Source organism: uncultured Kriegella sp. (genome assembly GCF_963975415.1).
Lineage (GTDB): Bacteria > Bacteroidota > Bacteroidia > Flavobacteriales > Flavobacteriaceae > Kriegella.
This window is the reverse complement of sequence record NZ_CAXBGN010000001.1, coordinates 57,672-115,342: the sequence shown is the minus strand read 5'-3', so window position 1 is coordinate 115,342 and position 57,671 is coordinate 57,672. Positions and strand designations below refer to the sequence as shown.

At 39.0% G+C, this 57,671-nt stretch carries 46 protein-coding genes (2 of these 46 cut by a window edge); 15 read left to right on the top strand and 31 right to left on the bottom strand.

The window, feature by feature from the left end; all coding sequences use genetic code 11:
• From AACZ88_RS00470 to AACZ88_RS00460, 3 genes are all read right to left on the bottom strand, one after another.
• Positions 1-1,827: the 5' portion of a TonB-dependent receptor gene (locus AACZ88_RS00470; RefSeq protein ID WP_339704573.1), read on the bottom strand. 1,407 nt of this gene lie to the left of the window's left edge; 1,827 of the gene's 3,234 nt are visible here — the first part of the coding sequence; it begins with the start codon at positions 1,825-1,827; the stop codon falls past the left edge of the window.
• A 440-nt stretch (positions 1,828-2,267) separates the two neighbouring features.
• Positions 2,268-3,305 (bottom strand): LLM class flavin-dependent oxidoreductase, encoded by a 1,038-nt coding sequence (locus AACZ88_RS00465; RefSeq protein WP_339704570.1) that lies wholly within the window; start codon positions 3,303-3,305, stop codon positions 2,268-2,270.
• A gap of 108 nt (positions 3,306-3,413) precedes the next feature.
• Entirely contained in the window at positions 3,414-3,971 is a 558-nt protein-coding gene (locus AACZ88_RS00460) for a DUF4251 domain-containing protein (RefSeq protein ID WP_339704567.1), read from the bottom strand.
• Positions 3,972-4,227: 256 nt separating this feature from the next.
• On the opposite strand from AACZ88_RS00460, the gene AACZ88_RS00455 reads away from it, so the two are divergent.
• On the top strand, positions 4,228-5,091 hold the full coding sequence (locus AACZ88_RS00455; RefSeq protein WP_339704564.1) for a sugar phosphate isomerase/epimerase: 864 nt from the start codon (positions 4,228-4,230) through the stop codon (positions 5,089-5,091).
• A gap of 27 nt (positions 5,092-5,118) precedes the next feature.
• On the opposite strand, the gene AACZ88_RS00450 is transcribed toward AACZ88_RS00455, so the two are convergent.
• A complete protein-coding gene (locus tag AACZ88_RS00450; RefSeq protein ID WP_339704561.1) occupies positions 5,119-6,618 on the bottom strand; it encodes a PAS domain-containing protein in 1,500 nt (499 codons plus the stop codon).
• A gap of 242 nt (positions 6,619-6,860) precedes the next feature.
• Here AACZ88_RS00450 and AACZ88_RS00445 point away from each other — a divergent pair, with 242 nt between their 5' ends.
• Positions 6,861-7,454 carry a pseudouridine synthase gene (locus AACZ88_RS00445; protein WP_339704558.1) on the top strand — a complete coding sequence of 198 codons (594 nt, stop codon included), beginning with the start codon at positions 6,861-6,863 and terminating at the stop codon, positions 7,452-7,454.
• 66 nt (positions 7,455-7,520) lie between these two features.
• Here AACZ88_RS00445 and AACZ88_RS00440 read toward each other — a convergent pair whose 3' ends face one another.
• The 3 genes from AACZ88_RS00440 to AACZ88_RS00430 form a co-directional block, all read right to left on the bottom strand.
• Positions 7,521-7,949, bottom strand: a complete 429-nt coding sequence (locus tag AACZ88_RS00440) for a peptidylprolyl isomerase (protein ID WP_339704555.1) — start codon at positions 7,947-7,949, stop codon at positions 7,521-7,523.
• Between the two features lie 227 nt (positions 7,950-8,176).
• Positions 8,177-8,593, bottom strand: coding sequence for a class I SAM-dependent methyltransferase (locus tag AACZ88_RS00435; RefSeq protein WP_339706436.1), 417 nt, complete (start codon positions 8,591-8,593; stop codon positions 8,177-8,179).
• Positions 8,566-8,835: a hypothetical protein gene (locus AACZ88_RS00430; protein WP_339704552.1), complete on the bottom strand. Its 270-nt coding sequence runs from the start codon at positions 8,833-8,835 to the stop codon at positions 8,566-8,568. The genes AACZ88_RS00435 and AACZ88_RS00430 overlap by 28 nt, the downstream gene beginning before the upstream one ends.
• Positions 8,836-9,044: 209 nt before the next feature.
• Between AACZ88_RS00430 and AACZ88_RS00425 the strand changes: the two genes are divergently transcribed.
• From AACZ88_RS00425 to AACZ88_RS00410, 4 genes are all read left to right on the top strand, one after another.
• Positions 9,045-9,737: an orotidine 5'-phosphate decarboxylase / HUMPS family protein gene (locus tag AACZ88_RS00425; protein WP_339704549.1), complete on the top strand. Its 693-nt coding sequence runs from the start codon at positions 9,045-9,047 to the stop codon at positions 9,735-9,737.
• Positions 9,738-9,757: 20 nt separating this feature from the next.
• Positions 9,758-10,783, top strand: a complete 1,026-nt coding sequence (locus tag AACZ88_RS00420; protein WP_339704546.1) for a zinc-binding dehydrogenase — start codon at positions 9,758-9,760, stop codon at positions 10,781-10,783.
• A 6-nt stretch (positions 10,784-10,789) separates the two neighbouring features.
• Entirely contained in the window at positions 10,790-11,611 is an 822-nt protein-coding gene (locus tag AACZ88_RS00415) for an SDR family oxidoreductase (protein WP_339704543.1), read from the top strand.
• A gap of 90 nt (positions 11,612-11,701) precedes the next feature.
• A complete protein-coding gene (locus AACZ88_RS00410) occupies positions 11,702-12,595 on the top strand; it encodes a sugar phosphate isomerase/epimerase family protein (protein ID WP_339704540.1) in 894 nt (297 codons plus the stop codon).
• Here AACZ88_RS00410 and AACZ88_RS00405 read toward each other — a convergent pair.
• The 12 genes from AACZ88_RS00405 to AACZ88_RS00350 all read right to left on the bottom strand — a co-directional run bounded on the left by AACZ88_RS00405 (position 12,588) and on the right by AACZ88_RS00350 (position 28,898).
• Positions 12,588-13,337, bottom strand: a complete 750-nt coding sequence (locus AACZ88_RS00405) for a DUF1080 domain-containing protein (RefSeq protein WP_339704537.1) — start codon at positions 13,335-13,337, stop codon at positions 12,588-12,590. The genes AACZ88_RS00410 and AACZ88_RS00405 overlap by 8 nt on opposite strands.
• A 13-nt stretch (positions 13,338-13,350) precedes the next feature.
• Positions 13,351-14,664, bottom strand: a complete 1,314-nt coding sequence (locus AACZ88_RS00400) for a Gfo/Idh/MocA family oxidoreductase (protein WP_339704534.1) — start codon at positions 14,662-14,664, stop codon at positions 13,351-13,353.
• Positions 14,665-14,736: 72 nt separating this feature from the next.
• Complete coding sequence (locus tag AACZ88_RS00395) at positions 14,737-15,435, bottom strand: DUF1080 domain-containing protein (RefSeq protein WP_339704531.1); 699 nt, start codon at positions 15,433-15,435, stop codon at positions 14,737-14,739.
• Positions 15,436-15,488: 53 nt separating this feature from the next.
• Positions 15,489-16,595 carry a Gfo/Idh/MocA family oxidoreductase gene (locus AACZ88_RS00390; protein WP_339704528.1) on the bottom strand — a complete coding sequence of 369 codons (1,107 nt, stop codon included), beginning with the start codon at positions 16,593-16,595 and terminating at the stop codon, positions 15,489-15,491.
• A gap of 169 nt (positions 16,596-16,764) precedes the next feature.
• Complete coding sequence (locus AACZ88_RS00385; RefSeq protein ID WP_339704525.1) at positions 16,765-17,682, bottom strand: EamA family transporter; 918 nt, start codon at positions 17,680-17,682, stop codon at positions 16,765-16,767.
• A gap of 235 nt (positions 17,683-17,917) precedes the next feature.
• On the bottom strand, positions 17,918-19,519 hold the full coding sequence (locus AACZ88_RS00380; RefSeq protein ID WP_339704522.1) for a D-arabinono-1,4-lactone oxidase: 1,602 nt from the start codon (positions 19,517-19,519) through the stop codon (positions 17,918-17,920).
• A 3-nt stretch (positions 19,520-19,522) separates the two neighbouring features.
• A complete protein-coding gene (locus AACZ88_RS00375) occupies positions 19,523-19,903 on the bottom strand; it encodes a hypothetical protein (protein ID WP_339704519.1) in 381 nt (126 codons plus the stop codon).
• A 256-nt stretch (positions 19,904-20,159) separates the two neighbouring features.
• Entirely contained in the window at positions 20,160-22,160 is a 2,001-nt protein-coding gene (locus tag AACZ88_RS00370) for a heavy metal translocating P-type ATPase (protein ID WP_339704516.1), read from the bottom strand.
• Positions 22,161-22,333: 173 nt separating this feature from the next.
• Entirely contained in the window at positions 22,334-22,750 is a 417-nt protein-coding gene (locus AACZ88_RS00365) for a transcriptional repressor (protein ID WP_339706432.1), read from the bottom strand.
• Between the two features lie 150 nt (positions 22,751-22,900).
• The gene (locus AACZ88_RS00360) at positions 22,901-24,094 is read right to left on the bottom strand and encodes an efflux RND transporter periplasmic adaptor subunit (RefSeq protein ID WP_339704513.1); all 1,194 of its coding nucleotides are present in this window, start codon (positions 24,092-24,094) and stop codon (positions 22,901-22,903) included.
• A 4-nt stretch (positions 24,095-24,098) separates the two neighbouring features.
• Positions 24,099-28,466: a CusA/CzcA family heavy metal efflux RND transporter gene (locus AACZ88_RS00355; protein WP_339704510.1), complete on the bottom strand. Its 4,368-nt coding sequence runs from the start codon at positions 28,464-28,466 to the stop codon at positions 24,099-24,101.
• Positions 28,467-28,586: 120 nt separating this feature from the next.
• Complete coding sequence (locus AACZ88_RS00350) at positions 28,587-28,898, bottom strand: DUF6660 family protein (RefSeq protein ID WP_339704507.1); 312 nt, start codon at positions 28,896-28,898, stop codon at positions 28,587-28,589.
• Between the two features lie 195 nt (positions 28,899-29,093).
• Between AACZ88_RS00350 and AACZ88_RS00345 the strand changes: the two genes are divergently transcribed.
• On the top strand, positions 29,094-30,551 hold the full coding sequence (locus tag AACZ88_RS00345; RefSeq protein ID WP_339704504.1) for a hypothetical protein: 1,458 nt from the start codon (positions 29,094-29,096) through the stop codon (positions 30,549-30,551).
• Positions 30,552-30,644: 93 nt separating this feature from the next.
• Here AACZ88_RS00345 and AACZ88_RS00340 read toward each other — a convergent pair whose 3' ends face one another.
• The 9 genes from AACZ88_RS00340 to AACZ88_RS00300 form a co-directional block, all read right to left on the bottom strand.
• Positions 30,645-31,274, bottom strand: coding sequence for a protein-L-isoaspartate(D-aspartate) O-methyltransferase (locus AACZ88_RS00340; RefSeq protein WP_339704501.1), 630 nt, complete (start codon positions 31,272-31,274; stop codon positions 30,645-30,647).
• A gap of 171 nt (positions 31,275-31,445) precedes the next feature.
• A complete protein-coding gene (locus AACZ88_RS00335) occupies positions 31,446-32,252 on the bottom strand; it encodes a hypothetical protein (protein WP_339704498.1) in 807 nt (268 codons plus the stop codon).
• Between the two features lie 97 nt (positions 32,253-32,349).
• Entirely contained in the window at positions 32,350-34,581 is a 2,232-nt protein-coding gene (locus AACZ88_RS00330) for a TonB-dependent receptor (protein WP_339704495.1), read from the bottom strand.
• A 145-nt stretch (positions 34,582-34,726) separates the two neighbouring features.
• Complete coding sequence (locus tag AACZ88_RS00325) at positions 34,727-35,206, bottom strand: hypothetical protein (protein ID WP_339704492.1); 480 nt, start codon at positions 35,204-35,206, stop codon at positions 34,727-34,729.
• Between the two features lie 14 nt (positions 35,207-35,220).
• Positions 35,221-39,366: an amino acid adenylation domain-containing protein gene (locus AACZ88_RS00320; RefSeq protein ID WP_339704489.1), complete on the bottom strand. Its 4,146-nt coding sequence runs from the start codon at positions 39,364-39,366 to the stop codon at positions 35,221-35,223.
• A gap of 18 nt (positions 39,367-39,384) precedes the next feature.
• A complete protein-coding gene (locus tag AACZ88_RS00315) occupies positions 39,385-39,624 on the bottom strand; it encodes an acyl carrier protein (protein WP_339704486.1) in 240 nt (79 codons plus the stop codon).
• Between the two features lie 2 nt (positions 39,625-39,626).
• Positions 39,627-41,198, bottom strand: coding sequence for an amino acid adenylation domain-containing protein (locus tag AACZ88_RS00310; protein WP_339704483.1), 1,572 nt, complete (start codon positions 41,196-41,198; stop codon positions 39,627-39,629).
• 30 nt (positions 41,199-41,228) lie between these two features.
• Positions 41,229-42,380, bottom strand: coding sequence for an acyl-CoA dehydrogenase family protein (locus AACZ88_RS00305; RefSeq protein WP_339704480.1), 1,152 nt, complete (start codon positions 42,378-42,380; stop codon positions 41,229-41,231).
• 222 nt (positions 42,381-42,602) lie between these two features.
• Positions 42,603-43,685, bottom strand: coding sequence for a hypothetical protein (locus tag AACZ88_RS00300; protein WP_339704477.1), 1,083 nt, complete (start codon positions 43,683-43,685; stop codon positions 42,603-42,605).
• Between the two features lie 366 nt (positions 43,686-44,051).
• Between AACZ88_RS00300 and AACZ88_RS00295 the strand changes: the two genes are divergently transcribed.
• The 8 genes from AACZ88_RS00295 to AACZ88_RS00260 all read left to right on the top strand — a co-directional run bounded on the left by AACZ88_RS00295 (position 44,052) and on the right by AACZ88_RS00260 (position 55,261).
• Positions 44,052-45,308: a HupE/UreJ family protein gene (locus AACZ88_RS00295; protein ID WP_339704475.1), complete on the top strand. Its 1,257-nt coding sequence runs from the start codon at positions 44,052-44,054 to the stop codon at positions 45,306-45,308.
• A gap of 22 nt (positions 45,309-45,330) precedes the next feature.
• On the top strand, positions 45,331-48,258 hold the full coding sequence (locus AACZ88_RS00290) for an amino acid adenylation domain-containing protein (protein WP_339704473.1): 2,928 nt from the start codon (positions 45,331-45,333) through the stop codon (positions 48,256-48,258).
• A 15-nt stretch (positions 48,259-48,273) separates the two neighbouring features.
• Positions 48,274-49,065, top strand: coding sequence for a hypothetical protein (locus tag AACZ88_RS00285; RefSeq protein WP_339704470.1), 792 nt, complete (start codon positions 48,274-48,276; stop codon positions 49,063-49,065).
• A complete protein-coding gene (locus AACZ88_RS00280) occupies positions 49,065-51,044 on the top strand; it encodes a condensation domain-containing protein (RefSeq protein WP_339704467.1) in 1,980 nt (659 codons plus the stop codon). The genes AACZ88_RS00285 and AACZ88_RS00280 overlap by 1 nt, the downstream gene beginning before the upstream one ends.
• 8 nt (positions 51,045-51,052) lie before the next feature.
• Positions 51,053-53,455 (top strand): condensation domain-containing protein, encoded by a 2,403-nt coding sequence (locus AACZ88_RS00275; RefSeq protein WP_339704464.1) that lies wholly within the window; start codon positions 51,053-51,055, stop codon positions 53,453-53,455.
• On the top strand, positions 53,430-54,230 hold the full coding sequence (locus tag AACZ88_RS00270) for a 4'-phosphopantetheinyl transferase superfamily protein (protein ID WP_339704461.1): 801 nt from the start codon (positions 53,430-53,432) through the stop codon (positions 54,228-54,230). Before AACZ88_RS00275 ends, AACZ88_RS00270 begins: the two co-directional genes overlap by 26 nt.
• A gap of 60 nt (positions 54,231-54,290) precedes the next feature.
• Positions 54,291-54,923, top strand: coding sequence for a GntR family transcriptional regulator (locus AACZ88_RS00265; RefSeq protein WP_339704458.1), 633 nt, complete (start codon positions 54,291-54,293; stop codon positions 54,921-54,923).
• A 185-nt stretch (positions 54,924-55,108) separates the two neighbouring features.
• Entirely contained in the window at positions 55,109-55,261 is a 153-nt protein-coding gene (locus AACZ88_RS00260) for a hypothetical protein (RefSeq protein ID WP_339704455.1), read from the top strand.
• On the opposite strand, the gene AACZ88_RS00255 is transcribed toward AACZ88_RS00260, so the two are convergent.
• From AACZ88_RS00255 to AACZ88_RS00245, 3 genes are all read right to left on the bottom strand, one after another.
• A complete protein-coding gene (locus AACZ88_RS00255; RefSeq protein ID WP_339704453.1) occupies positions 55,262-55,528 on the bottom strand; it encodes a hypothetical protein in 267 nt (88 codons plus the stop codon).
• Positions 55,525-56,541, bottom strand: coding sequence for a M4 family metallopeptidase (locus tag AACZ88_RS00250; protein WP_339704451.1), 1,017 nt, complete (start codon positions 56,539-56,541; stop codon positions 55,525-55,527). The genes AACZ88_RS00255 and AACZ88_RS00250 overlap by 4 nt, the downstream gene beginning before the upstream one ends.
• A gap of 100 nt (positions 56,542-56,641) precedes the next feature.
• Positions 56,642-57,671, bottom strand: partial view of an amidohydrolase family protein gene (locus tag AACZ88_RS00245; protein ID WP_339704448.1) — the 3' portion only. The gene runs 65 nt beyond the window's last position; only the last 1,030 of its 1,095 coding nucleotides appear in the window; its start codon lies beyond the right edge, outside the window — the gene reads right to left on this strand; its stop codon occupies positions 56,642-56,644.

Below are 57,671 nucleotides of genomic sequence, written 5' to 3'. Positions count from 1 at the left end.
GGTAGTCGCGCTGATGTTATTGATCAAAGGTGTTATCAAGGTTTGTGCACGGGCAGAGAAATATCTGTTATGACCCCATTCTTGGTTAAAACCGATCATGGCTTTTACTAAATGATCTTTCTCCGTACGATCAGCATTAAACTCATACTCGGCAAAGGCATTAAAAACATAATATTCGTTGCGGTTATTGGACTCTTGTATAAAGTCATTTCCACTTAGACCGTTGGTGATAATGGGATCAGCATTTAAGTCTGTATCGATTACCTCAATTTTACTAGCAACGTCTTTGTCATTTCTATTAACGGAATTGTACGAAAATTCACTTCTAATTTTTAACCCAGTTACAGGTTCGATCGTAGCACCTTGGGTCAACCAAAGATCACCGACAACAAAGGTATCTCGCCCACCATCTTCCAAATACGGTAAAAAGATGTTGCTGCTAAAGTACTTGCCAATGTATTGCTCATAGTCCGCACGGTCTCCCGGGGTCTGATAATACGGCAAATCAGGAAATTCTACGGGCGTAATGGGTAAAACCCTCGCCACGGAATTAATATTCACATCCCAATTATAAAAGTGTGGTTTATCACTATTTTGATTGTTATAAACAATCTTCGAATCAAGATTCAACCAATCATTCACTTGGAAGTCCATCTTCATCAAGATATTGTAACGGTTGTATTTCTCGTTTTTTTCGCTGTTGTTGATATACCCATCTTTTTTCAGATACCCGAAAGAAGCGTAATACGAAGCCTTTTCATTAGCTCCACTTATGCTAAAATCATAGGTTTGCTGTGGTGCGAAATCGGCAATGGCTCGATTGTTATAATCGTTATTACCGTAATATCTAAGATTTCCGTTTACAACATCCCATTCGTTCTCCAAGGTCGGGTTGTTAACGTACCTCAGTGTTCCCGCTACAAATTCGTCATCGTATCTGGGTTGACCACTGGTGTTGATTGTAGCCCTGTTAATATAATTGACGAGGTCATAAGGGTTGGTTACCGGATCGATATGAAATATCGGCTTGGCATACGATTGTTGGGTACTAAAGTTAATACTGGTTTTTCCGATTCTCCCTTTTTTAGTTTCTACCAAAATAACCCCGAAAGCTCCCCTTGCACCATAAACTGCTGCTGCAGAAGCATCTTTAAGTACGGAAATACTTTTAATGTCGTTCGGATTGATTCGTTCCAAATCCATCGGTACCCCATCGACCAAGATTAGGGGGCTACCGCCATTGATTGAGGTAAATCCACGAATGTTGAACTCAGCATTATCTGTTGGATCACCGTTTCGTATCGAAATATTTAGATTGGGTATAACCCCCTGTAATCCTTGTCCTGCCGAAGTAATGGGCCTGTTCTCGAGACGCTCTGCGTCGGCAATACCCACTGAACCTGTCAAGTTCTTCTTTTTCTGGGTACCATAACCGACCACTACTACTTCGTCTAGTTTGGCTGCGTCAATAGCAAGACTTGCGTTCACCGTCGATTGTCCCCCAACAGCAACTTCTGTTGTGGTATACCCGATATAGCTAAATACCAATGTGGCATCGGAAGCAACTTCTATAGAATAGTTACCGTCAAAATCGGTGACGGAACCTATTGATGTTCCTTTTACGACCACACTGGCTCCCGGGAGCGGAATACCATCTTCATCGGTGACCGTACCATTTACAATCGATTGTATTTTTTCGTTAAGAGCATTTGGCTCGTTTAATTTTGCATGGGCTGCCGTTGGTGGCATGCCCATAGAAAACAGCATAACGGGCAATAAGAAGCCCGTCGCCTTTGGCATCAGTTTTTGTAAGCGATTTTTCATCATAATAAATTAAGTTAGTTTAAAAAAAATAGTTGAGGTACTCTGGTTGTAATCGTAGTTCAATTTGTTAAAGAAAACTCCTTAAATTCTTAAAACAGGAAAATATCATATTAATAAATAAGCGGTGTAATTTTAAACACCTCTTAATTTATCTTTACAATTGATATTATTTCCCCATAAAAACAACGCAAAAATTATGCATTAACAAATTTTTAACCTTTCGAAGATAGTTATAGATTTCAAATAAAAAAACAAAATATTCTTTTTTTTCTATTTAATCTTGGCCGTTTTACGACCTGTAAAATCCACTATTCCACCATAAATTATGGGGCTTATCGATAAAATGTTATGGTTACACTTAAATTATCTTTTTATTCCGGTTTGTGAGGATATTCTTATCCCTTTATCCCAAAAAAAGAATATTGTTATGGATTAGATATGTTTTATTGAAGTGAAATGGACTGGTGTTCGCTTATATTTTCCTTCATTATTTCAGAAAAAATTTGGAAAGATTTGATTCGCTCATCAGGGTTATAGATATGGGAAACAGCCATAATTTCATTAACCCCTGTTTCTTGTAAAAAAGACACCGTTTTTTGACGTACCGTTTCTTTACTTCCTACAAAGGCATATTTTAGCATTCGTTGAAAAGCAGGTTCTTTAGAAATTTGTCGTAGTTGTGGCGTCATATCGATGGGAGCCTTAAGATAATCTAATTTACCGGTCATCACCCCCAACATCAAACGGAGCATAGAAGTCGATATGCGCTCGGCTTCAACATCAGTATCGGCTGCAATTACGTTGATACAACCCATGGTATAAGGAGCTTCTAAATATGTAGAAGGCTCAAAATTGTTATAATAAATATTCAAAGCCTCAAATAAATGGGTAGGTGCAAAATGACTTGCGAAAACATAAGGGAGTCCTTTTCTGGCTGCCAAGTGCGCACTATCAGTACTTGATCCTAATATGTATATCGGTACGTCTACGCCCTCTGCAACCGTAGCCCTGACTTTGGCGTTTCGATTTTCATGGGAAAAATATTGTTGAATTTTCCCAACTTCTTCTGGAAAGTCGTATACGGCCTGCATTCGATCTGGCCGAATTGCCTGTGCCGTGAGTTGATCGGTCCCCGGGGCTCTTCCCAAACCCAAATCAATACGCTTAGGGTATAAGGATCCAAGTGTTCCGAATTGCTCGGCGATGAGCAAGGGCGAATGGTTGGGCAACATAATACCTCCCGATCCTACACGTATACTTCGAGTACCTCCTGCAATATAGCCCATCAATACAGAGGTAGCTGAGCTAGCAATACTAACCATATTGTGATGCTCTGCCAACCAAAACCGAGAATACCCCATTTCTTCAGCCTTCTGCGCCAAATTAAGGCTATCTCTATAGACATCGGTTAGTTTGGCCCCCTCTCCCACTGTGGCTAACTCTAATATGGAATATGGAATTTTTGTATGTTGTTTCGTCATAAGTATGCCCAATTAATTGGAATGACCATTTGGTCGTAAAATGTATTAAAATCTTAATGAAGGCACTACTAAAAAAATCAAAAATTTTGCCCGATAAATAAGTGTTCACTACTTTTTCGAAATTTCAGAGACGTTTCCGCGATAACGTATAGGAAATCGCTGTGAACTAGTAATGTTGACTGTACTTGATAAGTTCGGCATTAGAGTTGCCCGAACTGTAAAGCTTTCTATCTTTCTGTTTATCTTGAAGCTTATTTCGTAACGCTTTGTTTGTTCGTCTTGCTTGATTTCATAATCTTCAGGCACACCTTCGAACTGTATATTGCCACCGTCGCTATCATACCCACCGCCCATTTGTCGTTCACCAAAATAGGGTAAATAGGCTGATACGCTGTCACCTTCTACACGCAAATAATTCGAATTTCCTATTAAGTTGATATGACCTGCGTTGTTTCCAGGGCCCAACAAGCCTGAATTGATAACGTTGTTCATACTAGTAGTACCCATCGGGGAGGCCCAATCGCTTACAATCTCAAATGATTTCGTGGCGACTAAATCATCTAATTGTCGACTTTGCGCCCGAGCTACTGTCTTGTTTGAATGTGACCCACAGGCTAAAAACACCATGGTCATAAACAATAGCAATACGTTTGTTTTCATCATCATTTATTTTTTAATTACCTTTAAGTTAAACATATTCCCAATAACGGCTTTTTAAAATTTTACTAAAGTTTATAAGCCATCTTTTACCAGTATAGGAATAAAGAGAATTTGTTTTGATGTATAGACTAGTAGAAGAAAGTGTTTATTTCAAACATCCGAACAGACCATAAAACCATTCAGACCTTTACATTTCTTACTATAGTCCAATAAGTTTGCAGGTATTCGCTATTTTTGACACTTAACACAATGAAATAATTCGATGTACCATACCATAACAAGATTCGTAATTGCACTGTTTTTTATAGTTGCACCATTTACAGGCGAGGCCCAAAAGAAATTTGGAGGGCTTGCGCTTTATACGGTTCGTGATGATATGGGAACCAATGTCAGGGCTACATTACAAGCCGTATCGGAGGCAAATTATAAGAATATTGAAGCCGCTGGGTATGCAGATGGCAAGTTTTATGATATGGCTCCTTCAGATTTCAAAAAACTGCTGAAAGAACTAGATCTTCGACCAATAAGTTCTCATCAAGCTACGGTTACTTTGGCTAATGCTGACGCCATGATTGCTGATGTTAAAGCCGCTGGATTTAAGTATTTTGTTATTCCGATACCCCCAATGGGACTTTTCAAGTATGATCAAGCCAGTCAATCTATGGGCATGACGGGTGGCGCTGCCAATTTGGCCAACATAATTAATAGTATTGGAAAAAAGTGTAAAGCGGCAGGTTTGAAATTACTATATCATAATCATGATTTTGAATTTAAAAAAGACAAAGAGGGTATTGTACCGATTGACTATTTGTTGGAGCACACAGACCCTAAATTTGTCAATTTTCAAATGGATCTCTACTGGGTAACCAAAGCTGGCGCAGATCCCGTAAAGTATTTTGAAAAATACCCGGGCCGTTTTAAGATATGGCACGTAAAAGATATGGATGATCAAGGCCGATTTGCTCCTGTTGGCAACGGAAACATTGACTTTAAAAGAATTTTATCCCACAAAAAACTGTCGGGAATGAAATATTATATGGTCGAACAAGACAAAACTTTTACGATGCAGCCATTAGAGGCAATTGAAGTTAGCCACAAGGCATTGGGTAAAATTGGCTTCAACTAATATTCATGAAAGCCCTCAGATATTTAATTATACATTTTTGGTCTCTTGCTTCAATTTGTATGTTTTTTCCGTAATACTTCGAATAATCGTATCGATTTCCTCTGCCGACGAAAGCATACTTGCCAAAAGTATTTTTTTTTCTTCTTCCGTTAGTTCCTCAGTTCTGATCAAGTCGATAATCCACATTAATCGAGCAACGGGAGCCCGAACGGAATGAGATTGCTCCCATGCAATTTCCTTAAGGCGTCTATTTTGTTCTTCGACCGTTTCAATATAATTTAATTTTTCGGTGATATCACTTAAAACTCCTATCATTCTTACAATTTCCCCTTTTTTATCCCGAACGGCATAAGCCATTTCCTCAACATAGGCATACATGCCGTTCTTTTTCATAAAACGATAATTGATGGCCCACCGTTTTGCCTTTGGATTTTTAGAAAACACCAAAAATTCACTTCGGTTATGTAAAAGGTCATCTGGATGTATAAATGCAGTCCACTTCGAAATTGAATACGATTGCCCATTCACTTCGTGACCGAACAGTCGAGTAAAGCTATGCCCACATTTAAAGTCATCTTTCTTCAAATCCCAATCATATATGGCATCATTTGTGGCTAAATTTACATAGTTGAACAATTCGCTATTTGAAGATAGCTTTTTATTATTTCTATGATTTTCTAGGATGATACCAATGAGTGAAGCCAGCCTTTCAAAAATTCTCAATTCCTTTTTAGTGGGTTTACGTATGGTTAGATAATAATTGGCAAAAGTCGCAATAACTTCCTTTTTTGAATTCAATATCGGTTGTGACCAACAAGCCCTAAGCCCAAAAGGAAGTGCTACATTCTTGGTATCTTCCCATAATGGGTCTGTGGCTATATCTTCAACTATAATTCGTTTTTTAAGAAAAGCAGCTGTACCACAAGAGCCAACCTTGGGGCCAATAGGCAGTCCATTTACAAGGTTAATGTAGGCTTTGGGTAATCCTGGCGAAGCTAAATTTCTTAACCTTCCATTGTCAACTATTAAAATGGAGGCTTTTAAATCAGGGAAAATCTTTTCAATACCTTCAACATACTTATTAAAAACACCCATGGTATTGGGCATAGTTTCCATAGCATGGGCCATTATCTCATTTTCCAAATGCTCTAACCGAAAAACTTTCTCTTCTTCCTTAGTGGTTCCCTTTTTTTCTTTTGCCAAACAACTTAATAGTTCAGTGTCGGCCAATGCTGAAAACGTCCACTCCAACACCACAGTTGTGCCATTTTGAAGTATATGTCTACAAACACATTTCGCATCTCCATTACCACTCCCCATTACCTCCTCCAATATATCTCGAGCATTCTCTCGGTCATCAATATGAATCGTTTCGATAAAAATATTGGCCGATAATTGCATTTTAAATTCCCCACCAATGATGTTTGCCCAAGAAACAAACCCTCGATTATCTATAAAGAAAACAATATCCGAAGACCTATTAAGAATGCGTTTGCAAACTTCAACAGCTTTATCAGTATCCGTCATATTCATTTTAATACAAATAATTCGTATTATAGGGGAAATTAGGGAGTATACCATAAAGATAGGAAAATTGTATCAAAGAATGTATGTCATACAGCACAAAAAAGACAATATTATATTTGTTTCTGTCAAAAAAGTATTACAATATTCATGTGAGATAATTTTTTGCGTCCATTGCCATGTTATTAAAACCGTAAGAATAAAACGGGTTAATAATTTATCTTTTTTATGGTTTTATATGTTTTATGAAAGAAGAAAAGCATTTACATTTTAAGATCCATAAACCCTTTGGGATGCTCAGTCAATTGAAATCTAACGACCCCAAAGAGGTTCGAAATAAAAGGTTTCTAAATGAGCTCTTCGATTTTCCGAAGGGCAGCATGCCCATAGGGCGACTTGATGAGAAATCGGAAGGCCTACTTCTGATAACGAGCGACGGAAAATTAAGTGATACCGTAAATAGATCTGGCGTTGAAAAGGAATATTATGCACAACTCGATGGCGTAATTACCAAAAACGCCATTGAAAAATTGCAAGGAGGAGTCGAAATCGGATTTTCTGGTAAAAAATATCGGACAAAGCCGTGTATTGTTAAACCGCTTTTGAAAAATCCGGCGTTTACCGCAGCAAATAAAAAATTACGGATCGGCAAACATCGACCCAGTTCTTGGATCAGTATAACCCTTACCGAGGGTAAGTTTCGACAAGTACGTAAAATGACCGCAGCGGTGGGATTTCCTACGTTGCGTTTAGTTCGAACAAGAATAGGCAGCATCTACTTGAATGACTTGCGCCCTGGTATTGTTGTGCCATTGGATATGTCTGGAGAAAATTTATAATAAAAAAATAGCCCAACGTTCCGTTGAGCTATTCCTATCTATTTTGACCAACAAGTAGCGGTCCTATTATTTTATAGCGACGAGTTCTAAATCAAAAGTCAAGTCGTGCCCGGCCAAAGGATGGTTGGCATCAATAACAATATGATCATCGTTTACTTCGGCAACCCGTAGTTCACGTTCTGTTCCATCTGCATTTTTTGCAACGAGCCCCATACCTACTTCAGGTTGAATAGTGTCTGGCAACTCTTCCTTATTTACTTTTTGAAACAATTCTTTTTGAACTTCGCCGTATGCCTCTGTCTTAGGTATGACCACGGTCTTTTTTTCGTTCACTTCCATATCTACCAAACCCTTTTCAAAACCTGGAATCAAACCACCTTGACCCAAAGTTACTTCAAGGGGCTCTCTGTCTACAGAACTATCGAAGATTTGACCATTATTCAGTTTTCCTGTGTAATGAACCTTTACCGTATCATTCTCCTTCACTTTACTCATAAATCTAATTTTACTGATTTTACCTTAATAAATGACAGCAAAGGTACGGGCTATCAAATGGTTGAACGAAAATTAAAGGAAAAATTATGATATTTCTTTAATTTCATAAAGTTCAATGGGGGAATCGAACTTGAAAGCTGTTGCAAGAATTGATCGGTAAGCCAGGGCAAAACGAAATAGGTACGTGTTAAGGTAGATCTTAATGCGATACTAACAGAAGAATGGAATTATTCTGGTACTGTTGCCGCGACCAAAACCCACATTTGCTTATCGGTCTCTTTCTTCCAATAGCCGAAATCATTACTTTCTTTAAGTACTAAAAACCCGGCTTTTACCAAATCTTCTTTCACATAATCGGCTGATAAGGTATGGGCTGCCGTTTGTTCTGCTCTAGTTTTACCAATTTTATGTGCTTTTAATTTTTCCAAAATCAATAAACGGCCATCAGGTTTTAAGGCGGCTTTAATATGCCCCAGTATTTTTATATAATCTTCCATTTCATGATATGTATCCATTACAATCACGGCATCAAGTGAACCTTTTGGTAATTTCGGATTATCGGCATCTCCAAGAACCACTTCGATATTAGTCACATTTCGATCGCTAATGTGTTTTTTCAACTCCGTAAGCCGGTACTCGACAATATCAACAGCATAAATTTTCCTGAGGCCCCCACTTTTTTTGAAAGATGAAAGCTAAAATATCCCTCATGACATCCAATATCGGCAACTTGATCGCCATTTTCTATTGCTGCCAATTTTATTAACTCAGGGACCTTCATCCAAAGATCGCGTTCTTCCCAGTCTTGTTCATTGTACTGTGAAAATGCAATCAAGAAATTCAAAGTAAATAGCAATACCGATAAGCCTATTGATTTATATTTCATACCTCTAAGATAATATCATTCAAATTATGATTTTGTTAATTTTACAGTGTATTTTCATAATTGTAGCCATTAAAACACTGATATTATCAAACATTTGGTACTTTTCTAATGGAATATTGACCATTTCAATTTCGGGAAATACCTATATTTAGCGCACATTTTAGAACATATATAATTGGAGTAAAAACTAAAAAAAACATTGTTTGCCTATGAAACCCATTGTACAAATTTCTTTAGATCTTACCAATATCGACGAAGCCCTAGAAACTGCTGCACTTGCCTTGCGTGCAGGGGTAGATTGGCTCGAGGCCGGAACCCCGTTAATTCTGGCAGAAGGTTTACACGGGGTACGTAAACTTCGGGAAGCTTTTCCTGAAATACCTATTGTTGCAGATCTTAAAACTATGGATGGTGGCTACTTGGAAGCAGAAATGATGGCCAAAGCCGGCGCCACGCATGTTGTAGTGATGGCGCGTGCGCACGAAGAAACCATAAAAGTAGTCGTACAGGCGGGTGCCGATTACGGGGTAAAAGTAATGGGCGATAATTTGGGCTGTCCTGATATGGTCGAAGGCGCAAAAAGACTCGAAAATTTAGGGTGTGATTATGTGATACACCATATTGGTTACGATGAGCGTAGGGGTATTGCCGCGCAAGGATTACAAATGCCGAGTCCGATGGATCAATTGAAAGAAGTGGTCGACGCCGTCAATGTTCCTGTGCAAGCGGTTGGTGGCCTAACTTTAGAGCAAGCTGTTCGCTGCCCTGAATTTGGAGCGCCATTGGTGGTTCTTGGAGCACCATTGACTATAGATGCTGATTCTTTTAAGACCGCCGATGGTGATCTTGAAGGATCTTTACGACTTATATGTGAAAAAATTCATGCCTACGGAGAAATTTAATAACGTTTAAATTATAACTAATGAAATCAATTGCTGTTGTTAATTTCGCTCCCGAAAAAGGAAGTGTCGAAATTCGAGAAATAGAGAAACCATCGATAGGACAGGATGATGTTTTATTGGAAGTTGCCAATGTTGGTGTTTGCGGTAGCGACCTACATCAATGGACCGCAGACCATAGTTGGCCTGTTAACTACCCTGTTGTTTTGGGGCATGAGTTTGGTGGGCACATTGCAGAACTTGGGTCGAATGTTGTTGGCTGGAAGGAAGGTGATAGGGTTGTCAGCGAAACTGCTGCCGTTATAGATCAAAATAATCCGCTTTCAAAACAAGGTCTTTACAATCTCGATCCTACCAGAAAAGGTTTTGGGTATGGGGTGAATGGAGCGATGACCAAATTTGTTAGGGTACCTGCCCGATGTCTTCATAAAGTACCGGAAACCTTACCTTTCGAGCAGGCTTGTTTAACAGAACCTTGTTCTGTTGCCTACAATGCAGTAGTGGTCAATTCACAGATTCGACCGGGAGACCGTGTAATGGTTCTGGGTCCCGGAACCATTGGAATTTTATGTGCTGCCATGGCCAAACTCTGCGGGGCTACCGTTGTCGTTGTCGGGTTGGAAGCGGATCGTGGCAGGTTAGCCATAGCGCAACAATACGGTTGTGAAACTATTGTAGGCGATGCTTCAGAATGGGCCAAACAACAAGATGGTCTTGGGGTAGATTGTGTTATCGATGCTGCCGGTGTCAGTGCCACATTAAAGATGGCCTTGCAACTTGTTCGACCTAACGGGCAAATTACGAAAGTAGGCTGGGGTCCGCAACCGCTTAATTTCTCATTAGACCCTTTGGTTCAGAAAAATGTGCGGTTGCAAGGAAGTTTTAGCCATAATTGGCCCATTTGGGAAAAAGTGTTGTCGCTTTTAGCCTCGGGCAATCTCGATGTTAGACCTATAATTGGTGGCGTATGGAACCTTTCCGATTGGCATCAAGCTTTTGAGGAGATGCATTCAGGTAATGTAGTCAAAAGTGTACTAACACCCAACTGATGTACTATGCGTTTAAATAACAAAGTCATTCTTGTTACGGGATCCTACACGGGCATTGGCCTAGCCATTGCCAAAGCCTGTATAAATGAAGGTGCCAAGGTGGTTCTTAACGGACTCGAAGATGAACAGGGAAAATCTGTATTATCGGAACTAGGTGCCGATAATGCAGTGGCGATTACAGGTGACATTGCACAACCAGGCACCCCAGAATTACTGGTTAAGAAAGCAATTGACACTTTCGGACAGTTGAATGCCGTGGTAAACAACGCAGCAATGGTGCCCCCATCAAACATAGAATCGACCAGTACCGAATTGATGCATAAGGTGATGGCTGTTAATGCCATAGCTCCCTTGGAAATTATTCAATGTGCCCTACCCTATTTGATACCTGTTCAAGGTTGTGTGCTCAATATTGGATCGATAAATGCATGGGGTGGAGAACCTGGTTTGTTGGCTTATAGCATGTCGAAGGGAGCGCTGATGACGATGACCCGTAATATAGGTGATAGCCTCTTTCGGGACAAAGGGGTGCGTGTAAACCAAATTAATCCGGGGTGGGTTTTGACAGAACGGGAGATGGCCGATAAAAAAAAGCAAGGCATGGTAGAAGATTGGTACAAAGATCTGCCCAATATCTTTGCACCGGCGCAGCGTATTTTTTCTCCTAAAGAAATAGCCGCTTCGGCATTGTACCTGCTTTCCGATGAATGCGGACCAGTAAGTGGTCAGGTGATGGATTTAGAGCAATTTCCTATGATTGGGCGTAACCTTCCCAAAGAATGGGACGGATCACACGATTTTGCTTGGAGTACACGCACCAAAAAATAGTCCGCATCAAAAAATCAGAATTTTAAAAAACACAAACATTACGGAGGATGTTCTAAAATTAACATCCTCCTTTAATCAATAAATTAGCATATGCCAAAATTAGCAGTATTCCCCAAAGCCTTTATGCAGGAACTTTGTAAGGATGGAACAATGAAAGTTTCCGAATGGATAGATTTAGCCGTCAAATTGGAAGTTGATGGCCTTGAGTGGTATGCCGGTTTTCTAGAAATGGCCGATACCAAAAATTGGTCTGCTTTTCGAAAAGAAGTGGAAGGTCATGGCAAAGTAATACCGATGCTTTGCTGTTCTCCAGATTTTACGCATCCCGATGCGGCTTTCCGAGAAAAGGAAATAGCAAAACAAAAAGGTTGGATCAAGATGACCCATATACTTGGTGGATCATACTGTCGGGTTTTATCAGGACAAAGGCGACCTGAACTTACAGAAGAAGAAGGCATCGATCTTGCCGCCGAATGTATTAAAGCTTGCTTGCCCTTGGCTGAGGAACTGGGTATTACCCTAATTTTAGAAAACCATTATAAGGATGATTTTTGGGAGTATCCGGAATTTGCTCAGCAAATGGATATTTTTTGCAAATTGGTTGAACGGATCGAACATCCGAATTTTGGGGTCAACTACGATCCGAGCAATACTTTCTTGGCCGGCGAAGACCCGTTGGAACTTCTCTACAGGGTGTCAGACCGTGTAGTCAGCATGCATGCAAGTGACCGTTATTTGAAAGAAGGTACCATTGAAGATCTAAGAAAGGAAGAAGGTGGAGCCCTGGGATATGCAAAAAGACTGAGCCATGGTGAAATTGGAAAAGGACTCAATGACTATGATGCTATTTTTAAAGAATTAAAACGGGTCGGGTTCGATGGATGGATCAGTATCGAAGATGGTGTTGACGGCATGGATCAATTGGAACGAAGTGTATCTTTTCTTCGAAAAAAAATAGTGGAATACTGGCCTGATTTTATTTAATTTCCTTGGCCATCTGACTTTCAGAGGTTACCCCTGGCGGTAATTCGATAAGCGTAAAATTCCTAAAATGGATTTCTGCACCTTCGGATTCCAAACAGAGGTAACCTTTCTTTATGGTAGATTTACTGATACCGTTCACAAATTTACCGTTCACCGAAAGTTTAATCGTTCCGTCAACACAAATGACTTTATACGTATTCCATTGACCTTTACCCTTGGCCCGGTTTTCAATCGATTTGCTCCGTGTTCCCCTAGGAGTGTCAGGAATTGTTTTAACACCACCAACACCAAAAAGTTCACCATGAACATAAGCTATTGGTGGTTTTACCCCATCTCGAATATTTTGATTTACCCAATCAAGCTCGAGCATTTGTACTTCAACACCGCCAGGTAGACGTGATTTCTCGTCGGGTTTTGCGTCGCTCCACACAAAAACGCCTGAATTTCCACCGGCTTCCATATGGCGCCAGTCTACTTGCAGTATAAAATTCTCATACTGTTTGGCAGAACGCATAACTCCAATTGGATTTCCTTTGCAGACTAACATACCATTCTCGGTTCTCCACGTATCGTGATCGGTATTGACATTTATCCATTCTATAGGTTTCCCTTCATTATTTTTTGAAATCAATCCGTCTATCGTCGTTTCGGTCCCAAAAGTCAGTGCAGTGTCCTGACCGTTTATATAAAAAGAAAGTGCTGCACCGAAAAATAGAAGCAGAAAAGAGTTACATTTTATCATACGAACACCTGCGCTAAATTAATTTCGTTTTTCCGGGCACGGCTACCGGTGGCATAGGCCAATTCAGGTTCCAGTCATATGCCTCAATTTTAGGCCCTAAGGTTTCCTCCGAATTAAAAGCCTCGTCCCAGGTGATGGTCTGCCCGGTATAACCAACCATTCTTCCCCAAATGGCAAGCATGGTACTATTTGCCATTCGAACCCCATCGTTGATGGGGGTTCCGTTTCTTATCGAAGCAAAAAGTTCATCGTGCTCCGTTTGAAACATATCGTTCTTTTCTCCCCTATAACTCCAGTTCGTTTTTCCACTTATCTCATATTGCCTTCCTATGTTTATTTTAGCACTTCCGTCGCTTCCAAAGACATCCACACTATTCCTGTGGGAAGTTTGGGCCTGTTGTCTTGTGAAGTGATAGCCCTTTGCCCCGTTCGGGTATTCGAATTCAACGGCAAAATGATCAAAGATATTACCGTATTTTTCATCGGTGCGCACTTGTCTTCCGCCGCTTCCCGTAGCACTAATCGGCATAACATCGCCCATGGCCCATGACATAAGGTCTAAACTATGTACTGCCTGTTCTACTATAAAATCGCCCGACAACCAATTTTGATAGTACCAATTATGCATTTGATAGGTCATTTGGGTCCAATCTGGTTGCCGCTCTTTATACCAAGCTTCCCCCCCATGGCGAAAAGTCGATATACCCTTGATTTCACCTATTTCCCCTTTTAGAATACGATCCATAATCGCCATATTCGGAAAGTCATAGCGAAAACAGAAGCCTGCTACCAACGCCAATTCTTTTTCCTTGGCCTTTTTTACGGCAGCTAAAACTTTTCTAACCCCAGGAGCGTCTACCGCCATCGGCTTCTCACAAAAAATGTGCTTCCCGGCATTTACCGCCGCTTGTAAATGATCTGGTCTAAAGGCTGGAGGAGTCGTTAATAAAACCACATCAACATCGGAAGCAATAACTTTTTTATAGGCATCAAACCCGATAAACCTATGCTTTTTATCTACTTTGACTTTATCACCAACTATTTTGACAAGTTCGCTATACGAGGTTTCGAGGCGGTCTTCAAAAACGTCGCCCATTGCCGTAAGAATAACGTTTGGGTCAGCTCGAAGTGCCTGCGATGCAGCGCCTGTACCCCTTCCGCCACAACCTATTAAGCCTACTTTAATAACCGAAGGATTTGTTGCGGAAATCGCTCCGAATGCACCGGTCGAATATGCCAATGAACCGCCGACAAGCGCAATTCCCGATTTTTTTATAAATGTTCTGCGATTAGAAATAGAGGTGTCGTTTTTAAATTTATCGCTCATAAAACTTCTTTTATATTACCCGATTTATTATAATTATATTGAATTCTTTGCTATACCATAAAAAATAAAGCATCACTCTTGTGCCATATCGCTTAGCTCTGTAATTGGGGTAAGCATTACCTTTCGAAATTCAACTTCGGCTCCTTCAGCTTGTAATGCAATCTGCCCGCTACTGGCCGTGGCATCGTAACCATAGTTTACCAAGTCACCGTTTAACCAAACTTTTATTTTGTTACCTAGGCACTCAATAGTCATTGAGTTCCACTCTCCTAATGGGTTTTCAGAATCATCGGTTAGGTTCTTGATTCTACGCTTTTTCCCCTCGGTTATACCCCACTCTCGTTTGGGGCCTCTTCGTTCTAACATATTTTCCGTGGTAATATCTTGAACAATGCACCAAAAGTCTCCTGCATTTTTATGCATCATTTGTACTTCGATTGATTTTGGAAACATTTTGTACAAAGATCTCGGGGTTGACGCAAATACCAAAACCCCGCAATTACCAGGCTCCCCTGCAAAACGGTACTCTACATTCAAACGAAAATCGTGGTAATTCGCATCCGTGATAAGATGTCCTTGAGGGGTGCCAAGACTGACCAACATTCCATCACGTATGATAAAAGGATTAATGGCCTCAGGAACGGTATCCATTTTCGGTACATCAACATGCCAACCATGCAAGTCTTTTCCGTTAAAAAGACTAACGCTAGTTGTAGGGTTACAACCCAGTATTATAGTAGCTAACCATATAATTGATAAAGCGTATTTCATAGCTATTTAGATTGAATATTTAGAGACTTTAGCGACGATAATTAAGCAATCGTTTATAGCGTGACCTTTTTCCCGGTTTTTATCGCTTCATAAATAGCATCGATAATCTTTAAATCCCTAACTCCCTCATTTCCATCAACGGGCACTTCAGGTTGCTTATTTTCTAGTATAATTTTTGCCATCTCATCCATTTGAACGGTTTGATGCGTCACAATTGGTTCGGTCAAGGGGCCTTTATGTGTACGCCCTTTAATAGGGCCATACCCGGTTGACGGTTGCATTTCAGCAAACCCATCAATACCATTAAGATAAAATCGATCAAGATGGCTTACAGCATACGTAGAAAGGCATGATGCGACGGCACCACTTGGGAAACCCATTTGAAATTGAATTGTTTCATCAACTCCTTCTTTGAATTTCACGGGATCGGTCTTGGTTTCTTGGGCAGTTACCCAAATAGGTTCTTCTCCCACCATATATCGCGCGCCATTGATGGAATATATACCGATATCCATCATGGCACCACCTCCGGCCAATTCTTTGTTCAATCGCCATTGTGTGGGATCTCCAATCCTAAAACCGGATTGGCCTTGGAAAAATTTAATCTCACCGAACTCCCCAGCTTTTCTCATGCGAATGACCTCAAGGGTGTTCGGTTCAAAATGCATCCGATATCCTACTAACAATTTTACGTTCGCAGCTTTACAGGCTTTAACCATTTCTTCTCCATCTTTCGCATTTATGGCCATGGGCTTTTCACAGATTGCATGTTTTCCGGCTTTGGCAACCCGTATGACTTGATCACGATGCAAAGCATTAGGCGTAATAACATACACCGCATCAATATCGGGGTTATTTTTAATCGCATCAAAATTGTCATAGTTATAACAATTCTTTTCGGGAATATTATAGGTAGCCTGCCAATCAACAACTTTTGAAGGCGTGCCGCTAATAACACCTACTAGTTTTGCCCGTTTTGAGGTTTTCATTGCTTTGGCGACCCTAGTACCGTAGCTACCAAGACCCATGATGGCAACACGTAGTATAGGACCATCATAAACTTCATCGGAAGCTGCAAAAAGACTCGTGGAGTTAAAGAGTATTGGTGCACTCAAAGCCGTAACCGTAATTTTTTCAATAAAATCTCTTCGTGATCCCATATATACAAAGTGTTTAGTATTAATAAAACTGAAAAATCATCATATTTTCTCCTAAAATACAGTTTATAAGAAATTAAAACAATTTTACTTTTCAAAGGACTTTACCGGCACCTTGATCAATCAAATGTTTTTTAAAGTATGTTAGCAAAGGTAAGTAGTGTGTATCTCCTCACTTTCTAAACCTTGAGAAGAGCATCAATTTTTTCTTGGTATTGATAAAGTAAACACCTGTCAACAAAATGATGGCGGCAATAATTGATTGGGTGGTAATCTGTTCGTTTAAAAAATACCAGCCCAAGGCCAATGCCACAATAGGATTCACGTACGTAGAGGTCGCTACTTTTTCGGGCGAAACAACTTTTAATAAGTAGTTAAACGACGTAAAGGCCACAATACTCCCGAAAAAAATCAATAATAATAAGGCGAGTTGTACTGGCGCATCCCAAGTTGTGGGTGGTGACCACGTTTCTCCAAAAAGTAGGCTAGCCAACAGCAATATAATACCACCCATGACCATTTGATATCCGGTATTCACAAAGTAGTTAGAGGGTAAATTGGCTTTAGCAACAAAGAGACTTCCATAGGCCCAACTCAACATTGCCAAAAAAATCATCGACATACCGAGAACTGAATTTTCTTGGTCGATAACCTGCTTCTGACTCACCAATAAATAGATGCCAAGAATACCCAAAATAACACCGATAATGGACATTGGTTGAATTTTTTTGCCTTCCAAAACACGCATTAATAAAAGTACTACGAGCGGTTGTGCCGAGACTTCTAGAGCCGCAAATCCGCTATCAACGTATTTTAGCGCCCAAACCACAGTGCCATTGCCGAATGCCAGAAACAGAAATCCCGCTTTGGTCGTATTTATCCATTGTTTTTTTGTTATGGATATATCTATTCCCATAAACTTCGCCAAAACGAAGATGAGCAAGCCCGCGATACCAAAACGAACTGAAGCCAACATAAATGGTGGCAATTCGGTAACAGCTATTTTGTTCAAAAGATAGGTGGACCCCCAAATTACATAAATTGAAAAAAAAGCAAGTATGATGAGTGTCGTATTCCGTGGTTTACCCATGAAGAATTAGGATTGTCAATTTTCGCCTCAATATTAAGGATTACCTTTATCAATCAAGGTAAAACATAGAATAATATTGGGAGTGCAGTAGAAGTTTATTGCAGATTTCACATGCGCTGTTGAGCTTTCCTAGGAGTATTATTTACATTCAGAGGCTACAATTTTATATAAACTAAAAGTTTAATTTAAGATTACTAAAATAGTATTAAACAACTAGTTATACATATACTATATCTTATAAAGATACAATTAAATCTTCAGGAATATCAGATTCGTTTTCTGACAAACCTATATGTTCAAGAAAGTCATTTGAAAAAAGTGTTTGCATCTCTTTCGAAAGTAAAGCGCTTCTATAAGATTTCCACTCTTTGGCTTTATCGCCGTACATACACGCTACTAAATCAGGGAAATCCCAAGATGAATTTTTCCCCCAATGTATGGTAAAAGGAATGTTGTTTTGTTGCAAAACCTCTATCATTCTTTTTGAAAACTCCTCTAAACCAATCAGTTTCTTTGATTTTTTCCAAAGTACCCCATCAATTTCTATCATACATGTAGTGGAGAATTTGGCAAAAGATAAAGTAGCCTCTGATTTTTTGATAAAACGCATGGCATATATTCCCGGTATCGGACCTTCTTTTTTTGTCAAATCAACAAGAACTTCCAAGGTTCTGGCACAATCTTTAACATCGACCCCGAAAGAGCAAGCAAATGCCGGACCTTTATACGGTGCATCCCAAAACGTTTCATATAACGTACCCAAAGATTCCTCGTTTACATCTGGAAGTATCTGTTTCTGAAGCTTTTTAATGAACCACGGAATACTTTTTGGAAACTTCCTGCTAATCTGTATCAAGAGATGAATTACATCACGATACAACGATTTGTCTATGGTTGTAAAGGGGTCGGGATAGGAGCTTTGATATGGTTTCTTATACATTAATTCGACCACATATTTGCCATCGTCTATATACGGATTTATAAATACTTTATAATGGTAAGGCGTGTTGCCTTTACCGTTTACATCTGTCTCTCCTTCAATTTTAAAATCGGTGTTTTTAAAATCCATGGTTTCTGACAATTTCAATGCTACATTCTTGTCGATTTTACGAACGTATCGCTTTAACAGATACAGGTCTTCTCCCTCCACCACTACTCCATGTATAAAACCAAAAGAACCAAGACTTACTAGCGCTGCGTTAAAAAGACCATCATTACGAATGACCCTGGCATTGAACTTGTGCGCAAAAGCATTATTCAAAGCAGGTTTAGTATGACGTTCTAGATACACAATATCCTCGGGATTGGGACCGATAATTAAGTTTATGCCGACTACATGATCCTGAACAGATCCTTCATTCAGTGCTGATCCATGTACCCCGGTCGAAATACAACCTGCAATAGTCTGGCCATTACTAGCACCGCTTACTTTTAAAGATTTACCATTTTTTTCAAAAACCTGAGATATTTCTTTTACCGTGTTTCCGCATTGAAAAAAATAGAGGTTCGTACTATTATAACCAGTATTTGAATGCATGTCTTGGGGCAAAATAGGAAAGGATAGGTTCATATAAGCATTATAGTGCATGCGATCTTTATTATGCGCTATAGAAGACATAGACCATCGTGAACCATAAGCGCGAAATCCATGATTATTATCTAAAGCCTCTTTAATTAATCGTTGCATTTCCAGAGCGGCATCATTGTAACAATCAACCGTTGAAGGCATACTGGCTTGCCCCTCTAGTCTTGTAATTTGCAAAAGTTTTAGTTCATGTGGTCCGTTTCTGTGTAAGGTGTACCACTCAGTTTTTGGATAGGAGGTTGTGTTGGCCATAGCTTATTGTCTTTCTGTTTTCATGCATACATATGTAATCTTCACTTTGCGTTTGCCACCGAATGTAGCCAAATATAAAAGGGATCCTCCCAAAGAATTTTTGTACTCAACGGAAAATAACTTCCCAGATTCGCAATTTGATTGGTCAATCGGAAATTGAATACTTTCTGTAAAAACGCTTGCAGGAACGGCTTTTTTAACAACCGTAAACATTTTGTCTTTATAAAAATCACCCAGCTTTGCATCATCCAGTTCCTCATCTTCATGTTGGTCGGGCATAGGCGTACCCTTTGTGCTAACCAAACGTACCGAATAGCACGATTGAAAGAGTAGCATCATAATACAGAAACCAAGCAGACGCAGGGGTAGATGAGAAAACTTCATGGTGTTGTTTTTTGGTTTAATCACGTGGCCTTTACAAGATATAACACAGACCAAATGCTTATGACAATGTAAACTTTTCACCAAGTGTTTAGAAAAGAGCTTGTATGAATGGTAAAGTATTCTGTGTAAATTGTTAAAATATCACAATTTCATTTTGTTTGCATGGTTATATAAAGCGCACCTACAACCATAAATTAAAGTATGATATCATTCGAACCAGTACATTTAATATAACTATAACTATTGAAAGACGGTCTTATTCCCAAGTCATGCGTTGCAATCTAACCGCATTCAAAATAGCCAAAAGAGCGACACCTACATCAGCAAAGACTGCTTCCCACATAGTAGCCAATCCACTAGCCCCCATAATCAAAACAATGGCTTTCACACCAAAAGCCAATGCAATGTTCTGCCATACAATCCGTCTGGTAGAACGACCGATTTTGATCGCTCGCACCACTTTAGAAGGTTGATCGGTCTGTATGACCACATCTGCCGTTTCAATGGCCACATCACTGCCTAAACCACCCATGGCTATACCTATGTCACTTGCTGCCAAAACTGGGGCATCGTTGATACCATCACCAATAAAGGCTATTTTTCCATTGCTATCCTTTGAATTAACTTGATTTTTTAGAGTTTCCATTTCTTTCAACTTATCTTCGGGGAGTAGCCCCCCCTTGGCATTGGTAATGCCCAAATCTCTGGCTGCTTTTTGAGTTATAGAATCTTTATCTCCCGACAACATGACAATATCACTGATTCCGACCTCCCGCAACTGACCGATCATTTCTTTCGCATCTTCCTTCAATTCATCGGCAATTACCACATAACCCCGAAGTTTACTTTCAATTGCAATTAGTACCATTGACTCCACAATTGCTTCAATCTCTTTGGGCACAATAATACTATTTGCCTTCATTAAAGCGGCATTGCCCACTAGCACCTTTTTATTGTTCACAATTCCCTCTAGACCTTTTCCAGCAATTTCAATTACATTATTGGCCTCATATTTATTATTTAAAGGATACGCCACTAGCGCTTGTGCAATGGGATGGGTAGATTGAATTTCCACGGCCAACAAATAACGCATCATCTCCTTCTCTTCATCTGCCTGGCTCAACGTATTATCTTTGGCATCAATGAATACTTTGATCTCCTTAATTTTAAATACACCCTTCGTGACTGTTCCGGTTTTGTCCATAACCAATGTTTTCATTTTGGTTATGGCCTCTAAAAAGGAAGCTCCTTTAAATAAAATTCCGTTTTTGGAAGCCGCCCCAAGTCCCCCGAAGTACCCAAGAGGAATGGAAATGACCAATGCACACGGACATGATATTACCAAAAAAATCAAAGCTCGGTACAACCAGTCTTGAAAGATATACTCGTTGACAAACAAATATGGTAAAAAGGTCAAAGCAATCGCCAGATAGACTACAATCGGGGTGTAAATTCGGGCAAATTTACGGATGAACAATTCTGTTTTTGATTTTCTGGCCGTAGCATTTTGAACCAGTTCTAAAATTCGTGCTATTGAACTGTTTTTAAACTCTTTAGATACCGTTATTTCAATTACATTTTCAAGATTTAAACTCCCCGAAAACACTTCTTCATTCCGTCCTAAAGTCTGAGGTTTACTTTCTCCCGTCAACGCGGCCGTATTGACCGTTGCTTTATTTGATTTTAGCTTTCCATCTAAAGGAATCTTTTCTCCGGCCCGAACTTGAATGGTCTCGCCAATGGAAACAGTTTCTGGATCGACACTTTCAAAAGTTCCATTTCGAAATACATTGGCTTCTTTGGGTCGAAGGTCTAAAAGTGCCTTTATATTTCCCTTTGCTTTTTTCACTGCGGCACCCTGAAATAGTTCCCCTACGGCATAGAATAACATAACCGCCACCCCTTCTGGATATTCACCAATTGCGAATGCACCCATGGTTGCGATAGACATCAATAGGAATTCAGTAAAAAATGATCCCTTGCGAATGCTTTTCCACCCTTCCTTCAAAACCGGCAGACCAACCGGCAGGTAGGCAACCCCATACCAAACTATTCTGACCCAACCTTTGAAAAAAGGAAGCAACTTAAAATAATCAAACCCCATGCCCACTAGCAACATAAAAAAACTGACAATGGCGGGCATATACATTCTTATATTCCCTTTCTGGCCACGACCATGATTGTGGTTGTGCCCATGTTCTTTTTTATTGCTTTTGGTTTTTCCCAAATTCTTTAAGTCAAGCTCTCTCTTCTTCATATTCTAATTAAAACCTTAAAGGTGACCGTAATTTCGATGCAATGGAAGTGCAATAAACGCCTACATAAAAAGTGGCAACCATAGAGTACTTAAGAAGAAAATAAGCTGCCTTACTTTGTATTTGGATAATAGTAATATCACAATGCCACTTCCTCCACCCGTTTGACAATACCCTAGAGTCCGTTGCACTTGTCGCATATACCCTTCACTACCAAGTTCACATTTTCGGGCACAAAGCCATCAGGCACCTTGATTTGAGGGATTTTATGTTGTGTAAGGCAAATGGTTTCATCACAATGACCACAATGAAAATGCAAATGAAGGTCTTGATCGATCTGACAATTACAACCTTCTTCACATAGAGCATACTTGGCAATGCCCGTTCCATCATCTATCTGATGAACAATACCGTTTTCTTCAAATGTCTTTATGGTACGATAAAGCGTTGTTCTATCGGCTTTGGTAAATGCATTTTCTATATCGGTCAGGGCAACCGCTATTTTCTTATTTGCCATAAACTTATAAATAAGGATTCGCATGGCGGTGGGACGAACGCTTTTTAGCTCTAATGTTTCTTCTATTTTACCCATTTGTCTATAATTGTTCGTGGTGTTAACAAGTTCGATACGCATATCACTATTTTTCTAGTTCTAAGTTACATAAGACTAGAAGAACGCAGTACATCAGTGGCACAAAAAATTGTACACTTATATTCTATCGTTCTTCAATACATTATTTTGTCAATGGTTGTGTTCGGCTTCGCCTTTTTTCATTTCGCCCATCAAATAATATGCATTATTAAGCGCAAATGTGATTTTCGTATCTACCGGTTTTAAAAAACTAACGGAAACCCAATCCCCATCTTTTATGCCCGGCAGCACCTCGACAGGTGTGAAAACCCATTTTTCATTCTCTTTAGATGTTGAAAATACATACGACCTATCACCATCTTTGGCAATAGCACTTTCAGAAAAAGCGACCATCTTGCTACTGTCGATTTGAATGCGCCCTTGAATATACATACCCGGTATCAGATTACCTTCTTTATTTTCAATTTCGGCATGTACATGGAGGGCTTTGGGGTCTTGTTCGAAAGTCTTTCCTACGGAATAAATTTCTGCCGTCAATTCTTCACTAGGAATAGACTGTACATTAAAAACGACTTTCTGCCCTTCCTTAACCTTAAATACATCTTTTTCAAAGACCATTAAATCAGCATGGACATGATGGGTATCGACTACTTCAAATAAATCCGTTTGAGGTTCTACATATTGTCCCGTTTTTATAGAAACATTTTGAACATAGCCTTCAATAGGAGTTCTCAATGCTACACGCTGCTGAATATCTCCATTTTTAATCGAGGAACTGTTGATGTTCAATTGTCGTAATTGGGCTTCGAGACCCCTTACCATACTCAGCGACTCCTGATATTCCGCTTCTGATTTTTGAAAAGTGGCTCCACTACCTACACCGGCATCGTATAATGTTTTTTGTCGCTCATATTCCTTTCTCAAAAACCGACTACTATTGAATGCGTTCAAAAAATCAGTCTGTCTTTGTATAATATTGGGATGGGAAATATAGGCTACGGTTTGCCCCTTAGTAACTTTATCACCCTCAATGACTTCGATTGAAACAATGTTGGCGCCTACTATCGAAGTGATGGTCGCTTCATTCTGCGGTGGCACTTCCAACAGGCCGTTTACCTCGACATAACCGTTCATTTTACGTTTTTGTAAAGTGCCAGTTTTCATTTGAAGCGATTCAAACTGTAGCGGGGTCAGAACTACCTTTGAGGATTCATCTTCCGAATGTTCTTTGTCATTAACAGCATTTTCTAGATTGGAATGCGATTCTCTTGTGTTGCCACAGGCAGAAAGACCGAATATGGCCAAAACTAACAAGAGACCAATATATTTTGGGAAATTTTTCATTCTTTTAATTTTTAAAATATTGTAGTTCAAATAAAGTTGTAAAATAATTGTCAAGAGCTTGCAAGCCATCAATTTCGGTTTGAATCGCATCACGCATAATCTGTGTAAATGCAGCATAATCAACCGCCCCTTCCTTATAGGCCACTAGAGCCCCTATGCGTTGCTCCGTTGCCAATGGAAGTGCCTCATCACGATAGAAATACCAAGATGCTCGCCATTTCTGATATATCTCTATAGCTTGGAGGTGTTCAGATTCTAATCGACGTCGATCAAAATCGAAGTTGGCCCTTGCAATTTTCTCACTTATTTTGAATGATTTAACCCTACTCCTTCCTGTTCCCGATAATAACGGAAGTGAAATACCCGCTTGATAGCTATAATAACCACTATCCCCATTTACTTTTTGAAGTCCGCCCTGAATAGTGAACTTAGGTAGCAAATCAGCCTTGGCAACGGCCAAATCGGCCTGGGTCACGATCACGCTATTTCGCGACCGTAATATTTCGGGATGATTTTCAATATCCGTAGACCCGCTTACCTCTATGCTTTCGAGGTCACTGAATTTTTCTGGTACGGTATAGAATACATCGGAAACCAACCAAAGATTTAACTGTTGTAGCGCAACGGCATAATCACTTTTAACTTGTCTCAACTTGTTCTTGATTTGGAGCGCTTGATTTTTAGCGGATGCATATTCTAGCCTAGAAATTGCCTCTACTTTATAGTTCAGTGCAATAGCTACACCGAATTTCGAATAAATCGAATCGAGTTCTGTATAAAGTTTTAATCTACGTTTTTGCTGAAATGTATGCGCCCACGCTTTTTTTACTTCTTTTTCTACTTGTAATTCAGATAAATCGAAGGCTGCTTCTGCCAGGGCCATACGCGACCGCTGTAATCGTTTCTTTGCCGCTATTCCGAATACATCCATATTCTGCTGTCCTGCACCGATTACTGTGTAAACCCCTTGGGAGTCGGATATTTCCTCTCCCCCCGTAAATATTTGGGTATTTCCAAAATCGTAAGCTACACCCTTTAGTTCATACTGTCTTTGGATTTCTAGCTGTTGAGTTTTGAGTAACGGATAATTTTCTTTCGAAATTCTAACCGCCTCCTCAAGAGAAATTACAGGTAAAGAGCCTTTATTTAAAAAAATGCGGTTTTCGGTTTTTGAACTTTGTGCCGTACCAATTGTGGTAAAGCAGAAAAAAAGAACAATCACCGCTGAAGCAGAAATAGGTATGGCCTTAAATTTTCGCTTATATTCAGATCTTCGTTCTGTCCATTGATAAAGAATTGGAAGTATAAACAAGGTCAATAGGGTCGATGTTACCAAACCGCCAATAACGACAGTTGCCAAGGGTCTTTGCACTTCTGCTCCTGCAGAGTAGGAAACGGCCATTGGTAGAAACCCTAAGATGTCGGTAAGTGCGGTGAGCATAATGGGACGTATTCTTCGTTTCGCACCCTTTATAATTCGAGTTTTAAGATCTGTAATGCCTTCTTCCTTCAATTCATTAAGTCCGCTTATCATAACCAAACCATTAAGTACTGCTACGCCGAACAAAACAATGAATCCCACGCCGGCAGATATGCTGAATGGCATATCGCGTAACCAAAGCCCAAAAATACCGCCGATAGTTGCCATAGGAATAGCGACGAATATCATTAGGGTCTGCGGAAAGGATCTTAATGCAAAATAGATAAGTATGAAAATCAAAAATAAAGCAATGGGCACCACCATTTGGAGACGGCTGGTAGCCCGTTGTAAATTCTCAAAAGCTCCTCCATATCGGATAAAATATCCCGGAGGCAAATCAAATTCGGCATCCAGTTTAGATTGAATATCTTCAACAACCGATTTAACATCCCTGTCACGTATATTAATACCCACATACGTTCTACGGTTTGTATTGTCACGACTAATTTGCATCGGACCGGGCTCATAATTGATATCGGCAATTTCACGTAATGGCACATGGGCTCCATTTGGTAGGTTAACAAATAACCGTTGAATGTCTTCAACACTTTCCCGGTTTTTTCCTTGAAGCCTAACCACCAAATCAAAACGCTTTTCTCCTTCAAAAATCACCCCTGCATGACCACCTGCATAGGCAGTTTGCACCAAATTATTAAGGCTGTTGATTTCGAGTCCATATTGGGCCAATTTATCACGGTCGTATTTTATAGTTATTTGGGGAAGGCCATCAATCGCTTCTACTTTCATATCGGCAACCCCGGGAACTGTGGAAATAAGTTGACCCATCTCGGCAGCCTTACTGGCCAGTATATTTAAATCTTCTCCGAATAACTTTATAGCGACATCTTCGCGAACACCTGTAAGGAGTTCATTGAAACGCATCTCTATCGGTTGGGTAAATTCAAAATTTACACCAGGAACAATGCTCACCGCATTTTTCATTATTTCAACCAACTCGTCTTTCGAGTCGGCTGACACCCATTGATCGTTTGGTTTTAAAATAACAAAGACATCGGCAATGTCCATTGGCATTGGATCAGTAGGCACGTCGGCCACACCAATACGGCTGATTACACTTTTTACCTCAGGAAAATCAGCCTTGATAATACGTTCTATCTTGGTAGTTGTAGCGATCGTTTCGGAAAGAGAGCTTCCTGGTTTTAAAATAGCATGGAAAGCAATGTCACCCTCATCCAACTGCGGAATAAACTCGCCGCCCATTCCCATAAAAGTAATTAAGGATATGGAAAAGAGTAACAATGCGGTACCGACTATACGCTTAGTCTTACCCAGCGATTTAATCAATAAGGGCTCGTACTTACTTTCAACCCACAGAACGAATCGGTCTCCATAGGTTTTATTTTTAGATGTGCCCCCCTTTAGAAACAAAGCCGAAATCATTGGCACATAGGTCAAACATAGCAGCATGGCACCAATCATCGCAAATATGAAGGTAAGTGCCATGGGCTGAAACATTTTTCCCTCTACACCTTCCAAAACCAGTATTGGTAGAAAAACGATTAAAATGATAAGTTGTCCAAAGAAAGCCGTATTCATCATTTTTTTCGAAGATTTGGCTACAATTTTATCACGTTTTTCAACATTATCTTTTTGATTTTTAGGTAAATAAGAAGTCATCAGAAACACTGTGCTCTCCACAATTATAACGGCCCCATCGACAATAATACCAAAGTCAATAGCTCCCAAACTCATCAAGTTTGCCCAAACATCAAATATGTTCATCAAGATAAAAGCGAACAAAAGGGACAAAGGAATTGTTGAAGCGACTATGAGACCACCTCTCCAATTGCCCAAGAGTAATACCAGAATAAAAATGACGATCAAACCACCTTCCAAGAGATTACCTGTCACCGTTGCCGTGGTTTTGGCGATAAGGGAGCTCCTATCAAGAAAGGGTTGTATTCGAACTCCATCGGGAAGTGACTCCTGAATTTGTTGCATGCGTTGAGTGACATTTTCGATTACTTTATTAGAATTGGCTCCTTTCAACATTAAAATCATGCCACCGACGGCTTCTCCTTTTCCATCTTTGGTCAAAGCTCCATAGCGCACTGCGCTTCCCATTTTTACTTGGCCGATATTCTTTACCCTTACTGGAATGCCATTTATAGTCTTAACCACCATATTCTCTATATCACTGACTGTTCGGGCAAGACCTTCACCTCGAATAAAGTTGGCCTGGTGATTGCGTTCAATATAGGCACCCCCTGAATTCTGATTGTTTTTTTCCAGAGCAGAAAACACATCGGAAATCGTTATGCCAATTGAGCGAAGCTCGTCTGGATCAACTGCAACTTCATACTGCTTTATGTTGCCCCCAAAGGCATTGACCTCTATTACCCCTGGCACCATTGCCATTTGCCGATGTACGATCCAATCTTGCATCGTACGTAGTTCAGTGGTCGAATAGTCACCTTCATATCCCTCATCTACATCAAGTGTGTATTGGAAAATCTCCCCTAGTCCTGTTGAAATGGGTCCCATCGCCGGCTTTCCAAAACCTTTAGGAATTTTCGCTTGAATTTCAGGCAGTTTTTCGGCAACCAGCTGGCGGGGCAGATAGGTGCCCATCTTATCATCAAAGACTATAGTCACCACAGATAATCCGAAACGGGATATAGAGCGAATTTCTTGAACATTGGGTAAATTCCCTAAAGCCAATTCAACGGGGTAGGTTACGAATTGTTCAATATCTTCAGTACCTAAACTGGAGGATTGTGTAATGACCTGTACCTGATTATTGGTGATATCGGGCACAGCATCAATTGGAACCTGTGTCATACTGTAAATACCGCCTCCCACCAGTACCAATGTAAACAAGCCAATTATAAACTTGTTATTGATCGAAAAATCAATGAGTTTGTTTATCATTAAAAATGGATTAGTGTTATACAACTTTCCGATACAATTTCCATAAATGAAATTGCTCGAAATTACAATTGACCTTAAGTAGGGTCAAAATAGGATACAATTATCCCTATGAAGTATAAGCTAGGCCCTAGGAGGTTGTAAAATAGTGTTGGGAATATCTTTTCCCAAACTGTCAAAATGAAGAAAAACCTTTGTTGTTATGGTATTGGAAACCAAATAAATGTCAGCAGGGCTGAAATAGGTAGCGTGTAAATGGCAACAGTGGCATATACAAAAGGGTGAGCACAAATCAAGATTTCCCTGACCATGATGATCATCTACGCTTTGAACCATTTCATCATGTACTACACCTTCTTTGACACTTCCATCCTCACAGGGAGTAAGGTTAAGCGTCAAAATATAAAATGCCAATATGACGGCTGTAAATTTCATTAGCGTAAATATATGAATTATTGAATGCAACAGTATTGCAAAGTAGGGCATGTATGGATTAAGCTGATTTGTACGATACTCTTTATCGATAAAACCCACCGTATGTGGGAATATAGCTATACTTCCTTGTTATTATTTATATTTTTATGTTTAAAAACGGCCCCAAATCACTGTTTTCCTTTTAAATATTATATTTTGAAAAAGAAAAAATTTACACCACTTGCCCTTGCCTTATTTGTTATCTATTGCTCTTGTTCCAATGATAATCTAGAAGAATATGTGAATATTCCTGAACCCGATGAACCCGCTATTGAGCAACCAGGTCAAGAAGTCATTGAAGTTGAAAAGTTACCGGAATATACGCAACGGTCGGGCAACCCCAGTATCGGATATGACTATTTGATTTCGGGAGATTATATGAGTTCCGGCATTCCGTATGACGCTTTTCTCAGGGGTTTTGGAGCCGACAATTCAAACGAACTTGAACGAACAGGAGACAATGCCGTTATCTCCTATGACTACACAGCGGTAAATGCCAACAATGGGGTTCGAGTGGTAGCGCCAAATTGTCTTCAATGCCATGCCGGAAAAATTAACGATGACCTTATCGTTGGGTTGGGAAACCACGCTGCCGATTTTACCATGAATAGAGCAGACGATATCGGACTGCTAAACACAGCCATTTCATTTCTATATGGCGGACAAAACAGTGAAGAGTGGTTGGCTTATGACCAATTTAGAAAAAGTATCGTAGCTATTGGTCCTAAAACTATTACTGAAACCATAGGAGTCAACCCTGCGGATAAAATCACACAAGTACTTGTTGCCCATCGCGACAAGAACACCTTAGAATGGAGCGATGCACCTCTTATTGATGTTGATGACGAAGTAATACCTACCGACGTTCCCGCATGGTGGTTGCTGAAGAAGAAAAACGCCATGTTCTATCATGCCATAGGAAGGTCTGATTTTTGCAAATCGTTTATAGGCGCTAGTTTGTTGACCCTTTTAAACAAGGATAAGGCTGAAGAACTTGATGAGAAAATGGTAGACGTACTGGCTTACATCAATAATTTGGAAGCACCACAGTATCCTTTTGAAATCGACACCGACTTAAGTAATCAGGGTAAGGTGATTTTCGAGGAAAATTGTGCCAGTTGCCATGGTACTTATGGCTCAAATCCGACCTATCCGAATTATATGGTCTCTTTAAAAACCATAGGTACAGACCCTGAGCTTTCCAACCACTATACAACACCTTCGCCGGTAAACAATAATTTTCTCGATTGGTTTAACACAGGTTGGTTCGGTACCGATGAAAATGCCTTGGAAATTATTGCAGATGGCGGTTATGTTGCCCCTCCACTTGATGGTATATGGGCTACGGCACCCTATTTTCATAATGGCTCCGTACCTACCTTGGAAGAGGTCTTAAATAGTGAACAAAGGCCCGCTTTATGGCGTAGAACCTTTGATAGCAGCGATTATGATCAAACGAAATTAGGCTGGAACTACACTGTCGAAACCACTAAGTCGGGGATAACCACCTATGACACCTCTTTAAAAGGGTATGGAAATGGAGGACATACATTTGGAGATGATCTTAACGATAGCGAACGTAAAGCACTTCTTGAATATTTAAAGACATTATAACGGTTTCTCCAGTAGGTAAGGCTCACAACGGACGATTTGCGAGATAGGAAAGGCGCTGTAATTCAGAAATAGGGATCTATTTTATATGCTGAATTAGTGTTCCTTTATTCGGGTAAAAGGCACGAAGCGCACCGCCATCATTTCTTTTGTTTTGATTTTTCCATTTCTTTTCACCACCCTTATTAGCTGTCTCACTCCGTTATGAGGCCCTATTGGAATAATCATACGGCCACCTTCCTTTAGCTGTTCCACCAAGGGAAGTGGTATGGTTTCTGCACCTGCCGTTACAACAATGGCATCGAAGGGAGCCTTTTCGGGCCATCCATGATAACCGTCCCCTAATTTTACCAAAACAGCATCGTAACCCAGCCTTTTTAATCGCTCTTTTGCCAGTTTCCCGAGACTTTCCACTATTTCAATGGTATATATCGAATCGGTAATCTCGGCCAGTACGGCTGCTTGATATCCCGAACCGGTACCTATTTCTAAGACCTTGGAGCCGGGTTTTAGCTTTAACTCCTGTGTCATTGCCGCAACCATATAAGGTTGTGAAATAGTTTGATCAAAGCCTATGGAAAGTGCCCTATCGGCATAGGCCATATCGCGAATGTTTTCTGGAACAAATTCGTGTCTTAGCACTTTGCGCATAGCCGCTAAGGTGGCCGTATCAGATATATCCCTATTTATAAGTTGTGATTGTACCATAACTTCCCTTTGGGCCATATAATTGACTTGACATAAGCCACTTCCCATCGAAAAAGAAACCAATATTATTGTGACAATTCTAATCAAATCAAGCACTTTTTCAATTAAAAGTTACTACAATAAATTTGAAAACAAAAACGCCCCTATCCGAAGATAGGGGCGTTATTTATAGAAAACTGATGTGTAGTTCTAATCTTTTAAAGAGATATCTTCAGTGGCGCCATTCGGATACGTAATTGTAGCCATATCATCACAACTTCCATCACCAAAACCAACCATGACCATCAAACCATTTTTATCAACACTCATTTGCCCACTAGTTAGATAGCTACAGCTTAAATTACCTTCTAAAATTGTACCTACAGCGACTTTATAGGTATCTCCTTCAACTTTTAAGGTCCAATTGCCGTCAATACTGAAGATACTTGTTTCTAAACTGTCTCCAAAGGTAAAACCAACCGTTTTAATTCCGTTTTCGACAATAATGGACTCATCACCCAGAACGACTGTCATATCACTAGTCACGGTAAAAACAAAAGAATTTTCCTCAGAGCTTGCGTCCATTACAAAGCTTCTAGAACCGTTAATCTTGATGTCTCCTACATAAAAATCATTATACGTTGCGGTATATGCTGTAGACTCCTCACCAATGCCATAAACAACAGTTAGGGTACCATTTACGTTCTCTGTTCCATTCAGAACACAATTATTGAACGTGGCCGAGAATCCGGTATCGCTATAAGTTGCCTCATAACAATCGGATAATTTAGCCGATTTAGCTGATTTGGCGCTACTTCCATTATTCATATATAATTCAGAGATTACGCTATCTGCAATACCTGAAATATCATCTGTTTCCAAAATGATCTTTAAATCACTTTGTGTAAGTTCTTCATCACTATTGATACTTTTTTCATCATCAGTACAGCTCACCAAAAAGAGGCCGAGTATACCAAAGAGGATAAAACTTTTGTTCATTCTAGTAATTCGGTTCATGTTCGATTTATATTTAGGGTTATACTCGGCTAAACGTAAAGCCTATTGTTTTAGTATTTTAAGATTGCTCTTTACGCTGAAACCCACATTAAAATCGTTAAAAAACAACAGAAATTTTAGCTCGGGCATAAAATGGGCTTCCTGGTGTAAAGTGTATTTCTTCTACAGGAGCCGACTCGTTAAACAGTCTACTTTCGGTAGCAAATTGCGTTTCATTCCATTCGGTATCGAACAAATTCTCGACGATAATTCCCAAGGTCCAATTTTTTATGGAATAATTGAGGTTGAAATCAGTTACGAAATAACCTTCGGCCACAATAGAGTCATCTTCATTGGCTGGGCGATCCCCTATAAAACGATAGTTCAAGCCACCTGAAAAGTTTCCTACATCCCTAAAGGAGAATCCCCCAGAGGAAGTCAGGTCGGGGGACAATGGGATATAATCCTCACCGTCAGGTTCATCGGTACTTCTAGCAAACGTATAATTAACATCCCCATTAAAATACAGCCAGTCGTTAAGCTGATATCTAAGACCAAAGTCCGCACCGTATCTTTTTGTTTTACCACTGGGTTCTACTATACCTGCGTCGCCCACATATACAAATTCCTGATCTAGGAAAAGACTCCACAATGCCGCATTTACCACGACACGTTCAGCCGGTTTTACAATGGCTCCCAAATCGGCACCATAAGCCGCCGGGAGAATCTCTTTGCCATTATTAGCCGTCACCACCCTGCTGTCGTTTGAGTGAAAGCCTATGCCGCTCTTGGCAAACAGTTGAAGGTTCTTCGATGCAGCAAATAACACGTTCAATTTGGGGCCTAAAAACAGCTTATCTTCACTCTTATGGTCATAGGTCTCGGATAGAAAATTATCATAATCAAATTTGAAATAATCCAATCGGAGGCCCGGGTTTATTGTCCAGTTATTTTTCTTATAAGTCGCATTGATAAATCCGTATGTGTTCAATTCGTCAACATCACCAAAAGCCAATTGCTCTAAGGTTGTTTTTCTGTTCAATGTTCTTGACAGCTCTACATCATTAACATCGTCGTATCGAAAACCAATACCGGATTCATACTTAAACTGGGTATCATGATCACCAACATGAAACGAACGTTCATAAGCTGTTTCTGCGCCTATTATGGTTCGATCTTCAAATTGTCTTATTTGGTCCCCGTTGACAGGGTCCTCTAAAAAGAATGTAAAGTTTGAAAACAGTTCAAAATCATATTTTGAGACGTAGGCCTTTGATTTTAAGCGGGAATGCTCATCGAGTTGTTTGCTATGGTTGACCCACAGGTTTGAACGACTTGTATGTCCGCCCTCGGTATCGTCTATAGCCCCGAATCTACCTATTAACCCTTGATCGACGGCACGTTGTGGTATTTGACCCGAAGCATCCCATTTACTTTGAAAGTGCGAAATGCTTAAACTCAAATCTTGGTCTTTTCGATTATTGTAATTGTAGCGCCCCATGATATTGAAACGATTAAAACTTTGGGGAGAATCAAAAAAACCATCGGTCAGCACCATTTCCGAAGCGATATAGGCATTGTTGAAATCATCCTCCACGATTTTGAACATACTCAGTGCCCTTAATGTATTGAACTGACCGGCTTCCACTGCAATGGAATTGTTCTTGATATTCTTTTTGGTCTTTAAATCGATATAACCCGCCGTATTAAAATTTCCTTTATCTGCGTAATACGGACCTTTTCCAAAATCAATATTGTCAATGGTTTCCGGTATTATAAAATGCATATCCGAATAGCCTTGGCCATGTGCATGAGAAACCATATTTACAGGAAGCCCATCAACATTTATGGCGATATCGGTGCCATGGTCAATATCGAAACCTCTTAAAAAAATCTGCTCCGCTTTTCCACCGCCTGCATGTTGGCCAATGATTAGTCCGGGTACTTTTCGTAGTATTTCTTGTGATGATTTTATGGGATTGGCCTTGACATCGACATTTACAAAGGTGCTCAGTGCGTTTACTTTTGAAACCAACACGACCTGTTCCAGTGAAACGACCGATTCTTTAAGGGCTATTTTGATAGTGCTATCGAGGTGTTTTTCTTCAATGGTTAATTGATAGTTCGAATACCCCAAACTGTAAAAAAACACGATATCGCCTATAGAAATATCGTCAAGCTCAAAATAACCCGAAACATTTGAATAGGTATATCCCCCCGTTGTCTTGTTATATACCCCGACCCCCTCTAAAGGGATGTTGTCTTCAGATACTATAGTGCCATTGAGTTCATGGGCGCTCAACCAATGACTCACAATAAAAAATGCAAAAAATATGATAAGTTGTTTCATACTATAAATTTTAGATGATTTGTTATTACCCACATCAAATAATGGCATCCTCTGAGGAAGACAGATTGAATGGGAACATGAATTATGGAAATCGCGATAGGTAAATCTTCGCTTTGGCAGAATACCAAAGCAATGGAATGAAAACTTAACCCTGGAAGTCGTATCTGGGAGGGTCGTACAATTCATGGGAATAGCCATCACTGTATTTACAGACTATTTCACTAAAATGGTTGCTTTGATTCAAGACCAAGTGACTTTGAACCAAGTTTTTGGTTACCACAAAATGCTTATCTATTTTTATTTTGGTTATGAACGCATCTTTGGAATCATCTTCATCATTCGAAGCCTTAAAAATGGAATCAAAGAAATCTAAAATCCCATGTTCGTGGTCGTTCACCCCAATTTCATGTTCTATATGTAGATGTTCCTTAAAAGAGTCATGGTCTACAAAGGAGTCATGTGACATAACATGACCGGGCATTTCAAAAAAATGTGAAACGGAATGAAGTACAGTACCAATTTGTTGGTGTAGCGGGGTGGTCAAATAACATATTCCCATAAGTACAGCTATCCATTTTTTTAAAATGGGTCTGAAATCTTTTAAGAAAGTTGCTACTACTTGCATTTCGTTACTATTCGTTATTCCTTTAGAAGTTCGACCAACGTATCTTCGATAAATTTTGAATATTCAGCAATTGTGGGCAGCTCGAATATTTTATTTAAAGGAAAATTCATTTCAATTTCTTCGTTTATGCGCGCTGTTACCCGTATAGCGGCAAGCGAATGCCCCCCTAAAGCGATGAAATCGTCATGGACGCCCACCTGTTTTAATCGTAAGACCTCTTTCCAAATCGCGGCCAGAATTTCTTCGATTTCCCCTTCTGGTGCAACAAAGGGCGTATCCATATCCAATTGCGAACTGTTCAGTGCCTTCAATGCCGTCTTATCTACTTTTCCGTTCAGGGTTAGCGGGAGTTCTTCCATAAACTTAAAATGGGAAGGCAGCATATAATCGGGCAATTCCATTTTTAAGTATTCATGCAGTTCTTTCGCTGACAAATGCTTCCCTCCTGTGTAATAAGCAACTAGTTTCTTATGATTTGATTCATCTTCACCTGGTTCTTGATATCCGATTTCATCAGTAATTCGCTTTACTTCCTTCTCATCAATAAATTCATTTATTTCATCGAGGGTTTCTTTTCGAGTTTTATGACCCATACGAACATCCCAACTATAGGGGAAAGCATAGTTACTATAACCCTTCTGCTTTTTATGCACATAAATACCCACTTGATTAATGAGGCAATTGGTCGACCGACCAGTGTCGGTAGGCCGCACCCAGCCTACCTTTTCCTTTAGGTAGGTCAACATTTCCTCTAATTTTACATCGCTATATCTGTAAAAATCGATAAACTGTACCTTTTCAAAAGTTGTGTCGGTATTGAACATTGAAACATCGAGCAGGTTTTTTACGGCATCTTCTTCCTGATGATATAATTTACGAGCTTCAAGTATGGTCTTATCGATAGTATCAACGTCTACATCTTCGTCCCAAAACAATTCCTCGGTTAAGCGAGTCTCAAAAAACTGTCCTCGGGAGAGTCCGGTAACCACAAAGGGAATCTCCTTTTCCAAAGCAATTTGCGTACTTAACGTATAAATTGTTTTAAAACAGCCATTACAAACATTATGGTGGCGGTGAAGGCTATCAACAAATATTTTATTCATATGCTCGGTTGTACCGTAAATATGGTCAACGCCCAATTTTTTGACAATTTTATCGATGTTGTTTTTTGCCTGATCTGAAATATAGCCGTTGTCTAAGGTGAAGGCCAATACCTTTAAACCCATACCTATGAGTTGCGCCAGAATATACGTACTATCTTTACCTCCACTTAAAAGTGAAAGACAATCATAATTGGGGTTTTTACCCCGTTTTGAGGTTAAAACGTCCCTAAGTTCATCGGTAGTCTTAAAATAGCGTTGTGCCTCATCTTTGTATCCTTTAAAGGCATTACATAGATGGCACACCCCCTTTTCGTCAAAATCGGTATTCGGATAGTTGGAGGGCAAGCCGCACTCTACACAATTAACAACTTCGTCTTCAGAAACAGACTTTTCATTCTCTATCAGAACCACAGCGGCATTCGTAACCGCATTGTGACTCAACATATTTGCTTCGATATCGGAGGGTTCTATACGGAAACCCCTAAGTTTAATTTGTTCGTCGGCTCTACCTAAATATTCCAATTCGCCAAATGAATTCTCTCTAGCCAAGTCACCTGTATGATATATTTTTGCACCCTTTACGAAAGGATTTTCAATAAACTTATCTTGGGTCAAAGCCGGCAAATTGGCATACCCCTCAGCGAGCCCGGTTCCTCCCAAATAGAGTTCCCCGATAACCCCTTTTGGAACTATATTGTTATAGGAATCCAGAATATAGGCTTGCATATTGTCGATGGGCGTTCCTATAGGCACCGATACATCATTGTGTTTATCTCTGTCAAATTGGGAAACGATACAGCCCACCGTTGCCTCTGTTGGTCCATATTCGTTATAGATTCTCAGTGTTTCCCCAAAAGCCATTTGTGTAGTAGCTGCAAGATTTGTTTTAAAGTCTTCACCTCCAACAATCATTGTATTTATCCTTGAATGCGATAAATCAGTACCCTGCAGCAAGGCAAGGTGTGAGGGGGTTAACTTTATGCTGTTCACCTTATTATCCGCCAAGACTTCCATTAGTGAAATATCAGGTCCTTGATCAGCACCTTTATAGATTACAAGCTCACCTCCAGTTATTAATGGAAGAAAAGTGGCGGTAATCGTAAGATCGAACCCAATGGATGTAAATAATGGAAATATAAATTTATCGCTAGTAGCATAAGCTCTTTTAGCCCAATTCAAATAGTTAAGAATAGCCCCATGGGAAATCAAAACTCCCTTCGGATTTCCCGTAGACCCCGACGTATAAATTATATACGCAATATCTGACGGATTTATGACTACTTCATTATATTTATAACTTTGATTTTCAATTGATTCTGATGCTACTTTTAAATCAATAATTTCAGCTGTTCCCGGCTTTATATTTTTCTTTAATCGGGTGTCGGTCAATACCAGCGAGCACCCAGAATCTGCTAAAATATAAGCGACACGTTTTGCCGGTTGGTCGGAAGGAATAGGTATAAAGTTTCCTCCCGTTTTTAGTATAGCGAGCACACCGATAATATACTCGGGACTCCTTTCCAGATAAACTGCCACGCAATCACCTTGTCCAATATTAAATGATTTTAAGTAGTTTGCCAATTGGTTGGCCTTTTCATTTAATTCGCCATAGGTGAAGTCTAATGTATTTGCTCTTAAAGCAATACAATCGGCGTTTGCCTTGGCGCATTGCCCAAATAAAGAAATGATGCATTCATCCTGATTTTCATCTTTGACCGTTCCCGGTTTGTCAATTATTTTCGGAACCGCTGTTAAAGCAGGTCTTTGAATCGGCTGATTCAAATCAGATAATAAACTATCGACAAGGTTCAAAAAATGATTAGGTACTTCTGCCGAAAGATTTGAATCGAATATATCTTTATTCAAATCAAAATAAACTTCGATTTCACCAGAAGCATTCAAGTCGTATATATGGCATCTTATTTGATGCCCTGGATCACAATGCCCTGGGTGAATCCACCGTGATTTTACCGGTAAACCATTAAAGTCGGTAAAACTGTTGTTTAAATAATTTATAACAGCGTTGTAACTTGCACTTATAGCTGGGGTCGATAAGCCCGGTTGACCATATTTTAAGAATTCATTCGTCTCTAATTTTATCTTTTGAAGTAGAGACTCGAAAGTTTCGTCATTCTCAACACTAACCACCATTGGAAAGACTTCAATAAACAAACCAGGTGTTTCTTTATGAATTTTGGATACTCGATTGTGTGTGGGAGCCCCTATTGTAATAGTTTTTTGTCCACTAATCCTATTTAGAAAAGAAAACAAGGCTAATGAAAAAAGGTTGAAAAGCGTGAGATGAGATGTCCAAGACCTTATATCAGAACGTTCAGCCAGTTGTTTGAGTCTAAGTGACCTCTCTCTTCCAAAGGGGACAGTTATACGGATTGCCTCTGTTGTTTTCGGTCTTTGTTTTTTGCCATAGAAGCCGGATACTACGTTAATTCTTTCAATCTTTTGAGACCAATAATGTTTTACTCTTTGGAGATATGGTCTCTCCCGCTCTAGTTTCTCAAATGAAACATAAGACAGAAAAGAAGGAACGTTTACCATCTGTGATAATGTGCCATTCATACAATGTGCATACAGTGTAGCCATCAAATCATACAAGATGGAAGTTGATGTAGCGTCAGTTGCGATATGATGAATATTCAAATACCAGATAAATTTGTTTTGACCACAACTTAAGAGCGCCGAATCAAACAACAGTTTTGATAAATCTAATTTTTTTTGGCTTCGGTGAAATATCCATTCTTCCCTAGCTATCTCGCTTTCCGTTTCCTTAAGAAAAAATACGGGTAATTCATATTCCAGTTGGCCCAATACTTCTTGGACAGGATCGCCTTGCACATCAATAAAAACTGTTCGCAAAGCATCAACACGGTCGACAAGTTCTTGAAATGCCCTTTGAAAAACAGAAATATCGATTTCACCATCTATTTCAAAAGAATGAACCATATTATATAATGGTGCATCGGGATTCAATTTCTGACCCGCCCATATCAACAATTGACTTTTGGTCAATGGATATTTCTTTGTATTTGTTCCTTTCATAGGCTATGACCTTGAAATTTATTGCTTCCTACGCGATAAATAATCCAAGATGTGACCGACGGTCATAAAATTTTCTATTAACATATCTTCTGGTGGTATCTTTATGCCAAACTCGTTCTCAATAAACAAGATTAATCTTGTAATTCCCAACGAATCGACAATTCCACTACCTAAAAGGTCGTCTTCAATATCGATTTCTTCTTCTAGGGTTCCATTTGCTAATTGTTCTCTTATAAAATCTTTCAATATCTGCTCCATAATTATGCATCAATTAGTTTGTCGGTTATTCTATTCAACAATGTGGGACGATCTATTTTTCCTGAACTGGTTCTTGGGAAATAAGGTAAGACTTCAATCATAGTAGGAATTGAATGTTGCGGGAGAAGTCCTCTACAAAATTTCGTCATCATCTTCGAATCAATATCAAATAAAGGAAATAACAACAGTGCGGCAGCCAATATTTTTACTCCTTCTTCTTTTTCAATTACGAATACAGCGGCTTCTTGAACGCCCTCATGCCGGAGTAGTATAGATTCTACTTCGTTCATCTCTATGCGATACCCTCGTATCTTTACCTGTCGATCATTTCTTCCAACGAAAACCAATTTTCCATATTCATTTTTATACACCATATCCCCAGTACAATAATATATATTGTTTTTGGTCGGTGTTACCTTTTCAATATAGGTTGACTTTTTTGTCAAGGCATCATTATTCCAATACCCTCTCATCATAGTAACAGATTGAATGAGTAACTGCCCGGTAATTCCGTCATCAACTTCCTTATAATTTTTATCCATTATCTTAAAACTTGTATCGGACCAAACTTCACCAATCGGTATATTGCTATTGAGATCATCGGGTACCACATTGTGATAGGTACACTGGTTTACTTCCGCAGGACCATATACATTACAAAAAGTGGCATGGGGCCATAACTTTGTAAAAGTTTTCAAATATTTCAATGCAAAATTTTCACCTCCGAACAATACCCAACGTATCGATTTCAAATCTTTTTGCTCTAAAAACCCTCCCTGTAAGAGTTGTATCAATGCTAAAGGAACCGAGTACCAGATGGTGATTTGTTCCTTTTCGAGCAATTGCGCTAAACTAAAAGGCATTTTTACATGGGCATCAGAGAGTATAATGCTGGTTGCACCGGCATAAGGCACCGTAAAAAAGCCGAAAGTTGAGATATCAAAATGTAGAGGGGCATGACTAGCAAATCTATCCAAGTGATGCACTCCATACAAATCGGCAGAGAGGCGGGCATAGCTCAGGCCACTGAAATGCGTGTGCATTATTCCCTTAGGCGGCCCTGTAGAACCCGAGGTATACATAATATAGGCTAAATCATCTGGCCCTATTGCAACGGGCTGATAATTTTCAAGGTTGTTCTCAAAAAGATTATCCCATGAAATCGATTTGATATTCAGGTCCAAAGTAACACCAATAACCGATTCAACAACCATCGTGTCTGTTAGCAAAGACGTTAATCTTTTTTTTTGCGACCTTGTGCTTACGATATGTGCTATAGAACAATCTTTCAATAAAAACAAGGTCCTTGAATGTGGTGTCATAGCATCTAAGGGCACATATACACCTCCCGCCCTCATAATACCATAGATGGCTATTGCGGTTTCTATACACCTATTCATGTAGACACCGACCCTATCACCCTTTTTGACCCCAATTCTAATCAGGTGATCTGCCAATTGATGCATTCTATGTTCTAATTCAGAATAGGCAAGAGCCTTACTACCGAAGCGAAATGCCTCTCGTTCGGGATGGCTGCGAGCTGAATTTTCTATAATTTGGGGTAACGTTTCCAACAAAGTAATTTTCGTATTTATTTAAAAATTCTAAAGACCTAATAAATTGGCTATAGTCTTTCTTTGGATGTCAGAGGTACCTGCATAAATTACACCACCAACGGCATCCCTTAAGTTTCTTTCCACTTCATTTTCTGTAACATATCCGTAACCGCCATGGTTTCGGATCGCTGCTATACTAGACGCCAAAAAGCTTTCACTAAGCTGTAACTTCAAAAGTGCCGCCTCCATCATTGCTGATTCGCCCTGCCCCTTTAACCATGCCACTTTATAAAGAAGCAAGCGCGATGATTCTAATCGCAATTTCATATCGGCAATTCGATTCGACACCGATTGAAAATCACCAATAGATTTTCCAAATTGTTTTCGCTGTTTAACAAAAGCGATAGATTCTTCAAGTTGCCTTTCCATTGCACCGAGTTGGCTTGCTAGTATATTACACCTATCAAACTCTAGTGTCGACAAAATAATACTCCATCCTGCACCCTCCGCTCCGAGCCTATTGGCATCGGGTATAAAGCAATTGTTAAATTTCAACTCTCCGAATGGAACGGTTCGCATACCCATTTTTGGTTTATTCGGACCTATTTCAAACCCTTCGGTATTTTTTTCGACAATAAAACCAGAAATACCCCACTTTCCTACCTTCGGATTGGTAACAGCAAAAACCAGAGCCAAATCGGCAACGGGGGCCAGGGTTATATAACGTTTACTTCCATTCAAGAGATACCCATTTTTAACTTTTACCGCAGTCGTTTCCATGTTAAAAACGTCAGAGCCCGAATTGGTTTCCGTTAACCCGTGACAGCCTATCAATTTTCCGGAAGCCATATCCCTTAAGAAAGTTTCTTTTTGAAAATCGGAACCAAACTGATAAATAGGAAGTTGTACGGGCCACATATGCGCATTAAGTGCAAGAGGCAAACCATTGTCTTTACAACCATACCCCAAACCTTCCATCGCCAAAGTGGCACTAAGTACATCTACTTCTTCAAACGTGCCCCCATATTTTTTGGGGATGGACAAGCCCTGAATACCAAATGCTGCACACTTTTTCCAATCATCAAGGGAAAAAACACTATTCTCATCTCGCTGTGCGACTGAATCGTTTAACTGTTCTTTTGCAAAATCAATAACCTTATTTTTATATGCTAGCTGATCGCTTGTCCAAGAAAAATCCATTATTATCGTTTGTTTAGGTTGTCATTTAGATAAAGTAGTCTCGTTGCATGGCGCAAAGGTTATCCCAAAGAGACTAAAATTTACTATTTATAATATACTGTCGAATCTCAGACAGGTCTTCAATCCATGAATTCATTGCATCGAATAAAAATTTTTAAAAGCGGCCAATCAATTTCAAAGCGGTAAGAAGGATAATTCGAAATCTTAAAGTGGATTCTTTTCCTATGCATCGGAACTGGCCATTTTGGTTTTGGGCTCTTTTAAAAAATGATAGGGATTTTTCGCATCTTCGGATACATTTTCTATATTAAATGCAGTTCCGACCGAAAATTTCTCTGCTAGATTTAAAAATAAATCCATCATCACATAGTCTTCCAATGCCCACCCGGTAGAATCAAAAACGGTTCTAACATCTTTCAAATGAAGATATTCATTTTTGCGTTTGGTCAATTGAACCCAATCAAGTCCAATTTCGGTATCGTCGAGCTGTTGACACTCGCCTTCGATTTTAGCTTGACCGATAAAATCAGGGCATACATAACTTTTTTGTAATAGGTCAAGTGGCAATTCTATTTTTCCTGGGAAATCTGATCCAATAGCGTTTATATGCAAGTGATTCTTTGAATCGAGGTTTTCGAATAGAGGCCCCTCACCTACCTCTAGAGAGGTTTCAGTACAGACAATATCTGCATCTGCAATGATTTTTTCAATATTGGAAAAGATAATCTGAATGTTCAAATTCAAAGGAGCGATTCGCTCTAAGAATGAATCCATTGCAGAACGATCTACATCATATATCATAACCGACTGAAGATCAAATACTCTAGAAAGTGCATGCAATTGTGTTATTGATTGACAACCACAGCCGATAAGTCCCAAAACCGTACTGTCTTGTTTTGCCATTAGTCTACTTGCTACTGCCGAAGCCGCACCTGTTCTTAAAGCCGTCAAGAACACTCCATCGGCGATGCCCCTAAGATGCCCCGTACTTGTGTCGTAAGCAGAAATGGAAGATAAAATCGTCGGTAGATTATAGTTATTAGGGTTATTAGGGTGATAACCTACTACTTTAATCGTTACTTCTTTTCCTATTTGATGAACAGGCATCCATTCTATCAATCCCGGATGCTTCCCATTATAGTTAAACCCTTTGCGTATAGGAATATCTATAAAATTTGTATTGTATTCTTCAATTGCCAAGGTTAAATTTTGAATAATCAGGTCCATTAAGTTATCCAATCCAAAATTTTCCGTTATTGTAATGACGTCATTTCCTGACAGTACAATGGTATGATTTTCTTTCATTTACTAAGTATTGACTAAATTTCAAGTAATTCTACGGTTGATTGCTGTAATATAGCAATTATAACTTTCACTTATAGGTGCAATAAAAGTATTTCGGTGAAACGTTGTTTATCGAGGTCAGTCTACATTACAACCCATTAAAAGTTTCTTTTTAACGTTATTTTTAAGAAAATCACTTTTTTTTCTGTTACTTGGTAGAGAATATATAATTTCTATTTGAGGTCTGAAAGGTTAAAAACAATACAACAATTATCATAAGAAAAAGAGAAATCTTAAACTATTTGAAGACACTAAATGGAGTATTAAATACAAATGGTTTAGCCAACCAAAACAGGTTTAGCTGTATCTAAATAACGACCGAACAATATGAATAAGCTTCTTAATTTTTTACTGTTTTTAATATTTTTAGTGCCTGTACTTCTACAAGGTCATATTCCTAATCAAAGTTATATTTTCCTGCGCATCTATGAAAACGATGGTATAAAGGGACGATTTGAAATCAATACGCGCGAGGTAAATAAAATCTATGGAACCAATTTTGAAAATGGGGTAACTCTAAAAGAGTTAGAACCATATCTCAAAGATTTAAAGGCCTATCTCCTCAAGAATACCAATTTTTCTTCCAAACAGGGAAATCATAAAATAGTGCTGAAAGATAGTGTAGGCATATTTCCTGGAAACCTTGGAGATTTTGTTCAAGTTTATTTTGATTTAGAAAACACAAATACCCTACCTGACGACCTTATTGTAGACTATAGTGCCGTTTTCGAAAAAGATGATACCCATAAAGGTTTTTTGATTACCGAGTATAATTGGAGGGCAGGTGTGTTCAATGAAGAGGCTAATATTTCTCTTGATTTCGGTCCGAATGATACTCGAGATACTTTGGACCTAACGGATATCTCTGTCTGGAAGGGTTTTGTGGCAATGATCAAACAGGGGATTTGGCATATTTGGATCGGATTTGACCATATTCTATTTCTGTTGGCATTGATTCTTCCTTCTGTGGTACGCAGAAAGAAAGCCGTTAATGTCGAGAACGGAACAAAGACATCGACACAGAAATTTGATATTTGGGGGTGGGAACCTGTACTCAAGTTCAAGCCTGCCTTTATGTACATTCTTAAAATCGTAACCTTCTTTACAATTGCCCATACTATTACACTCAGTTTGGCTTCACTTAAAATTATCAACTTACCATCACAATTTGTGGAATCGGTTATTGCTCTATCGATTGGATTGGCCGCATATCATAATATCAAACCATTATTTAAAGGAAAAGACTGGGTAATAGCCTTTGTATTCGGACTTTTTCACGGTTTTGGTTTTGCAAGCGTCATGGCTGACCTCGGTATTTCCGGCGAATTCTTGACCCTAACCCTTTTAGGGTTTAATTTAGGTGTAGAACTGGGACAGGTTGGAATCATCTTAGTCATATTCCCTATTTTATTTTATATGAGAAAACTAAAAATGTATCCCTACTTTTTAGTTTGGCTTTCCGTTGTTCTAATCATCGTTTCATTATATTGGTTGGTTGAACGCGTATTTGATATAAATTTAAAATTAGATGATTACCTGATCAAAAAATTGTATAACATAGCCGTATCCCTTGGATTAAAATAGTTGAATTCTTAGCAATCGAACAATGAAGAGAGAAAATACGAAATCATCACTTTTAAGCCGTTGGAAATCGAAACAGAAAGGTCATGGTAGAATAAATAGTATTGAAAAAGCTCCCGAAGGTGCATTGATTCCTCTTTCTGGTGGTCAACAGCGCCTTTGGTTTTTGCAGCAGTTGTATCAAGAAAACCCGCTGTATAACTATTCTGAATGCCTTAAGTTTAGGGGAGAATTGAACGTTGATGTGTTAGAGCAGAGTTTAAATTTTATTGTATCTGAAAATGAAGTACTTAGGTCATTTTATAAACTCGATAATGAGCGACTTGTTCAGAAAGTAAGTTCTACTGATAAAATCGATTTTGTTAAATTCGATTTAAGTGAACTTGATCATGAGGAGAAAGACACTCGCAAAAATTCAATTTTATTCTTGGAAGCAAGAAAATGTTTTGATTTGAGCAAGCCACCTTTGATAAGAACGCTCTTATTAAAGTTAAGTGGCTCAGAGCATATATTGTTTATTACGATGCACCATATCATTTTTGATAAATGGTCGATGGACATTTTGCTAAATCAACTTTCCTCTAATTATACCAAACTACTTTCAGGCGTTTCAATAGCGGTCGACCATAATAAATTACAGTTTGCCGACTACGCCTATTGGCAACAAAATAGGATTATCGACTCTGAACAGCTAAACTATTGGAAAAAAAAGTTGGGCGGTGATACTCCTTTTTTAGAACTCCCGACGGACTACCCTCCTCCCAAGTTTCGCCTCTTCAAGGGAGCAGAACATACACGTCATTTGCCTAAAAAACTTTCTGAAAAAGTATTGAATTTAGTTAGGGAATTAGAAACAACACCATATGTTCTTTTACTTTCGACTTATTATCTCTTTCTTTTTAAATATAGTGGGCAGAAAGATTTACTGATAGGTTCTCCAATTTCTTCTCGAGATCAGAAAGTATTGGAAGATATTATGGGTTTTTTTGATGATACTATTGTTTTAAGAGCAAATATAACCCCCTCGGTTTCATTTTCAACTTTGGTAAAGGAAATCAATAGCATCGTATTAGAGGCTTTTTCAAATAAAGATGTTTCTTTTGATAACTTGGTAAAAAACATAAGACTGGAAAGGTCTTTGGGCAACAATCCATTCTTCCGGACCATGTTTATTTATCATGCGGTGAAATCCGATCAATCCTTTGGTTCGAATCTTCATCTTGAGCATTCATTTTATAATGCTGGAGTGTCTAAGTTCGACCTCACCTTGTTTGTCGCCAATTCAAACGGTCACCTTTCTACATCTTTTGAGTACGCCACCGATATTTTCTCAGAAACTACCATCATAAGATTTCAAGATCATTTAGAGGTCCTACTTGAAGAAATAGTTGCCAGTCCAAGTAAATCTCTTTCCGAAATTGAGATGCTAACCTTAGACGATAAACAGTTTTTCTTTCCCATGCCAACCCAACAAAAAAAACTTTTTGGTGGTTTCGAAGGTATTCATCAGATTATAGAAGCGGCCGCCATGAAGCATCCGACGGCTACCGCAGTAACTTTTGGCAATAAGTCGATTACTTATGAAGTATTGATGCGCAGAGCAGACGTATTGGCCCATACCATTTTAGAAAGCACCAAGGGATCTAATGAGATTGTTGGTCTCTGTACAGAGCGCTCGATTTCAATGATCGTGGGTCTTGTGGCCATTCTGAAAGCGGGGTGTGCCTATTTACCGCTCGACCCCGAATATCCGCTTCAGCGAATTGCTTTTATGCTAAAAGATTCGAATGCATCTATAGTTTTGACTCAAAAATCTTTACGTTCCAATTTTGGTGATTTTAAAGAAAAAGTTTTGCTAATCGACGACGTTAATAATGATACAATAGAAACACTTAACAATTTTTCCTGCGTTTCAAGTGATGCAATGGCCTATGTGATATACACCTCCGGTAGTACGGGAAAACCTAAGGGTGTGCCTATTTCCCATCGTAATATTATCAATTCTACCGAAGGAAGACTTTCATTCTATCCCGATAGTCCAAAAACTTTTTTACTGATGTCGTCCATTGCATTCGACAGCTCAAAAGCAGGTATTTTTTGGACACTGTGTACAGGTGGCAATCTCGTCGTTACCGAAAAGCATATTGAGCAGGACTTGACTAACTTGACAACCGTAATTAGCAAAAACTTGGTTACCCATACCTTAATGCTTCCTTCTTTATATAAGCTGATTCTGGAACATTGCTCCCTTCCCTACTTGAAAAGCTTAACAACCGTCGTCGTTGCGGGCGAAGCCTGCCCCTCTGTTTTATGTAATACGCATTTCAACAAGCTACCGAATACAGCACTTTATAATGAATATGGCCCGACAGAAGGCACCGTTTGGTGTATTGCAAAGAAAATAGAAGAAAAAGATGGTTTGGGTACGGTGCCCATAGGCAAACCGGTTGCCAATACCGAGGTATACTTATTGGATGATTCAAAAAAAATGGTGCCATTCGGTGCGATTGGAGAAATTTATATTGGAGGCATTTCACTTTCCAATGGTTATTTAAATCGTCCTGAACTAACAAATTCATTTTATATAAGCAACCCTTTTAGTAAAAACCCAACGGCAAAACTTTACAGAACAGGTGATTGGGGTCGGTATGACCTTAACGGAAACATTATATTTCTTGGGCGGGGCGACCAGCAAGTAAAGATTAGGGGCCATCGAATCGAAATGGATGAAATCGAAAAAAAAATCAATGAGAGCGGTATGGTCGATAACGCATTTGTCGTAATGGAAAAGATACAAAAGGTACCAGCCCTCAATTTAGAAGACAACGACATCGCAGAAAATATAAACCACTATTTAAATGACAGTGAAATAGCCCATTTGCTTAATGAACTAGAGTCACTGAATAGCGAAGAAAAGGATTATCTCCTTACCCAGATATCATCCTTAGATTAATCAACAGAACTAATTATGAAAAGAATAAAAAGATCCAACGATTTCGAAATTTCTGTTGTCCTCAAAAACGATAACTTTATAGCACCCCCAAGAGAAGCACAACGCAATATTGTGGTAAATAGGGCTATTAAGGAATTCGCTGCGGATTTAAATGCCCTTAATGAGCAAACTAAGCATTTTGTTCCTGGAAAAGTGCAGGATTTTCTTTCAGAAGATCGGGAACAAAAAATTATGAAGGATGAAGAAATTATGGAGGGTTGGTTAATTCCCATAATGAAAGTAATGGCCGAAGTTGTTACTGAAAAAGGGGGGGATATTCTTGAAATTGGATTTGGAAGGGGTATTTCAGCAGAAATGTTACAGGAATTTTCTATTGAGACCCATACTATTATCGAATGTAACGATGCGGTAATAGCTAAATATTACGATAACTGGAGAGAAAAATACATGAACCGCGACATTCGTCTTATTCGAGGATTATGGCAAGACACCATAAATGATCTCGGTCTTTTTGATGGTATCTTTTTTCATACCTACCCCTTAAATGAAGATGAATATATGCGCTATGTAAATGCCAGTATTACTTTTGCAGAGCATTTCTTTGCCCACGCCCAAGCGCACTTAAAACCTGGTGGGGCATTTACTTATTTTTCCAACGAAATTGGTTCTTTGAGCAGGGAGCACCAACGAATTCTTCTAAAATATTTTACTTCCTTCTCCGTACAAATTGTTCCCTTGAAAATGCCCAATGATGTTGCGGATACTTGGTGGGCAGACTCAATTGTAGTGGTAAAAGCGGTCAAATAATGAAAAACGAACTCAAGAATAGAATTAATGGACTTTCCCACGAGGAACGAAAATTATTGTTGTTTAAGCTAAAAGGGGTTGTCACCAATCAATCAGACAATACAAGTTCGGAAAACCCAAAACGTTTAGTGGCTTATATTCGACCCAACGAACAATTCGACATGAAGAAGTTAAAGGCTCATTTGAAAGAGGGTCTTCCCGAATATATGATTCCTTCCGCTATTCATCTAATTGATGAAATACCGACACTGCCCAATGGCAAAGTCGATAGAAGTGGCTTACTTGCTCTCAGTAGAGAAACTCCATCAGAAACTGGGTTAAAAAAGCCCAAGAGTGAAATTGAAAAGCAATTGGTGCAAATATGGGAGGAAGTATTGAATTTTAATCCCATCAGTATAGAAGACAACTTTTTTGAGATAGGGGGAGACTCCATTTTGAGTATTCAAATTATATCGAAAGCACGAAAAGTGGGCATATTACTTCAACCGAATCAACTTTTTGAAAATCAAACCATAGCCGAACTTTCCCTATTTGCGGCAAATAATGTCTCCGAGCCAATGACCAACGAAAAAGTGGAAGGAGAAGTGCCCTTAACCCCAATACAACACTGGTTTTTCGAAAACCATTTGATAGCACCCCATTTTTGGAATCAAATCATTAAAGTATCGAATATAGATAGCATTCCGTTCGATTCGATAAAATTAACGATCAATGCATTGATTTCACATCATGATGCACTTTGCCTAAGTTTCGTACAAACAGATAACAAATGGGTGGCAAGAACTTTAAGAAAAAACGAAAACAATTCTTGTCATCATATCGATATTAGTAGCGAAAGAAAGATTGAAGAGCAAAAACGCCTAATCAATGAGGCTTTGATAACCGCTCAAGAAAATTGCAGACTGGACAATGGAGAACTTTTTAGGGCATATTACTTTGAATGTGGTGATACCCAACCAAATTCGATTTTCCTGATTGCCCATCACTTAATTGTCGATATGGTCTCTTGGAGTATTATTTTCAACGATTTTTCAAGTGCGCTGCAGCTCTTAAAAGATGGTCAAGAGATTAATTTTAATCAAAAAACGGCATCCATAAAAGTTTGGAGCGAATATTTAGTGGCACTTTCCAATTCTGATGAATTTCAAAAAGAAATAGAGTATTGGAAGCAACAGCACTTTGAGTCACACACCTTGCCGCAAGATTTTGATGTTGACAAAGAAGTTTTTGAAGAACGCTCTTTTGCCATACACCAAAGTTTTCTAAATGAGGGAGATACTGATTTATTGATTAATGAGGCCAATGAGGCATACAATTCAGAAGTAGAAGACCTGCTAATCACCGCCCTCATCAAAACCATTTGTCAATGGGGAGATTTATCAAACTTCTGCCTTGGCCTCGAAAGACTTGGTCGTACAGCCGATACTATTTCGGTAGACGTTTCGGATACGGTCGGTTGGTTTACTTCCTTTTTTCCAATCAGGCTCAACTATGAATCAGGGGGTAATGATGGTGAGCTAATTAAAACAACTAAAGAACGATTGCGTACAGTGCCCAATGGTGGTATTGGTTATGGCTTGTTAAGATATCTTTCTAACAATAAATCATTTAAGGCTTTCCTTAATCAAGAACCTGAGGTAATCTTCAATTATCTCGGAAATAAAAAAGAGAACCATAACAAAAGTTACGAGCAATATGAGTTATTGTGGGATGGTACGCGCCATGCTTTAAGTGAACGAAGCCACAAATTAGAAATCAACATGTCGATTATCAAAAATGTACTTAATATTCGTTGGAGTTATTGCACCGAAATTCATAAAGAAGATACAGTTATTCTATTAGCAAAACGGTTTGATGAAAATTTGAAAGCCATATTGCAGCACTGTACGACAAAAGAAACAATGGATTATACACCATCTGATTTTCCAGAAGCCGGACTTAGTCAAGAAGATTTGGATAATTTGTTGGACAATTTATAAAATAATACATGCAGAAGACGGCTAAAAAACCAAAAATAGAGGCAATATATCCATTAGGATATATGCAGCAGGGCCTATTGTTTCATCACCTATCGAGTTCCGTTGATCAAGGTTTTCTTAACGTTGGATGTACCATTGAAGGTTATATAGATACTTCCCTATTTGAGAAAGCCTGGAACAAGGTTGTTCAAAGACATGAAATTCTACGTACAACAGTCCATTGGAAAGATTTGAAGCAACCTGTTCAGATTGTACATAAAGAAAAATCAATTATGCTCAGGGTTGAAGACTGGAGCAATCTCGACAGTGACGAAAAGGAAAAAAAATGGAAGGAAATTAAAACAAGTATTAGAAAGTCAGGTGCCAAATTAGAAGAAGGGGCCTTACTGAGTGTTATAATAGTTTACCATGGACAAAATATTACAAAATTACTATGGCCGAGTCACCACTTGTTGGTCGATGGCTGGTCGTCAAATAATATACTGAAAGATGTCATTGAGGTTTATGATGTCCTTTTAAAAAAAATATCACCGACTTTTGAGACATTACCTTCTTACAAATCATATCTAAACTGGTTAGGAAAAAAAGATGCTCAAAGTGGACGTAAATTCTGGTCACAATACTTTCAGGACTTTGAAGAATCACATCTTTTTATTCCTGACAACAAGAACAAAAACGTCGCGCAAATTGAAGTTAAAAAACTTTTTTTATCAACTGAAGAAACCCTTGGATTACAAAAATTGGCCAAAGAATCCAAAGTTGCTTTAAATGCAGTCGTTCAAGGAATCTGGTCATTACTCCTTTTTCGATATTTTGACACGAACGATATGGTTCACGGAACCACGGTTTCAGGTCGGTCTTCAGATTTTCCGAATATACACCTTTTAACAGGAATGTATATGAACGTACAACCCGTTAGAAACACCATACAAGACCAAGAAAAGCCCCTTACAACATGGTTTAAATATATTCAAGAACGTCAGCAAAGGGCATTGGAATATGAGTATATGCCTTTGAACGAAGTGCTTTCGCAAACCAATTCAACTACCGGGAGCATGATTTTTGATAGTCTATTGGTTTATGAGAATTTTCCTGAGGTGAATACCAACGTCGACACGATTAAGGTTTCTAATTTTCAAAGTGGGTTAACCTCTACCTACCCCATGACCATAGTTGTGCTTCCTGGGGAGCAAATGGAATTCTTACTTTCATTTTCCACGGAGCATATTGACGAAAAATCTCGACTTTGGATTTATGAAAATCTTTATATCCTTCTAAAACATATTTCCTCTGGAAAAGTAAAATCATTTGCTGACCTAATTCCGCTAATCGAAATATTTAAAGGGAATTCCATAAATGCGATGAGGAAAACCCTATCAGTTTCCAAAGATTATTTTTCACCTCCTAGAACAGATTTCGAGAGACAATTGGTTGAGATTTGGCAAATTTTATTCGGTAGGCAAGACATCGGAATTAACGATAACTTCTTCGAAATTGGAGGTAAATCATTGATGGCCGTACAAATGGCCCAAATGATTGAGCGCAAAATACCGTTGAAATTTCAACCGACCATGCTCATTCTAAATCCTACAATTGCAAGTATTGCGCAAAAATTAAGCACAGGCCCTACTAAAACCAAAAATGAGTGGAAATTTCTTGTTCCTTTCCGCACCAAAGGAAACAAAGCTCCTATCTTTTCCTTTCATGCAGGAGAAGGCCACATATTGTTCTACAAGTTACTTCCACTTTATATTAATAATGACAGGCCCTTTTACGCCCTGCAGCCCAAAGGTATCAACGGAGATGAAACCATGCATGAAAATATTGAAGAAATGTGTACTGATTACATTTCGGAAATTGAGGATATTCAAAATACTGGAACCTATAATTTTGTTTTCTATTGCTATAGCGCCCTTGCCGTAGAAATATCAGATCAATTGAGAAAAAAAGGAAAAAAAGTGAATCTCATTGTGGTCGATAGCCTAATCGGACCTGATGCTCGCTTTGACAGGCAAAAACTAAGTGAACGTTTAGATGTCTATTTAAAGAAAATGGTTACGACCCCCTTTTCAACAATTGGGAACTCTATCAAATCTAGATTTAAACGACACTTGACAAGTTACTACAATACATTTGCAAAAGACGTTATTAGCGATAATCTAATACGGATAAGAGAACAACTAGATAAAAATCACAAAGAATATCATTGGAAAAAATTCAATACTAATTGTACTTTGGTACTAACAAAGAGTGAACATCCAAAGTTGAGGCAAAAGAAAATTAAAGCATGGAACGATTGGTGTGATTCAGAAGTTAAAGTAATACTTAACAGCGGCAATCATTTTAACCAATTTGAGGAACCTCATGTAAAAACACTTGGGCAATATGTTGAAGAGGCCATTGTTGAATAGCGGAATAAGCTTCTTGACACCGGAAGGCAAGCCCATTTCAAACCTGGTCTCGGAATTTGAAAATGGTGGTCAAATACAGGTTTGGGTTATTGACAAAAGGGAACTGAACGATAGGGATAGTTATTTGAGATATTTGTCTAATGATGAACTTGAAAAAGCTCAAAAGTTTCGCTTTGAAAAGGACTTTTCAACCTATGTGATTGCAAGAGGCATACTGAAAAAACTACTTTCAAAATATATTAGAACCCCTACGGACGCCATAGGTTTTGTATATGGCGACTATGGAAAACCGAAACTTAAAAATAGCAATACCATTCATTTCAACGTTTCCCATTCCAACGAAATGATCGTACTCGCAGTTGCGCAAGATACCCAAGTCGGCGTTGATGTAGAATATAGGAATGATACCATAAATCTTATGGAAATTGCCAATACAGTTTTTACCGAAACAGAAATTGAGTTTCTGAATTCGTTACAAAACAAAGAAGTATCTCAAGGGTTTTATCACCTTTGGACCCGTAAGGAGGCATTTATTAAACTGTCAGGTTATGGTCTTTCAATGCCTATCGCATTGCCTAAAATCTCTGTGTTAAAAGATCAAGTTGAACTACTCGACAAAGTTAGTCCGAAACAGAATCTTTTAAAATGGGATTGTGTTCTCCGGTCTTTCAGCCCCGATCCAGATTATGCAGCGGCCATTGTAGCGTCAGAAGGTTCACAAATGATGGCGTTTATGAATTGGAACGACTATAAACATACTCTTCATATAGCATAAGCCAAAACAATTGTAACAAAACTACGTTCATAATCGTATACGATATTATATCTTTACCTTATGGCTTCAAAAACAATTGTACGTGACCAAGTAAGGGGTTACTTACTTGAACAAATGACTACTGGCAAACTAAACGCCGGGCAACCCTTAAATCTAGCGGCTCTGGCCCGAACATTGAACGTAAGCGTTACGCCCATACGAGAAGCACTTACACAACTGCAGCAGTCCAATCTTATTAAAGCAATTCCTAATCGAGGTTTTGTAATTTCCGAATTGGATTTTAAAGAAGCCAAAGACCTTTATGAATTGGTAGCCGACCTAGAGGTATTGGCCTTGGAACACTCAACTTTTGAAGAGGGGTTCATTAGGAGACTTAAGGAACAACAAACGGCTTTTAAAAATGCTACAGGCACTGTTTCACGTATTACGGCGAAACTAGAGTTTCACCGCTTACTGACCGAAAATTATAAAAATGCTCTCGCCCAACAGTTATTGGCAGATCTTAAGACCCGAATTTTTTTCTATGAACGCGCATTTATGTCCGATGACGAAGTATACAGTAAATCAGACAATCAACATGATGGTATTATTTCAGCAATAGAAGATGACAATGTGCCTACTGCAGCACTACTTCTCAAAATGAACTGGATGCTAATTTTGAATTACATACAAAAGCAATTGCGAATCGATTAGCCATCAAAACCGTGATTGTGCTTCGGTAACAAGCCAATAAATTGTTAAGAATTCATAAGCTTTTTGTAAAACGTTAGGATGTTTTCCCGCGTCGGAATAGCTTTACAAAAAAAATGTAGTTTGACGAAAAGTGGACAACAAATTAAATTCTCTATCGTTTAATTTATTCTAAAAAAAAGTAAGTCATGAAATACTTATCTCCGCATATCGAAGCATTGACCCAAAAAAAGAAAAAAAAGGAAAAGTCATTAATCAAAAAAGAATATTCTTGTGGTATCTTTCAAGATTATGGTATGAATGAGTCTAAGATTATCGATACTCCGTCTCAACTTCGATAGTTATTGCTTCTTTTGCTTTACTTTAGCCATTAGTCTTCTAATTGCTTCAGGCATGCTTTTCTCATTAAAAACTGCTTGGTATTTTTGAGCATCCTCTTGGAGAAACACTTGATAGGCTTGACCGTCAGGTATGTTCAATTGCGAATCATCACCATGGCCCATCGCATCAATTAACGTACTGGTTTCCAACTCACTCACTGAAATTTCACCTTCATATTTTCTTGTTATACCAGTGAATCCCCCCTCAACAACGATTTTATATTTCATACCCTATTTTCCTCTAGGCCTACCATAGCAAAACTTTTAGTTACAGCTTCTGTAGCTCGCTCACTTACCCGGCCAATTTCACTTAGTTTTAAGGTAACTTCAAGCATCATTTTCAAAAAATCATTGAATTGGGCCGTTCGCCACAGCGTCGACAATGTTTCAAACCAAATCAAGGCACAATCTTCAATACCAATCTCAAGACAGCACAAGTAAAATGCTTTATTAGGAATTCCTGAATTGATATGTACCCCTTGGTTGTCTTGAGCGCCTGAATAATAATTATCCATATGGTCAGGTTGCGAATCAAAATCATTCGCCGTACCCGGAGCTTTCATCGAACGAATCGCAACGCCCGGAAAGCTATCGGTGACCACTGTGTCTCCTATCAGCCAATCGGCTTCCGAAATGGTCTGATTTAAATACTTCTGTTTGATTATTGTAGCGAAAACATCGGAAAAATGCTCATTCAAAGCACCAGGCTGACTAAAATATTCAAGGTTGGCCAAAAATTGTGTTACGCCATGCGTTAATTCATGGGCAACCACGTCAATAGCATTGGCAAAGCTGGTAAACTCCAAACCATCGCCATCACCATACGTCATTTCATCGCCATCCCAATAGGCATTGTTATAATCAATTCCATAATGTACATTAGAGATAATATCCATTCCATTGCCATCCATCGAATTTAAATCAAAGGTCTCCTTAAAGTATTCCCGTACAAACCCTGAGGTATCGAATGCTTGATTGACAACCGAATCGGCAACCTTTTCATCACCCTCTTTGCGAATCAAAATTTGCCGTTGCTCGTATTGATTTTTACTGTCATAAACAAAGCGCGCACCATTACCGTCGACCACATTTCTTTGAAGAAGATGGTTTAAGCTTTCGTTTCTTTTTTGATTGATACGCCTTGTGTCGTTCAGTGCTTTCTTACACGCTGTGTTTCCCCGTTTGGCAAGTTCCTCCAAAATATGAGGTGGTACGATATAACAGTGATTGTTTGTACACATAGAAAGAGATTTTACAATTAACTACTACAAGGTACTTATCCTTTTTGGGGAAAGATTTTACGTTGCGTTAAAATTCTTCTAAACTATTTGGAGGATTACCTTAATTGGTTGAAAAAATGCTCGAATCAATACCTGGAAGTAGTTTTAAGGCATTCTTATAATATACTTTTTTCAATACTTCATCAGACAAATCTAATCCATACATGGCCCAAAAGGCATGGTATTTTTTATAATATGGAAAATATTCATCATCGGTTTCCAAAACTCTAAAATAGGTAGGAAATTCTTCAGGTTTCCAGCTATCCTTTCCAAAAAGAATACGATCTTGGTATTTCTCAAAAAAGGCATGGGCATTTTTTGGTTGTCGCCCTAATTCGGCAATAATGGCCCCGATACCCACATACATGTTGGGCATCTCATCTAAAAGTTTACCTAAGTATCCTAAATTATTGGCATACCACCCCATGTGTGCATTTATAAACTTCGTATTTGGGTGTTTTTTAAACATGCGATGCTGTTCATCGATCAGTTGCTGCCAAGGGGCTGGGTCGGTATCGGTGCGTTTTCTTCGTGAATGGGTCTTCAACTCTAACCAACGCTCATTATCCCCATCCATGGGGTCCCAAAATGATTTAGGGTCTGCGGTATGAATTAAAACCGGAACGCCCATTTCGGCACATTTTGCCCAAATAGGATCCAACCGTGGATCATCTACGGCTACACGATTACCATCAACATCCTTATTTCTCAGCCCTAAGCTTTTATAGACTTTCAGGCCTTTAGCACCATTCTTAATGTCTCGCTCTAGCTGATCCGCCGCATTTTTCGACCAATTTGGCGAGCCGACGCCATCAAAATTCACATTGGCAAAGACCACAAACCGGTCGGGATAATGAGTATTTATGTTTTTAACTATTTCTTTGATATTCTCTCCAGAACCACCACTCAGGTTTACCATAAGGCCCATATTCATTTTATCCATATCGGCAATCAATTGCGAAAGGTCTTGGGTAGCCATTCTTGATTGATGGCTATGAATATCAACAAATGGAAACTTTGCCTTTTCAATAATATGTTCAGGAACTACTAATGTAGATGTTGGATTATAGGCTTCAAAATCCATTTTCTGG

Excerpts from the sequence above, each read along its gene's own strand:
- AACZ88_RS00440 (WP_339704555.1), bottom strand. The coding sequence starts at position 7,949 with ATGAGTAAAGTGAAGGAGAATGATACGGTAAAGGTTCATTACACAGGA.
- AACZ88_RS00390 (WP_339704528.1), bottom strand. The coding sequence starts at position 16,595 with ATGGGATCACGAAGAGATTTTATTGAAAAAATTACGGTTACGGCTTTG.
- AACZ88_RS00420 (WP_339704546.1), top strand. The coding sequence starts at position 9,758 with ATGAAATCAATTGCTGTTGTTAATTTCGCTCCCGAAAAAGGAAGTGTC.
- AACZ88_RS00265 (WP_339704458.1), top strand. The coding sequence starts at position 54,291 with ATGGCTTCAAAAACAATTGTACGTGACCAAGTAAGGGGTTACTTACTT.
- AACZ88_RS00260 (WP_339704455.1), top strand. The coding sequence starts at position 55,109 with ATGAAATACTTATCTCCGCATATCGAAGCATTGACCCAAAAAAAGAAA.
- AACZ88_RS00270 (WP_339704461.1), top strand. The coding sequence starts at position 53,430 with ATGTTGAAGAGGCCATTGTTGAATAGCGGAATAAGCTTCTTGACACCG.
- AACZ88_RS00275 (WP_339704464.1), top strand. The coding sequence starts at position 51,053 with ATGCAGAAGACGGCTAAAAAACCAAAAATAGAGGCAATATATCCATTA.
- AACZ88_RS00360 (WP_339704513.1), bottom strand. The coding sequence starts at position 24,094 with ATGAAAAATTTCCCAAAATATATTGGTCTCTTGTTAGTTTTGGCCATA.
- AACZ88_RS00460 (WP_339704567.1), bottom strand. The coding sequence starts at position 3,971 with ATGATGATGAAAACAAACGTATTGCTATTGTTTATGACCATGGTGTTT.
- AACZ88_RS00400 (WP_339704534.1), bottom strand. The coding sequence starts at position 14,664 with ATGAGCGATAAATTTAAAAACGACACCTCTATTTCTAATCGCAGAACA.
- AACZ88_RS00355 (WP_339704510.1), bottom strand. The coding sequence starts at position 28,466 with ATGATAAACAAACTCATTGATTTTTCGATCAATAACAAGTTTATAATT.
- AACZ88_RS00320 (WP_339704489.1), bottom strand. The coding sequence starts at position 39,366 with ATGAAAGGAACAAATACAAAGAAATATCCATTGACCAAAAGTCAATTG.
- AACZ88_RS00450 (WP_339704561.1), bottom strand. The coding sequence starts at position 6,618 with ATGACGGATACTGATAAAGCTGTTGAAGTTTGCAAACGCATTCTTAAT.
- AACZ88_RS00290 (WP_339704473.1), top strand. The coding sequence starts at position 45,331 with ATGAAGAGAGAAAATACGAAATCATCACTTTTAAGCCGTTGGAAATCG.
- AACZ88_RS00410 (WP_339704540.1), top strand. The coding sequence starts at position 11,702 with ATGCCAAAATTAGCAGTATTCCCCAAAGCCTTTATGCAGGAACTTTGT.
- AACZ88_RS00455 (WP_339704564.1), top strand. The coding sequence starts at position 4,228 with ATGTACCATACCATAACAAGATTCGTAATTGCACTGTTTTTTATAGTT.
- AACZ88_RS00395 (WP_339704531.1), bottom strand. The coding sequence starts at position 15,435 with ATGAAATACGCTTTATCAATTATATGGTTAGCTACTATAATACTGGGT.
- AACZ88_RS00335 (WP_339704498.1), bottom strand. The coding sequence starts at position 32,252 with ATGAACCGAATTACTAGAATGAACAAAAGTTTTATCCTCTTTGGTATA.
- AACZ88_RS00380 (WP_339704522.1), bottom strand. The coding sequence starts at position 19,519 with ATGGCCAACACAACCTCCTATCCAAAAACTGAGTGGTACACCTTACAC.
- AACZ88_RS00250 (WP_339704451.1), bottom strand. The coding sequence starts at position 56,541 with ATGTGTACAAACAATCACTGTTATATCGTACCACCTCATATTTTGGAG.
- AACZ88_RS00280 (WP_339704467.1), top strand. The coding sequence starts at position 49,065 with ATGAAAAACGAACTCAAGAATAGAATTAATGGACTTTCCCACGAGGAA.
- AACZ88_RS00330 (WP_339704495.1), bottom strand. The coding sequence starts at position 34,581 with ATGAAACAACTTATCATATTTTTTGCATTTTTTATTGTGAGTCATTGG.
- AACZ88_RS00285 (WP_339704470.1), top strand. The coding sequence starts at position 48,274 with ATGAAAAGAATAAAAAGATCCAACGATTTCGAAATTTCTGTTGTCCTC.
- AACZ88_RS00385 (WP_339704525.1), bottom strand. The coding sequence starts at position 17,682 with ATGGGTAAACCACGGAATACGACACTCATCATACTTGCTTTTTTTTCA.
- AACZ88_RS00340 (WP_339704501.1), bottom strand. The coding sequence starts at position 31,274 with ATGGCCCAAAGGGAAGTTATGGTACAATCACAACTTATAAATAGGGAT.
- AACZ88_RS00305 (WP_339704480.1), bottom strand. The coding sequence starts at position 42,380 with ATGGATTTTTCTTGGACAAGCGATCAGCTAGCATATAAAAATAAGGTT.
- AACZ88_RS00295 (WP_339704475.1), top strand. The coding sequence starts at position 44,052 with ATGAATAAGCTTCTTAATTTTTTACTGTTTTTAATATTTTTAGTGCCT.
- AACZ88_RS00445 (WP_339704558.1), top strand. The coding sequence starts at position 6,861 with ATGAAAGAAGAAAAGCATTTACATTTTAAGATCCATAAACCCTTTGGG.
- AACZ88_RS00300 (WP_339704477.1), bottom strand. The coding sequence starts at position 43,685 with ATGAAAGAAAATCATACCATTGTACTGTCAGGAAATGACGTCATTACA.
- AACZ88_RS00315 (WP_339704486.1), bottom strand. The coding sequence starts at position 39,624 with ATGGAGCAGATATTGAAAGATTTTATAAGAGAACAATTAGCAAATGGA.
- AACZ88_RS00365 (WP_339706432.1), bottom strand. The coding sequence starts at position 22,750 with ATGGGTAAAATAGAAGAAACATTAGAGCTAAAAAGCGTTCGTCCCACC.
- AACZ88_RS00425 (WP_339704549.1), top strand. The coding sequence starts at position 9,045 with ATGAAACCCATTGTACAAATTTCTTTAGATCTTACCAATATCGACGAA.
- AACZ88_RS00325 (WP_339704492.1), bottom strand. The coding sequence starts at position 35,206 with ATGCAAGTAGTAGCAACTTTCTTAAAAGATTTCAGACCCATTTTAAAA.
- AACZ88_RS00255 (WP_339704453.1), bottom strand. The coding sequence starts at position 55,528 with ATGAAATATAAAATCGTTGTTGAGGGGGGATTCACTGGTATAACAAGA.
- AACZ88_RS00375 (WP_339704519.1), bottom strand. The coding sequence starts at position 19,903 with ATGAAGTTTTCTCATCTACCCCTGCGTCTGCTTGGTTTCTGTATTATG.
- AACZ88_RS00465 (WP_339704570.1), bottom strand. The coding sequence starts at position 3,305 with ATGACGAAACAACATACAAAAATTCCATATTCCATATTAGAGTTAGCC.
- AACZ88_RS00350 (WP_339704507.1), bottom strand. The coding sequence starts at position 28,898 with ATGAAATTTACAGCCGTCATATTGGCATTTTATATTTTGACGCTTAAC.
- AACZ88_RS00415 (WP_339704543.1), top strand. The coding sequence starts at position 10,790 with ATGCGTTTAAATAACAAAGTCATTCTTGTTACGGGATCCTACACGGGC.
- AACZ88_RS00430 (WP_339704552.1), bottom strand. The coding sequence starts at position 8,835 with ATGAAATATAAATCAATAGGCTTATCGGTATTGCTATTTACTTTGAAT.
- AACZ88_RS00405 (WP_339704537.1), bottom strand. The coding sequence starts at position 13,337 with ATGATAAAATGTAACTCTTTTCTGCTTCTATTTTTCGGTGCAGCACTT.
- AACZ88_RS00370 (WP_339704516.1), bottom strand. The coding sequence starts at position 22,160 with ATGAAGAAGAGAGAGCTTGACTTAAAGAATTTGGGAAAAACCAAAAGC.